The sequence below is a fragment of the Pseudescherichia sp. AS216 genome (assembly GCF_037152055.1).
Lineage (GTDB): Bacteria > Pseudomonadota > Gammaproteobacteria > Enterobacterales > Enterobacteriaceae > Pseudescherichia.
Genome location: NZ_JBBCMV010000005.1, coordinates 229,508 through 285,006 on the forward strand (window position 1 = coordinate 229,508; position 55,499 = coordinate 285,006).

Annotated in this window: 58 protein-coding genes and 1 other RNA gene (1 of these 59 cut by a window edge); 36 read left to right on the forward strand and 23 right to left on the reverse strand. The window is 56.5% G+C overall.

Going from position 1 to position 55,499, the window contains the following annotated elements; genetic code table 11:
- Together WFN61_RS16030 and WFN61_RS16035 are read left to right on the forward strand one after the other, a co-directional pair.
- Positions 1-1,635, forward strand: partial view of an ADP-ribosylglycohydrolase family protein gene (locus WFN61_RS16030; protein ID WP_337038930.1) — the 3' portion only. 423 nt of this gene lie to the left of the window's left edge; the window shows 1,635 of its 2,058 coding nt (coding positions 424-2,058); its start codon lies beyond the left edge, outside the window; its stop codon occupies positions 1,633-1,635.
- Between the two features lie 97 nt (positions 1,636-1,732).
- On the forward strand, positions 1,733-2,128 hold the full coding sequence (locus tag WFN61_RS16035) for a putative T6SS immunity periplasmic lipoprotein (RefSeq protein ID WP_337038931.1): 396 nt from the start codon (positions 1,733-1,735) through the stop codon (positions 2,126-2,128).
- Positions 2,129-2,563: 435 nt separating this feature from the next.
- Here WFN61_RS16035 and WFN61_RS16040 read toward each other — a convergent pair whose 3' ends face one another.
- The gene (locus WFN61_RS16040; RefSeq protein ID WP_312778009.1) at positions 2,564-2,902 is read right to left on the reverse strand and encodes a contact-dependent growth inhibition system immunity protein; all 339 of its coding nucleotides are present in this window, start codon (positions 2,900-2,902) and stop codon (positions 2,564-2,566) included.
- A 79-nt stretch (positions 2,903-2,981) separates the two neighbouring features.
- Positions 2,982-3,374, reverse strand: a complete 393-nt coding sequence (locus WFN61_RS16045) for a winged helix-turn-helix transcriptional regulator (protein ID WP_337038932.1) — start codon at positions 3,372-3,374, stop codon at positions 2,982-2,984.
- A gap of 111 nt (positions 3,375-3,485) precedes the next feature.
- Between WFN61_RS16045 and WFN61_RS16050 the strand changes: the two genes are divergently transcribed.
- The 3 genes from WFN61_RS16050 to WFN61_RS16060 all read left to right on the forward strand — a co-directional run bounded on the left by WFN61_RS16050 (position 3,486) and on the right by WFN61_RS16060 (position 5,298).
- Positions 3,486-4,535 carry an NAD(P)-dependent alcohol dehydrogenase gene (locus WFN61_RS16050; protein ID WP_337038933.1) on the forward strand — a complete coding sequence of 350 codons (1,050 nt, stop codon included), beginning with the start codon at positions 3,486-3,488 and terminating at the stop codon, positions 4,533-4,535.
- Between the two features lie 111 nt (positions 4,536-4,646).
- Positions 4,647-4,937, forward strand: a complete 291-nt coding sequence (locus WFN61_RS16055) for a toxin-antitoxin system TumE family protein (RefSeq protein ID WP_312235802.1) — start codon at positions 4,647-4,649, stop codon at positions 4,935-4,937.
- Position 4,938: 1 nt separating this feature from the next.
- On the forward strand, positions 4,939-5,298 hold the full coding sequence (locus WFN61_RS16060) for an HVO_A0114 family putative DNA-binding protein (protein WP_312632676.1): 360 nt from the start codon (positions 4,939-4,941) through the stop codon (positions 5,296-5,298).
- Between the two features lie 89 nt (positions 5,299-5,387).
- On the opposite strand, the gene WFN61_RS16065 is transcribed toward WFN61_RS16060, so the two are convergent.
- Positions 5,388-6,437, reverse strand: a complete 1,050-nt coding sequence (locus WFN61_RS16065) for an NAD(P)-dependent alcohol dehydrogenase (protein ID WP_337038934.1) — start codon at positions 6,435-6,437, stop codon at positions 5,388-5,390.
- Between the two features lie 127 nt (positions 6,438-6,564).
- On the opposite strand from WFN61_RS16065, the gene WFN61_RS16070 reads away from it, so the two are divergent.
- The 3 genes from WFN61_RS16070 (at position 6,565) to WFN61_RS16080 (ending at position 9,209) form a co-directional block, all read left to right on the forward strand.
- Positions 6,565-7,317: a PDDEXK-like family protein gene (locus WFN61_RS16070; protein ID WP_337038935.1), complete on the forward strand. Its 753-nt coding sequence runs from the start codon at positions 6,565-6,567 to the stop codon at positions 7,315-7,317.
- Positions 7,318-7,328: 11 nt separating this feature from the next.
- Positions 7,329-7,964, forward strand: a complete 636-nt coding sequence (locus tag WFN61_RS16075) for a hypothetical protein (protein WP_337038936.1) — start codon at positions 7,329-7,331, stop codon at positions 7,962-7,964.
- Positions 7,965-8,039: 75 nt separating this feature from the next.
- On the forward strand, positions 8,040-9,209 hold the full coding sequence (locus WFN61_RS16080; protein WP_337038937.1) for a DNA repair protein: 1,170 nt from the start codon (positions 8,040-8,042) through the stop codon (positions 9,207-9,209).
- 5 nt (positions 9,210-9,214) lie between these two features.
- Here WFN61_RS16080 and WFN61_RS16085 read toward each other — a convergent pair whose 3' ends face one another.
- Positions 9,215-9,985 carry a siderophore-interacting protein gene (locus WFN61_RS16085; RefSeq protein ID WP_312272581.1) on the reverse strand — a complete coding sequence of 257 codons (771 nt, stop codon included), beginning with the start codon at positions 9,983-9,985 and terminating at the stop codon, positions 9,215-9,217.
- A gap of 169 nt (positions 9,986-10,154) precedes the next feature.
- Here WFN61_RS16085 and WFN61_RS16090 point away from each other — a divergent pair, with 169 nt between their 5' ends.
- Positions 10,155-10,673, forward strand: coding sequence for a PadR family transcriptional regulator (locus WFN61_RS16090; RefSeq protein ID WP_144817545.1), 519 nt, complete (start codon positions 10,155-10,157; stop codon positions 10,671-10,673).
- Here WFN61_RS16090 and WFN61_RS16095 read toward each other — a convergent pair.
- A complete protein-coding gene (locus WFN61_RS16095) occupies positions 10,670-12,232 on the reverse strand; it encodes a methyl-accepting chemotaxis protein (protein ID WP_337038938.1) in 1,563 nt (520 codons plus the stop codon). The genes WFN61_RS16090 and WFN61_RS16095 overlap by 4 nt on opposite strands.
- A gap of 254 nt (positions 12,233-12,486) precedes the next feature.
- Positions 12,487-14,007 (reverse strand): methyl-accepting chemotaxis protein, encoded by a 1,521-nt coding sequence (locus WFN61_RS16100; RefSeq protein ID WP_312282483.1) that lies wholly within the window; start codon positions 14,005-14,007, stop codon positions 12,487-12,489.
- A 432-nt stretch (positions 14,008-14,439) separates the two neighbouring features.
- Here WFN61_RS16100 and ygjG point away from each other — a divergent pair, with 432 nt between their 5' ends.
- Together ygjG and WFN61_RS16110 are read left to right on the forward strand one after the other, a co-directional pair.
- Positions 14,440-15,819 carry a putrescine aminotransferase gene (gene ygjG / locus WFN61_RS16105; protein WP_186370562.1) on the forward strand — a complete coding sequence of 460 codons (1,380 nt, stop codon included), beginning with the start codon at positions 14,440-14,442 and terminating at the stop codon, positions 15,817-15,819.
- A gap of 148 nt (positions 15,820-15,967) precedes the next feature.
- Positions 15,968-17,986, forward strand: a complete 2,019-nt coding sequence (locus WFN61_RS16110) for an NADPH-dependent 2,4-dienoyl-CoA reductase (RefSeq protein ID WP_337038939.1) — start codon at positions 15,968-15,970, stop codon at positions 17,984-17,986.
- Positions 17,987-18,042: 56 nt separating this feature from the next.
- Here WFN61_RS16110 and rlmG read toward each other — a convergent pair whose 3' ends face one another.
- On the reverse strand, positions 18,043-19,179 hold the full coding sequence (rlmG, locus tag WFN61_RS16115; RefSeq protein WP_144817539.1) for a 23S rRNA (guanine(1835)-N(2))-methyltransferase RlmG: 1,137 nt from the start codon (positions 19,177-19,179) through the stop codon (positions 18,043-18,045).
- Between the two features lie 86 nt (positions 19,180-19,265).
- Between rlmG and WFN61_RS16120 the strand changes: the two genes are divergently transcribed.
- The 4 genes from WFN61_RS16120 to sstT all read left to right on the forward strand — a co-directional run bounded on the left by WFN61_RS16120 (position 19,266) and on the right by sstT (position 23,505).
- The gene (locus WFN61_RS16120) at positions 19,266-19,769 is read left to right on the forward strand and encodes a YgjP-like metallopeptidase domain-containing protein (protein WP_144817538.1); all 504 of its coding nucleotides are present in this window, start codon (positions 19,266-19,268) and stop codon (positions 19,767-19,769) included.
- Between the two features lie 67 nt (positions 19,770-19,836).
- Positions 19,837-20,838 carry a Gfo/Idh/MocA family protein gene (locus tag WFN61_RS16125; RefSeq protein ID WP_337038940.1) on the forward strand — a complete coding sequence of 334 codons (1,002 nt, stop codon included), beginning with the start codon at positions 19,837-19,839 and terminating at the stop codon, positions 20,836-20,838.
- A 248-nt stretch (positions 20,839-21,086) separates the two neighbouring features.
- Complete coding sequence (locus tag WFN61_RS16130; RefSeq protein WP_144817536.1) at positions 21,087-22,055, forward strand: TerC family protein; 969 nt, start codon at positions 21,087-21,089, stop codon at positions 22,053-22,055.
- A 208-nt stretch (positions 22,056-22,263) separates the two neighbouring features.
- The gene (gene sstT, locus WFN61_RS16135; protein ID WP_257758947.1) at positions 22,264-23,505 is read left to right on the forward strand and encodes a serine/threonine transporter SstT; all 1,242 of its coding nucleotides are present in this window, start codon (positions 22,264-22,266) and stop codon (positions 23,503-23,505) included.
- Positions 23,506-23,621: 116 nt separating this feature from the next.
- Here the strand turns inward: sstT and WFN61_RS16140 are convergent, their stop codons facing one another.
- Both WFN61_RS16140 and uxaC read right to left on the reverse strand, forming a co-directional pair.
- Positions 23,622-25,109, reverse strand: coding sequence for a UxaA family hydrolase (locus WFN61_RS16140; RefSeq protein ID WP_144817534.1), 1,488 nt, complete (start codon positions 25,107-25,109; stop codon positions 23,622-23,624).
- Positions 25,110-25,126: 17 nt separating this feature from the next.
- Positions 25,127-26,539, reverse strand: a complete 1,413-nt coding sequence (gene uxaC / locus WFN61_RS16145) for a glucuronate isomerase (RefSeq protein ID WP_144817533.1) — start codon at positions 26,537-26,539, stop codon at positions 25,127-25,129.
- Between the two features lie 467 nt (positions 26,540-27,006).
- Here uxaC and WFN61_RS16150 point away from each other — a divergent pair, with 467 nt between their 5' ends.
- The 10 genes from WFN61_RS16150 to WFN61_RS16195 all read left to right on the forward strand — a co-directional run bounded on the left by WFN61_RS16150 (position 27,007) and on the right by WFN61_RS16195 (position 33,743).
- A complete protein-coding gene (locus WFN61_RS16150; protein WP_222889507.1) occupies positions 27,007-28,311 on the forward strand; it encodes an MFS transporter in 1,305 nt (434 codons plus the stop codon).
- Between the two features lie 136 nt (positions 28,312-28,447).
- Positions 28,448-29,224 (forward strand): transcriptional regulator ExuR, encoded by a 777-nt coding sequence (gene exuR, locus WFN61_RS16155; RefSeq protein WP_144817531.1) that lies wholly within the window; start codon positions 28,448-28,450, stop codon positions 29,222-29,224.
- 251 nt (positions 29,225-29,475) lie between these two features.
- A complete protein-coding gene (gene yqjA / locus WFN61_RS16160; protein ID WP_144817530.1) occupies positions 29,476-30,138 on the forward strand; it encodes a DedA family general envelope maintenance protein YqjA in 663 nt (220 codons plus the stop codon).
- Positions 30,122-30,523, forward strand: a complete 402-nt coding sequence (gene mzrA / locus WFN61_RS16165) for an EnvZ/OmpR regulon moderator MzrA (RefSeq protein ID WP_144817529.1) — start codon at positions 30,122-30,124, stop codon at positions 30,521-30,523. The genes yqjA and mzrA overlap by 17 nt, the downstream gene beginning before the upstream one ends.
- A 118-nt stretch (positions 30,524-30,641) precedes the next feature.
- Complete coding sequence (locus WFN61_RS16170; protein ID WP_042390222.1) at positions 30,642-31,010, forward strand: DUF1090 domain-containing protein; 369 nt, start codon at positions 30,642-30,644, stop codon at positions 31,008-31,010.
- A 33-nt stretch (positions 31,011-31,043) separates the two neighbouring features.
- On the forward strand, positions 31,044-31,355 hold the full coding sequence (locus tag WFN61_RS16175) for a DUF883 family protein (protein ID WP_042390221.1): 312 nt from the start codon (positions 31,044-31,046) through the stop codon (positions 31,353-31,355).
- Positions 31,356-31,357: 2 nt separating this feature from the next.
- Positions 31,358-31,753 (forward strand): phage holin family protein, encoded by a 396-nt coding sequence (locus WFN61_RS16180; RefSeq protein ID WP_144817528.1) that lies wholly within the window; start codon positions 31,358-31,360, stop codon positions 31,751-31,753.
- A 38-nt stretch (positions 31,754-31,791) separates the two neighbouring features.
- Entirely contained in the window at positions 31,792-32,052 is a 261-nt protein-coding gene (locus WFN61_RS16185; protein WP_144817705.1) for a YqjK-like family protein, read from the forward strand.
- Positions 32,053-32,283: 231 nt separating this feature from the next.
- Positions 32,284-32,676: a DoxX family protein gene (locus WFN61_RS16190; protein ID WP_186370561.1), complete on the forward strand. Its 393-nt coding sequence runs from the start codon at positions 32,284-32,286 to the stop codon at positions 32,674-32,676.
- 80 nt (positions 32,677-32,756) lie between these two features.
- Complete coding sequence (locus WFN61_RS16195; protein WP_312632664.1) at positions 32,757-33,743, forward strand: glutathione S-transferase family protein; 987 nt, start codon at positions 32,757-32,759, stop codon at positions 33,741-33,743.
- 36 nt (positions 33,744-33,779) lie between these two features.
- On the opposite strand, the gene yhaJ is transcribed toward WFN61_RS16195, so the two are convergent.
- Positions 33,780-34,676, reverse strand: a complete 897-nt coding sequence (gene yhaJ, locus WFN61_RS16200; RefSeq protein WP_042390213.1) for a DNA-binding transcriptional regulator YhaJ — start codon at positions 34,674-34,676, stop codon at positions 33,780-33,782.
- A 104-nt stretch (positions 34,677-34,780) separates the two neighbouring features.
- Here yhaJ and WFN61_RS16205 point away from each other — a divergent pair, with 104 nt between their 5' ends.
- Complete coding sequence (locus WFN61_RS16205; protein ID WP_312178077.1) at positions 34,781-35,479, forward strand: pirin family protein; 699 nt, start codon at positions 34,781-34,783, stop codon at positions 35,477-35,479.
- Positions 35,480-35,535: 56 nt separating this feature from the next.
- Here the strand turns inward: WFN61_RS16205 and WFN61_RS16210 are convergent, their stop codons facing one another.
- Together WFN61_RS16210 and WFN61_RS16215 are read right to left on the reverse strand one after the other, a co-directional pair.
- A complete protein-coding gene (locus WFN61_RS16210) occupies positions 35,536-36,840 on the reverse strand; it encodes an L-cysteine desulfidase family protein (protein WP_337038941.1) in 1,305 nt (434 codons plus the stop codon).
- A gap of 34 nt (positions 36,841-36,874) precedes the next feature.
- Complete coding sequence (locus tag WFN61_RS16215; protein ID WP_337038942.1) at positions 36,875-38,203, reverse strand: hypothetical protein; 1,329 nt, start codon at positions 38,201-38,203, stop codon at positions 36,875-36,877.
- Positions 38,204-38,525: 322 nt separating this feature from the next.
- Here WFN61_RS16215 and WFN61_RS16220 point away from each other — a divergent pair, with 322 nt between their 5' ends.
- Positions 38,526-38,873 (forward strand): DUF1493 family protein, encoded by a 348-nt coding sequence (locus tag WFN61_RS16220; RefSeq protein ID WP_312178074.1) that lies wholly within the window; start codon positions 38,526-38,528, stop codon positions 38,871-38,873.
- 60 nt (positions 38,874-38,933) lie between these two features.
- Here the strand turns inward: WFN61_RS16220 and rnpB are convergent.
- From rnpB to WFN61_RS16245, 5 genes are all read right to left on the reverse strand, one after another.
- Positions 38,934-39,316, reverse strand: an RNA gene (gene rnpB / locus WFN61_RS16225) — RNase P RNA component class A.
- Between the two features lie 32 nt (positions 39,317-39,348).
- Positions 39,349-40,494: a glycerate 2-kinase gene (gene garK, locus WFN61_RS16230; RefSeq protein WP_337038943.1), complete on the reverse strand. Its 1,146-nt coding sequence runs from the start codon at positions 40,492-40,494 to the stop codon at positions 39,349-39,351.
- 61 nt (positions 40,495-40,555) lie between these two features.
- Positions 40,556-41,446, reverse strand: coding sequence for a 2-hydroxy-3-oxopropionate reductase (gene garR / locus WFN61_RS16235; RefSeq protein ID WP_144817520.1), 891 nt, complete (start codon positions 41,444-41,446; stop codon positions 40,556-40,558).
- Positions 41,447-41,474: 28 nt separating this feature from the next.
- Positions 41,475-42,245 carry a 2-dehydro-3-deoxyglucarate aldolase gene (gene garL / locus WFN61_RS16240; protein ID WP_337038973.1) on the reverse strand — a complete coding sequence of 257 codons (771 nt, stop codon included), beginning with the start codon at positions 42,243-42,245 and terminating at the stop codon, positions 41,475-41,477.
- Positions 42,246-42,271: 26 nt separating this feature from the next.
- Complete coding sequence (locus WFN61_RS16245; RefSeq protein WP_257758940.1) at positions 42,272-43,603, reverse strand: MFS transporter; 1,332 nt, start codon at positions 43,601-43,603, stop codon at positions 42,272-42,274.
- Positions 43,604-44,012: 409 nt separating this feature from the next.
- Here WFN61_RS16245 and garD point away from each other — a divergent pair, with 409 nt between their 5' ends.
- From garD to WFN61_RS16260, 3 genes are all read left to right on the forward strand, one after another.
- Positions 44,013-45,584, forward strand: a complete 1,572-nt coding sequence (garD, locus tag WFN61_RS16250) for a galactarate dehydratase (RefSeq protein WP_257758939.1) — start codon at positions 44,013-44,015, stop codon at positions 45,582-45,584.
- 201 nt (positions 45,585-45,785) lie between these two features.
- Positions 45,786-46,154: a type II toxin-antitoxin system RelE/ParE family toxin gene (locus WFN61_RS16255; protein WP_257758938.1), complete on the forward strand. Its 369-nt coding sequence runs from the start codon at positions 45,786-45,788 to the stop codon at positions 46,152-46,154.
- The gene (locus WFN61_RS16260; RefSeq protein WP_144817516.1) at positions 46,141-46,440 is read left to right on the forward strand and encodes a helix-turn-helix domain-containing protein; all 300 of its coding nucleotides are present in this window, start codon (positions 46,141-46,143) and stop codon (positions 46,438-46,440) included. Before WFN61_RS16255 ends, WFN61_RS16260 begins: the two co-directional genes overlap by 14 nt.
- 117 nt (positions 46,441-46,557) lie before the next feature.
- Here WFN61_RS16260 and rsmI read toward each other — a convergent pair whose 3' ends face one another.
- Positions 46,558-47,418, reverse strand: a complete 861-nt coding sequence (gene rsmI, locus WFN61_RS16265; RefSeq protein WP_238082839.1) for a 16S rRNA (cytidine(1402)-2'-O)-methyltransferase — start codon at positions 47,416-47,418, stop codon at positions 46,558-46,560.
- A gap of 62 nt (positions 47,419-47,480) precedes the next feature.
- Between rsmI and WFN61_RS16270 the strand changes: the two genes are divergently transcribed.
- From WFN61_RS16270 to dolP, 4 genes are read left to right on the forward strand one after another with little or no spacing between them, the layout of a single operon-like run.
- The gene (locus WFN61_RS16270) at positions 47,481-49,601 is read left to right on the forward strand and encodes a penicillin-binding protein activator (protein WP_337038944.1); all 2,121 of its coding nucleotides are present in this window, start codon (positions 47,481-47,483) and stop codon (positions 49,599-49,601) included.
- Entirely contained in the window at positions 49,559-49,957 is a 399-nt protein-coding gene (locus tag WFN61_RS16275) for a YraN family protein (protein ID WP_144817513.1), read from the forward strand. Before WFN61_RS16270 ends, WFN61_RS16275 begins: the two co-directional genes overlap by 43 nt.
- A gap of 20 nt (positions 49,958-49,977) precedes the next feature.
- Positions 49,978-50,568, forward strand: coding sequence for a DnaA initiator-associating protein DiaA (gene diaA, locus WFN61_RS16280; RefSeq protein ID WP_144817512.1), 591 nt, complete (start codon positions 49,978-49,980; stop codon positions 50,566-50,568).
- A 9-nt stretch (positions 50,569-50,577) separates the two neighbouring features.
- The gene (gene dolP / locus WFN61_RS16285; RefSeq protein ID WP_144817511.1) at positions 50,578-51,153 is read left to right on the forward strand and encodes a division/outer membrane stress-associated lipid-binding lipoprotein; all 576 of its coding nucleotides are present in this window, start codon (positions 50,578-50,580) and stop codon (positions 51,151-51,153) included.
- 53 nt (positions 51,154-51,206) lie between these two features.
- Here the strand turns inward: dolP and WFN61_RS16290 are convergent, their stop codons facing one another.
- Together WFN61_RS16290 and WFN61_RS16295 are read right to left on the reverse strand one after the other, a co-directional pair.
- Complete coding sequence (locus WFN61_RS16290; protein WP_257758934.1) at positions 51,207-52,247, reverse strand: permease; 1,041 nt, start codon at positions 52,245-52,247, stop codon at positions 51,207-51,209.
- Positions 52,248-52,322: 75 nt separating this feature from the next.
- Complete coding sequence (locus WFN61_RS16295) at positions 52,323-52,970, reverse strand: NAD-dependent epimerase/dehydratase family protein (RefSeq protein ID WP_257758933.1); 648 nt, start codon at positions 52,968-52,970, stop codon at positions 52,323-52,325.
- A gap of 124 nt (positions 52,971-53,094) precedes the next feature.
- Here WFN61_RS16295 and WFN61_RS16300 point away from each other — a divergent pair, with 124 nt between their 5' ends.
- Positions 53,095-53,613, forward strand: a complete 519-nt coding sequence (locus WFN61_RS16300; protein WP_144817508.1) for a type 1 glutamine amidotransferase domain-containing protein — start codon at positions 53,095-53,097, stop codon at positions 53,611-53,613.
- Here WFN61_RS16300 and WFN61_RS16305 read toward each other — a convergent pair.
- Positions 53,599-54,036 (reverse strand): YhbP family protein, encoded by a 438-nt coding sequence (locus tag WFN61_RS16305; protein ID WP_144817507.1) that lies wholly within the window; start codon positions 54,034-54,036, stop codon positions 53,599-53,601. The genes WFN61_RS16300 and WFN61_RS16305 overlap by 15 nt on opposite strands.
- Positions 54,037-54,074: 38 nt before the next feature.
- Between WFN61_RS16305 and WFN61_RS16310 the strand changes: the two genes are divergently transcribed.
- Positions 54,075-54,392, forward strand: coding sequence for a GIY-YIG nuclease family protein (locus WFN61_RS16310; protein ID WP_257759087.1), 318 nt, complete (start codon positions 54,075-54,077; stop codon positions 54,390-54,392).
- Here the strand turns inward: WFN61_RS16310 and WFN61_RS16315 are convergent.
- Positions 54,379-54,882, reverse strand: a complete 504-nt coding sequence (locus WFN61_RS16315; protein WP_144817505.1) for a GNAT family N-acetyltransferase — start codon at positions 54,880-54,882, stop codon at positions 54,379-54,381. The two genes, WFN61_RS16310 and WFN61_RS16315, sit on opposite strands and share 14 nt — an antisense overlap.
- On the reverse strand, positions 54,876-55,400 hold the full coding sequence (gene ubiT, locus WFN61_RS16320) for a ubiquinone anaerobic biosynthesis accessory factor UbiT (protein WP_144817504.1): 525 nt from the start codon (positions 55,398-55,400) through the stop codon (positions 54,876-54,878). Before ubiT ends, WFN61_RS16315 begins: the two co-directional genes overlap by 7 nt.
- Positions 55,401-55,499: the final 99 nt, after the last annotated feature.

A 55,499-nucleotide genomic window follows, 5' to 3' on the forward strand; every position in this document is an offset into this window, starting at 1 on the left:
AGATTATTGATCGAACTCGGCATGTCGGCTGAAAAGTCTATCGCTGCGGTTAATCAGGCCAGACCGGGTAGTCTGGGATCAACTGTTCAGAAGCAATATCTCACTGCACTACCACTACCACTTAACGATGTCTGGTTAGATCGCGTTTTAGGTTGCTTGCTGGGTGGGGCTGTCGGTGATGCTTTTGGCTATACCGTTGAATTTGATTCACTTGAGAAAATTCACCAGACGTTTGGCAGTGAAGGACTGACCAGGCCCATCCTGCAACAGGGTAAATTGGTGGTTAGTGATGATACCCAAATGACCCTGTTTACCCTTGAAGGTATTTTGCGCGCTACCAATGAGCATGGTGTTATTAACTTATCCCGTGCGCTGGAAGAGATACGTCGTGCTTATCTCGACTGGTACGATACCCAGCAAAGCAAATCAGGATCGCATTTTGGTTGGCTGGCTTCACGAGCAAACATGCGGACAAGACGTGCTCCCGGTAATACATGCCTGTCAGCGCTAAAAGCGGGCGGGACAGGCAGTATCGAAAAACCGATAAATGACTCAAAGGGCTGTGGTGGTGTGATGCGTACCGCCCCCATTGGCTTCTTACAGGATATAGATCTATTTGATCTTGCTGCCCGTGCGGCGGCATTAACGCATGGGCACGTTGATGGCTGGGCTTCTTCGGGTGTTTTGCCCAGAATTGTTGCTCGCTTAATCAAAGGGGAAGAGCAATTCCTCGCCGTGCGTAATGGCTATAGTGACGGCAGTGAATGGGGGCACATCTATGGAAAAGCAGCCAATACCGAGCCTTATCTGTTAGCCCAAAAACTTGCCCGTGAAATGCGTTTCAATCCACTTGAAGCCATCCGGCAACTGGGACAAGGCTGGGTGGGTGACGAAGCGCTGGCGATTGGTCTGTATGCCTTTCTTTCAGCCCGTAGTTTCCGTGATACGCTGATACGCGCAGCCAATCACGACGGAGATAGCGATTCAACGGCATCGATTGCAGGGCAGCTTTGGGGAGCTAAACATGGTCTAAACGACATTCCTCAGGCATGGATACGCCGGCTTGATGTATTGAATGAAATACTTTACCTGGTTCAGCACATGCAAAACTGGCGCAATGAGGTCGATAAGCAAAGCGGTTGGCAGCCGAGCATTGATAAAAGTATTCTGCCCTGTATCCGCATGATGGAAATGACGCATGAGTTGCATGTGCTGGGTTACCAAAAAATCCGCATATTTCCTTCTATAGCACCATCGGGTTGTCATTGGCGGCTGGAATGGGTGCCAGATTACAGCGTCCCTTCTGCAGTCATGCCCCCCGAACACTCGAATGAGCATGAGAGTGAACGTTACACAAGCGGTGCTGGCTGGCAACCCTTTGAATGGCAGAGTGTTAAGTCACTCTCGGCACTGGAGATGGCGCAGCAGTTTTTATGCCAGTTCCCGGAACTGGCTCGTGCAGGCAAAGGGGATGACTGGGCCTATGCAGGTTGGCTGACAAAGCTACTCGGTGAGGTAAGGCAAGGAAAATTACCCTATTTCCTCGCGGACTGGGATATCGATCTGAGCAAAGGGGTACCCATGCATGGAGGAGAGCCCTTTCCTTTGCCGCCTGAAATCAAGCGGCCAGAGTAGGAGCGTGAAGGTATTGTTTATACCGAACACGGCACAGCCCGGTGCTGAAAACGATTTCGGACACAACGCCGGTGCTACTCTATTGGAGCTTATGTAAATGAAGATGAAATTTCTTTTGCTCACCCCACTCTTTCTCGCTGCCTGTAGCATGGAACATACCGCCTACCGGGTCGCTGACATAACCCTTAAAGACAATCAACCCTGTATCTCAGTCAATAATGACCCCACTGTTAAAAGCGGTCATGCGAAATTACTTACGTTGTCATTGTCAGCCCGTGATTCGAAGGGACAAATGCAGGAAGTATGGAAACAAGACAATTTCGATAACCCTTCATATACCATACAGGCGGGACAGTGTATTCCTGTGAAATACCAGTTTAGTCGAGGCGAGGAATACAGCGTGACTGTTATTACTGCGCAACCAGAGGACAAGGTTGCAACTAAACGTCTCTGGTCTGGAAGTTTCAGACTCAATGAACTTGCGCCGGAATAGCTTCGGCGCTTCACGACATTTACAGTCATTCATACAGAGAGTTTGCTCGTCACTTAGCACATTAATTATCATTGATTCGGTGCTTGTTAAACTCTCCTTTGCCAAAACCTAACAGGCGGCACTTTGGATAGTGCTCGAGGGTTTACTGACGTAACTTTTTTAAAACAAGCATTAGTATCTTATAGAAAAAAATGGCAAATATAAAAGAAATCACTATCCAAGAGAGGACCCAGAGATCATCAAAGTTCTCCTGATTCACATTGCCATAAATCCACTGTGCAAATGCTGATGTAGTGTCAAGGCTGATAAACGTTGCGGGATCGATCAACCTGGCACCTAAGCAAAAAAGCACGATGAAAAGTCCTATTTTTGCAATGCTACGCACAAGTATTATCATTTGCTATAACCTCAAACAGACCAAATAAAAATAATCTCTCAAAATTGTGATAGCTCGGTAGAGAATCCCTTTTCATTCATAAAATCAATAAGTCGCTGATTTACAATATCAAGCCAATCCTGAGCAGACATATCCCAACGCTCTGGTGCAAATTCACCCTCATAGCGTGCTAATAGCACCTCACATCTATCGTCCTGGGCATTCAATTCGATTAAGTTTGCTAGCAGCATTCTTAAAGAGAAAGCTGATGATGTATTAAGGTATTCATTAATAAGAATGCCAAAGTCACAATTGTCATCAAAGATATCGCATTCCTGACCAAAATAGATAGTAACTAAATTATCTAGCTCGCAAGGTTTTTCAATATCTGTATCCATTTTATCTTGTCTCTCCTTAGTAAGCATCCGTTATTGCAACCCACTGCTTTACAATCAACTTCACGTAAGCCAATACGGCTTAGTTGGGCCTCTTCTCTGCCATTCTATACTTCTGCTCCATCTCATCCAGCGCCGCCTGATTTTCCAGCCCCCACTGGTGCATCTGCTCTATCGGCTCGGCAAAGGTCCTGCCCAGCGCCGTCAAGCGGTAATCTACCTTCGGCGGAATAACGTCATAGACATGCCGGGTAATAAGACCGCGCTGCTCCAACTCCTTCAGGGTTTGAAACAGCATCTTCTTGGAGATGCCCTCCAGGCTGCGCTGTAGCTCTCCTGTGCGGGCGCGCTCGCCGGGCCAGTGGTAGAGCGCATGCAGCACCATCGAGCTCCATTTGACGGTGAAGAGATCCATCAGGCGTCGCGGAGGCGAGTCCGCAAAGAACATTAGCTTACCGTCTACCCATGCAGGCACTATTCACTCTCCGGTTTATGGTCACCATTTGGTGACTACTATCAATATCGAACCAACTTAATTAAAGTCTGCCGCCTTCCTTGAATAAAAGCACCCTATTTCCGAGGCACGATGAAAATTAATGCATTAGTCGCGACGGACGCGGCACAACCTCTCTCCAGCGGCCGGATTGTGCTGCGCCCGCTGCAACAGCAGGACGTGAAGATTGAAATCCTCTACTGTGGCGTCTGCCACTCCGATCTGCATATGGCGCGTAACGAGTGGGCAGTAAGCCGCTATCCGCTGGTGCCGGGTCATGAGATCGTTGGCCGCATCGTCGAGACCGGGGCGGCGGTCGATAAGTTTAAAGCGGGTGATATCGTCGGCGTCGGCGTGATGGTTGACTCCTGCCGGGAGTGCCACTTCTGTAAGCAGCAGGAGGAGCAGTACTGCGAGGCGGGCTTCACGGCAACCTATAACGGCATCGATAAATATACCGGAGAGAGCACCTGGGGCGGCTACGCGCAGAACGTTGTAGTCGATCAGGATTTTGTGGTGTCTGTACCGCAGCACCTGCCCCTGTCGGGCGTGGCACCGATGCTCTGCGCGGGCGTGACAGTCTGGTCTCCGCTGCGCCACTACAACGTCCAGGCTGGCATGCACGTTGGCGTGGTCGGACTTGGCGGTCTGGGTCACATGGCCGTTAAGCTGGCGAGTGCCCTGGGTGCAGAAGTGACCCTGTTTACCACCTCCCCGCAAAAAGGCGAGGATGCACGCCGGCTGGGGGCACATCATGTGGTGGTGTCCCGCGATGCCGGGCAGATGGCAGCGGCCCAGACCTCCCTGGATCTGATCATCAACTGCGTGGCGGCACCGCACGATCTCGATCCCTACCTGGCAACGTTGAAAACGAACGGTCGTCTGGTACTGGTGGGCATTCCCGATCGCCCACATTTGGCCCCTGACGTTACGCCAATGGTGTTCCGCCGTTTAAGCATCAGCGGCTCGTCGATCGGTAGCATTAAAGAGACCCAGGAGATGCTGGATTTTTGCGGCAAACACAACATTACCGCCGACGTTGAGATGATTGCCGGCGAGGATATCGAACAGGCCTTTGCCCGCATGTTGAAAGGCGACGTGAAGTACCGGTTTGTGATCGATATGCAGCGAACCCGCTGGTAAATATCATCCAGGCATGGGGTAAAACAGGATGTGCTGATGAGAGTCTGTTGTAATCATTGACAACAGAACTGCATGTTGTAATAATTTACAACACGCAGGGAGAGCGATTAAATGTCAGCAAAACTGTATAAGAAATTTACACGTTACCTGGATGAAAACTCGTATATACAAATAGTTATATGGGAAGTCGACCCAGCCATTTTAGGAAGCAAGCATGGTTTTAAGTACAGCATGGCCTACGTGGTCTCTGGAACATGTGTAATGCGTTACGATAACGAGCGAGGCAAAGGCGATCATAAACACATTGGCGTTCATGAGTTCAGTACGACCCTTGTGAGTATCGACAGGCTGTTTGCTGACTTCCTTTCAGACGTAGAAACTATCCGTAAAGAGAAGGCATAACATGAAAACCGTAACGGTTAAAATCGAAGCTATGAAAGATTTTTCGGCGGACGTCATGTCTGCTCTGAACGCAGCCGCCGCGGGGGAACGAAATACCGGTGATGATGTGATTTCGTTTCCTTCATGGGAGGTAATGCATAAGACGTTATCCCCCAACAGAATGGGGATCTTACTCTCTATGGCTGGCTTCGGTGAAATGACGATCCGCGACATTGCTGCTCGGGTAGGTCGCGATATCAAAGGCGTCCATACGGATGTTACCGCCCTGCTGAATAATGGATTATTGGAAAAAGGCACTCGCGGCACGCTATTTCCCTACGATGCAATCCATTTTGATTTTACTATCCGCGCCGCGGCTTAAACGGATAAAGGATAGCCGCCCTCCCCTACGTCAGAAGGCGGCATTTTGCCGGGTGGCGCTGCGCTTACCCGGCCTACGGTTTCGGTGCGTTACTCGGCCAGCGTAGCGCTGTCGATGACGAAGCGGTATTTTACGTCGCCTTTGATCATGCGCTCCCAGGCTTCGTTGATCTCATCGGCGCGGATCATCTCAATATCGGCCACAATCCCGTGCTCGGCGCAGAAGTCGAGCATCTCCTGAGTTTCCGGGATACCGCCAATCATCGAGCCAGCAATCGAGCGGCGTTTCATGATCAGGCTAAAGACTTCCGGAGACGGATGCGGGGTAGCCGGGGCCCCCACCAGCGTCATGGTGCCGTCGCGCTTCAGTAAGGCGGTGAAGGCGTCGAGGTTGTGCGGCGCAGCCACGGTGTTGAGAATAAAATCAAAGCTCTTGGTGTGAGCCTGCATCTCTTCCGGATTGCGGGAAACCACAACCTCATCCGCGCCCAGCGCTTTTGCCGCTTCACGCTTGGATTCAGAGGTAGTGAAGGCCACCACGTGCGCGCCCATCGCATGCGCAATCTTGATCCCCATGTGGCCCAGCCCACCAATGCCGACTACGCCCACTTTTTTACCGGGGCCAACCTGCCAGTGACGCAGCGGTGAGTAGGTGGTGATCCCAGCGCAGAGCAGTGGTGCAACGGCGGCGAGCTGATCTTCCGGATGTTTAATACGCAGCACATAGCGCTCATGGACCACGATCTGCTGCGAATAGCCGCCAAGTGTATGCCCTGGGGCATCCGCCGTTGGGCCATTGTAGGTGCCGACCATATGATCGCAGTAGTTCTCCAGCCCCTCTTCGCAATCTTCGCAGTGTTTACAGCTGTCAACGATACAGCCTACGCCGACCAAATCGCCCTCTTTGTACCCGGTGACATCGGATCCGACGGCGGCAACGCGGCCAACAATCTCATGCCCTGGTACGCAAGGGAACAGCGTCCCGGCCCACTCGGCGCGGGCCTGGTGTACGTCCGAATGGCAAACCCCGCAGTAAGCGATGGCAATCTGCACGTCGCGCGGGCCTGGCTCGCGACGGCTGATATCCATCGGTTCAAGTGCCTGAGCGGCGGAGAGCGCACCAATTGCTTTAATTTTCATGGTAATAGCCTCTTACGGAACAATACAGGTGAATGGAGTGATCTAAGGAATTGTGTCGATCAAAAGTCTACACCGCTGGCATAATCTAGCCAGTCAATCACGCTTAATACGCTTATGAGTCAGATTCATGAATGATAGTTCCCCTTCTCTCGCCGCGTGGCTGCCGCATTTTTTTGCCGAGTGGCCACGTCGGGCGCTGGATACCCAGCCCGCTGAGCTACCCACCATTGCCGTAGATGCCCAGCAGCTTAGCGCCTTTTTCACCGGTATAGCGCAGCCCCTCGCCGCGCTGCGGCACGGGACCTTTACCTTCGATCCGTGGGAGGTGGCGAAGCTTGGTCGTAACGAGGTACGCAACTCTGCGGTGCTTGCCTGGCTGCTCGATCCTTACGGCAACCACGGCTTTAGCGATCTGCCGTTGAAGGCGCTGCTCAGCGCCGTGCGGGAGTGCGGCAGAGAAGATTTCCCGGAGAAGTTCACCCGCTACTGTCGCGTAAACGTGGAGAAGTACCCCACCGGGGATGCAACCAACCGTGTTGATATCGAGATCGATGCCGATAACTTCTTTATGCTGATTGAAGTAAAAATAGACGCGTATGAGCAGAAGGATCAGATCCTCCGCTATATCAGTGAGGCAAAAAAACGCGCTGGGGAGCAGCCCTGGGCGGTGGTCTATTTAACTCCGCAGGGGCGCGTGCCGCTCAGCGCGGGCGAAGAGGCTGACGTGCCCTGCCTCTCATGGCGGCGGCTGGCTAGCGTCATGGCCCAGGCGCTGGAGCCTACCCGGCAACAGATCTTTGCCGCAGCGGATGCTTCCCCCGCACGGCAGATGGCGGCCCACGCCGCGTTTCGCTTTCTTGACCGTATGCGTCAGTTTTAACAGGAACCATTATGTCACCCCTCAATAGTGAAGAGCGTCAGGCAGGCACCCTCCTGCTTTCCCAGTTTAAAATGTTCAACGAAGCCGTAGTGGTATTCGAGCAGCAGATTGATCCGGCCATCTGGAAAGGGATCGATCTCTGTGCCGCGGCGTTTATTAAAGCCCGCGGCTGGGAGGGAGAGACCGATATTGCCGAGTCCGGTGCCTTCTGGTTCGCGCCGAAAGCGTGGAGGGTTGACGAAGAATATAAGTATTTTTATGAGAGCTTCTTTACCAGTAAAAATGACACAGACTACGGGCTGGCGCTACTCACCGGCTGCGCTACCAGGCAAGGGCAGTTCGGCTTTCGCTTTCTGCCCTCGAAAGCCATTTTTGGCCCGGACAAAAAAATCAAGGCGATAGCCAGTAATATTGACCAGGCCTCCCGCATCGAATTAAGCAAGCTGACGTTTCAGGATCTCGGTAAAGGCGCATTCTTCCTGCCGATCACGCTGGACCTCGCGTTAATGGTCGAGTGCTGGCAGGAGAACGGTGAGTTTCCCCCCGATCATGCGCTTTTTGCCCCGCTGCGCAGCGCGCTGGAGATACTGGAAACAGCCAAGCCGATTTTTGAAGCTATTTTTGTCGCGACGAATGATAATCTCTAGCGAAACGGTACTATTTCCTGTTCTCTTAATCACAACTACGCTTGAGTCAACTACCCAGGCGCACAGCGAAACGCCATGAACAAACCTATCAAACGGCTTGAGATCATAAAGAATGCCATTGAGCTGGAGGATGACGTCATCATCCATAGCCAGCTTGGCTGGCTGCAAAGCAATGCTCAGGATCCTGAGCTGGCGTTTATCGTTGCGGCGCTGGAGCAGAAGAACTACTCCGCGGCGTTACAGGCTATCGCCGCCTGGCTACAGAGCCAGCGGGCGGTAACCCAGTGGCACGATCCTCAGGTGGCGGCCAGCAAGCTGGAGCTGAAGGCGCTGGAAGAGCAGATGCGGGAGCTGATCGATAAACGCAACGCCCGCATTCAGATCCTCGACGACTTTAACGACAGCTATATGAAGCGTCTCGGGCCAATGATGGCGCAGATCCTGCGTCTTCGTCAGGCGCTGGCGGAGGCTACCCTGCGCAGGCAGCAGGCCGAGGCCCGGCGGCGTGAGGCGGACTACCTGCGCTGTCAGCAGTATATGGCCCAGGCCGTTGAGGAGCTGGCTTCGCTGACCCAGCGCTGGCGCAGCCTGCCCGCCAGCTCGTCGCAGGCGGCGGAGACTCGCCGCCGCGTCCAGCAGCAAAACGCTCTGATCGCCTCCCTGCTGGCCGAAGCCCAGGAGCTGGAAAAAGGACTCATCCGCGAGGAGGAGCCGGCCCGCCAGGCGCGGGACGAGGCACGTCAGGAGTATGAGGAGTACCAGGAGCAGCAGCACGATGCCCAGGCCCGCTTCAGCTTTGAGCAGAAGCTCTCCCAGGACGAGCGGCAGGAGCTAAAAAAACTGTGGCGGCAGGCCAGCAAGCTGTGCCATCCGGATCTGGTGGATGACGATCTCAAAGATGAGGCCAACGCCATGATGGTTCAGCTTAACCAGGCCCGGCAGCGCGGCGACGTTGCCGCCGTCCGCTCGCTCTTCGCCCGCCTGCAAAAGGGGCTGGGGCCGCTGATGGCCAGCGACAGACTCAACGATCTTACCCGTCTGCGGGCACGGATCGCGGAGGTAAAAGCTCATATCACCGGGCTACTGGCGGAGCTTAGCAAGCTGGAGGGCGAGAGCGCCTGGCAGCTGGTCTCTTCCTTAAAGGATCAGGAGGGTTACTTCGTGCAGCAGGAGAGAGCCCTGGCGGAGGTATGCACCTCGCTGGAGCGGCAGGTCAGCGAGGCACAGTACGACGCGGTGGCCTGACGCCGTTACTTAGCGTGCCAGTAGGCGGCAGCGCGCACCAGCTGCGGATCGATAGCGTCAGTCTCAAACCGGCGGCTGACGTTTTTCACGACCTTCCCTTCCCCGGTCAGCCAGATATAGTAATCGTCCTGCGGGACGCTTACCTGTGCCAGACGCCGATCCAGCGCCTCTTCGCTATGACCCACAATCCACTCGATAGCAAACTCGTCCAGATGGGCGAGATAATCCTTATAGCGCTCGTCGCCGATAGTAACAATGGCCGTTACCTGCGGGCGTTCCGCCAGCTGGCGTAGCGCTTCCAGGCGACGGCGCAGGGCGGGCATGCCGCTCTCGTCGCAGGCGTAGAGCTGCCAGGCATAATCTTCCGGCACCACCAGCGAACCGCGTGGCCCGCCGATGGTCAGGGTATCCCCTGGCTGGGCGTTCTCGGCCCAGCGGCTGGCGACGCCGCCGTCGTGAATGAAAAAGTCGAGGCTCAGTTCATGACGGGCTTCGTCGTAGAGCGGGGTGTAGTCGCGTGAAGCGGGACGCACGCCGTCACCCCAAACAATGCCCTCTTCCGTTACCGTCGGCGGCACAAACGGCTGGCCCGGCTCCGGGAAGAATACCTTGGTGTGATCGTCAAAGCCCCGGCTGCTAAAACCCGCCAGCGCCTCTCCTCCCAGCACGATACGCTGGAACCCTGCTCCGATGCGCTCCACGCGCAGCACCGTCAGCTCACGGAAGCGCAACTCATTACGCACGCGCTGCGGATAACGTCGATTTTGTTTCGTCATGTTAGCCATCCCAAGTGGAATACGATATATCTAAATAAATTTTAAATGATAATGATTGCTGATTAGAAAGATTGCAAGATTTTTTTTGATAGCGTTAGACAAGCAGTGATTTCAGCGTATAGACTTACTTTAGACGCAATTTAGATATATCAAAAAAGAGGCTATAATCATGCACCATGCTGAAGATCGTCCCCATCATCATCACGGTCACGGCGGCGGACGCCGTCAGCGCTTCTTCGGTCACGGCGAGCTGCGGCTGGTGGTGTTAGATATCCTGACCCGCAATGCCAGCCACGGCTATGAGCTGATCAAAGAGATCGAAAACCTGACCCAGGGCCACTATACCCCCAGCCCCGGCGTGATCTACCCGACCCTCGACTTCCTGCAGGAGCAGGCGTTTATTGAGATGAGCGAAGAGGAGAGCGGCCGTAAGAGGATTGCCATTACCGAGGCAGGCCAGCAGTGGCTGGAGGAGAACCAGGAGCATCTCGTGCATATTCAGGAGCGGATTAAAGCGCGCGGCGTCGGGCACCAGCTACGCAAAAATCCGCAGATGAAACGTGCCCTGGATAACTTCAAAGCGGTGTTAGATCTGAAGGTGAACCACGAAGAGATCAGCCCCGCCCAGTTGAAACAGATCATCGGCGTGATCGACCGGGCGGCGCTGGAGATCTCCCAGATGGATTAAGCGGTCGCCTCTGTCTGGCTAACGCGGAATACCTTGATCAGGGCTTTCAGGTGCTGCGCCTGCTCGTTCAGCGACGCCGCTGCTGCCACGGACTCCTCCACCAGGCTGGAGTTCTGCTGGGTGGTGGCATCGATCAGGCCAATGGCGCTGTTAATCTGCGAGATCCCTTCCGTCTGCTCATGGCTGGCGTGGCCAATTTGCCGCAGAATGGTATCCATCTCTTCAACGTTGCTCACCATGCCGCTGATCAGCCCACCCGCTTTTTCCACCAGCGCCATCCCTTCCCGCGCCTGGGTCGTGGAGTCCTCGATTAGCTGGCGAATATCATTCGCCGATGAGGCACTTTTCTGCGCCAGCTGGCGTACTTCCCCGGCCACCACCGCGAAGCCGCGTCCGTGCTCGCCTGCGCGCGCCGCTTCAACCGCCGCGTTGAGCGCCAGAATATTGGTCTGGAAAGCGATAGCGTCAATCAGGTTGATGATGTCGGACATGCGGCTGGAGGTCTCGTTGATAACGCGCATCTTCTCCGTTACCTGTTTCATCATCGCGCCATTGGTTTTTACCACCGTCGCCGCGTCGGCGGAGAGCTGGGTCGCTTCAGTAGTGTGGCTGGCGGTATTTTTCACCGTGGCGGTGATCTGCTCCATCGAGGCTGCGGTCTGCTCCACGGAGCTGGCCTGCTCTTCGGTGCGGGCCGCCAGATCCTGATTACCGGCCACGATTTGCGCAGCGGCGCTGGAGATATTCTCTGAGCCGTACTGCACCTCCTGCACAATCTCCAGCAGGCGGGTCTTCATGGCCATCAATGCGCTAAGTAGAATGCCGGTCTCGTCGCGATGCTTCACCTCAATCGAATGAGTCAGATCCCCGGCGGCAATCGCCTCCGCCAGATCCACTGCCTGTCCCAGCGGGCGGGTAATGGCACGCACAATGACGGTCCCCATCAGCACAGCGATACCGATGCTGACCACCGCCAGCAGGATCAGCATCAGGCGGTTGGTGTTGAAGTCGCTGTCGACCTGCTTACCCGCATCACGCATCCGCGCGTCCTGAATCGCGATCAGCTCCAGCACCTTCTGCTTATAGGCGTTCTGGATAGGCACGGTGGTGTTCATCATCTCCTGAACAGCGGCTTCCCGGTTACCTACCTTCACCGCCTCCAGAATGCGGAAGCGAGAGTCGAGATACTGCTGACGTACTCCGCGCAGGTCGGTAAGGATCTTCTGTGCCTGAGGGTCATCGAGCTGTTTTGTCAGGGTGTCCAGCAGCACCGTGATTTCGCCGCTAATGCCGGTCAGCTGCTGCTGCATGCTTTCGTTCCACTTCCCTTCGCTATCCAGCAGCATCAGCTGCTGGGTGCTAACAAAGGTCTGAAACTTGTCGATAAGCTGGTTCGCTTTAACCGTGGTGGGATAATCACTGTTCACAATAGTCTGCATGCCGTTATTTGCGCGGTTCAGGCTAAATAGTGAAAGGTAGGAGCTGGCTACCATTAATACAATAAAGAATCCGAATGCCAGAAATAACTTTGTCCCAATCTTTACGTCATGTAAGAACATATATACTCCATCAAAATGATTATCTTTAAGACGATCACGTTATCGGTAACGGAGCAGCTAACTTTATGACCTTGATCGCTTTTATAGACGATATATCCTTTGATAAATAGGCGCAGACTATTAATGGCAGAGCATCGATCGTTATATGAGCGTAAGTAGCACGATTTAACAAATATATTAAAATTCAATTACACAAACGCAAAAAAAAGCCGCCCGGTTGCGATCAACCCGGCGGCATGAATAAGCTGTGCTAATTAATGCAGAACGGTAACGGCATCTTCCAGACGGTTAGCACGATGCTTAACCATCGCCGAAATTTGCGCGCTCTCCTCGACCAGTTCGGCATTTTTCTGCGTTATGCCGTCCAGCTCGGCCACTGCCCGGGTGAGCTCTGACAGCCCCGTCGCCTGCTCCGAGGTAGAGTGGCTGATCTGGGCAATCAGACGGGTCACGTTTTTCACCTGCTCCACAATATCATCCATGGTACGCCCAGCGGCGTGAACCTGATCCGCGCCGGACTGTACCTTGCTGGCGCTGGCATCGATTAGCTTGCGGATATCATTCGCCGCGTTGGCGCTGCGGTTTGCCAGGTGACGAACCTCTCCGGCCACCACGGCAAAGCCTTTGCCCTGCTCTCCAGCGCGGGCCGCTTCAACCGCCGCGTTGAGCGCCAGGATATTGGTCTGGAAAGCGATATCATTAATAAGCGAGGTGATAGAGCCGATGCGCTGCGTGCTGTTGGCAATGTCATCCATGGTTTTCACCACCGTCTGCATCGCTTCTCCGCCTTCGCTCGCCGCCGTACTCGCTGCCATCGACAGCTTATCGACCTCGGCAGCGGTTTCGGAGTTACTCTGCACCGACGCCGCCATCTGGTTCATGGTGGCCACGGTCTGCTGAACGTTGCTGACCGTCTGACGGGTGCGATCGTTAAGATCTTCATTACCCTGGGCCAGGCGTTCGCTGCCGTTACGCACGCTGGCCACCTGACCAGAAATATCATGAATTAACCAGCGGCACATCAGGCCCAGCTGGCCGACCGCGCGCAGGGTAAGCCCCAGCTCGTCGCTGCGGTTGAGATGCTCCACGCTGTTACGCTCGCCGGTGGCAACCTTCAGCGCCTGGCGCGCTACGTTCTCTATAGGGCGGACGATCTGCTGCTCAAACAGCCACGTTCCCAGCAGCATCACTACCGCACTGGCCGCCAGCGCGCTCCAGCCAACATGGCTTAACGTGAGCGAGGCCGCGAGCAGCGCAAACAGCACGGCCATCACGCCGCGTACCCGCCAGCGCAGCGGCATGGCCGGTAGCTTACCGAGCCAGCCTTTACGCACCACCAGCCCCTTGTGGATCCGCCTGTTGCAGCGCCCTTCATTCAGCGCCCTGTAGAGCGGCTCAACGGCAGCAATCTCTTCCGGTGTCGCCCGGTTACGGATCGACATATAGCCCGTCGTTTGACCGTTACGCACCACCGGCACCGCGTTAGCTCGCACCCAGTAGTGATCGCCATTTTTACGGCGGTTTTTCACAATGCCGCTCCACGGCTCGCCCTGCTGGAGCGTGTACCACATGTCGGCAAAGGCCGCTTTCGGCATATCCGGATGGCGCACCAGATTGTGCGGCTGACCCAGCAGCTCGTTAAGCGTATAGCCGCTCACCTGCACAAAGGTGTCATTAGCATGGGTTATGTAGCTTTGCAGATCGGTGGTGGACATCAGGGTGGTGTCATCGTCCAGGGTGTACTCATTCTGGGTGACATAGCGTTGAGAGGACATGGCGGGCATTCCTTGCAGGTGTTATATGTTAATTTTTTAGACTAATCATTTTTCGGCGGTAAAAAATTTATCTTTAGTTGTTAAAACCGATCGCGATCGCAAAAAATCACTAAACCGCACTTTTTATACGTTTTTCTAATATATTGATTTCAAATACTTTCACAACGAAACTACCTAAAAAGGCGTATTCGCCCTGCCCGTCTGTGTAGCATGCTTTGCACTACCCTGGTGCAGTCGCTGCCGTAAACCTGCAAAATCCTTCAATAAAAGCCCAGTGGCTATTCTCTGGCGACATCATTGGCATGATTAAATTTTGTGCAACGCTGTTTTTACCTGGCGTTTATCCCGATTTTTGCTACCCGTGCCGAAGTGGCGTAATCCCTGCAATAATTTATGCAGTATCGCGTGATACGCCATCCCCGGGAGCTCATTTTGAACAGGTTACCTTCCAGCGCATCGGCCCTCGCCTGTAGCGCACACGCCCTGAATCTCATTGAGAAGCGAACGCTTGATCATGAGGAGATGAAAGAACTTAACCGAGAGGTGATTGATTACTTTAAAGAGCATGTTAATCCTGGATTTTTAGAGTACCGCAAGTCTGTTACTGCTGGCGGGGATTACGGGGCCGTAGAGTGGCAAGCAGGAAGTCTCAATACGCTTGTCGACACCCAGGGACAGGAGTTTTTAGATTGCCTGGGTGGATTTGGCATTTTTAACGTGGGGCACCGTAATCCAGTTGTGGTTTCCGCCGTACAGAATCAGCTCGCGAAACAACCGCTTCACAGCCAGGAGCTGCTCGATCCGCTCCGGGCCATGCTGGCAAAAACCCTCGCTGCCCTCGCACCGGGCAAACTCAAGTACAGCTTCTTTAGCAACAGCGGCACCGAGTCCGTTGAGGCGGCTCTCAAGCTGGCGAAGGCGTATCAGTCGCCGCGCGGCAAGTTTACCTTTGTCGCCACCAGCGGCGCATTCCACGGCAAATCCCTCGGGGCGCTGTCTGCGACGGCAAAATCCGCCTTCCGTAAACCCTTTATGCCGCTGCTGCCGGGCTTCCGCCATGTTCCCTTTGGCGATATCGAGGCCATGCGTACTCTGCTCTCTGAGTGCCATAAAACCGGCGATGACGTGGCGGCGGTGATCCTGGAGCCGATTCAGGGCGAAGGTGGCGTGATCCTGCCACCGGTGGGATATCTTCCTGCGGTGCGTAAGCTGTGCGATGAGTTTGGCGCGCTGCTGATCTTTGATGAAGTACAGACCGGCATGGGTCGTACCGGCAGGATGTTCGCCTGCGAGCATGAGAACGTGCAGCCGGATATTCTCTGCCTTGCCAAGGCCCTCGGCGGCGGCGTAATGCCTATCGGCGCGACGATTGCTACCGAAGAGGTGTTCTCGGTGCTGTTTGACAACCCCTTCCTGCACACCACCACCTTTGGCGGTAACCCGTTGGCCTGTGCGGCAGCGCTGGCGACCATCAACGTGCTGCTGGAGGAGAACCTCCCGGCGCAGGCCGAGCAGAAAGGTGACATGCTGCTGGACGGCTTCCGCCTGCTGGCGCGTCAGTACCCGGCGCTGGTGCACGACGTGCGCGGGAAAGGGATGCTGATGGCGATTGAGTTTGTCGATAACGAGAGTGGATATAACTTTGCCAGCGAGATGTTCCGCCAGCGCGTTCTGGTGGCGGGCACGCTGAACAATGCTAAAACCATTCGTATCGAACCGCCGTTAACCCTGACGGTTGAACAGTGCGAACAGGTGCTGAAAGCGGCCGGGCTGGCGCTGGCGGCCCTGAGTGTCTCCACTGAAAAAGCCTGACTACGTTGGCCCCCGTTTTCAGATGGGGGCCAACGCCATTCTTTGAATCCCATCACAACTGCTTCACGCGCCTTTTCCCTTTTATCTTGCGACGGCTAAATTAGAACTCATCCGACCACATAACAATAATTTTATACTGGAAGAGACAATGCGCTATTCGTCGCTGTTTGCCCCTCTCGATCTGGGCTTTACCACCCTAAAAAACCGCGTACTGATGGGTTCGATGCATACTGGCCTTGAAGAGCGGCCCGACGGTCCTGAGCGCCTCGCCGCTTTTTACGCCGAGCGCGCCCGTCACGGTGTGGCGCTGATTGTCACCGGTGGCGTGGCTCCGGCGCTCTCTGGCGTGACGATGGCAGGTAGCGCGGCGCTGTGCGATGCCAGTCAGCTCCCGCATCATCAGTTAGTCACCGAGGCGGTACACCAGGAGGGCGGTAAAATCGCCCTGCAGATCCTGCATACCGGGCGCTATAGCTATCAGCCGCAGCTGGTGGCACCCTCGGCTATTCGAGCCCCCATTAACCGCTTTACCCCTCATGCTCTGACCCATGATGAGATCCTTGCCCTGATCGAGGATTTTGCCCGCTGCGCCCTGCTTGCCCGCGAGGCGGGCTACGACGGGGTGGAGATCATGGGCTCTGAGGGGTATCTGATTAATGAGTTTCTCGCGGCCCGTACCAACCAGCGCGAGGATGAGTGGGGAGGCGATTACACTCGACGGATGCGTTTTGCCACCGAAGTGGTGCGCGCTGTTCGCCAGCGCGTGGGCAGCGATTTTATTATTATCTACCGCCTGTCTATGCTCGACCTGGTTGAGGATGGCGGCACGTTCGAGGAGACGGTGCAGCTGGCAAAAGCCGTTGAGGCCGCAGGCGCAACCCTGATCAACACTGGAATTGGCTGGCACGAGGCGCGCATTCCCACCATTGCGACACCGGTGCCACGCGCCGCTTTTAGCTGGGTGACGCGCAAACTGAAAGGCCACGTCTCGGTGCCGCTGATTACTACCAACCGGATTAACGATCCCGGCGTTGCAGATGAGGTGCTGACGCGCGGCGATGCCGATATGGTGTCGATGGCCCGCCCTTTTCTCGCCGATGCAGAGATCCTGTCGAAGGCGCAGAGCGGCCGTGAGGCGGAGATCAACACCTGTATCGGCTGCAACCAGGCCTGCCTCGATCGGATTTTCGCTGGCAAAGTAACTTCCTGCCTGGTTAATCCCCGCGCCTGTCACGAGACGATCATGCCGATCGTTCCGGCGTTAACCGCGAAAAAGCTGGCGGTGGTCGGTGCAGGCCCGGCGGGGCTGGCCTTTGCGGTGAACGCTGCCCAGCGCGGTCATCAGGTGACGCTGTTCGATGCCGGGGCGGAGATCGGCGGCCAGTTTAATATCGCCAAACAGATCCCAGGCAAAGAGGAGTTCTACGAAACCCTGCGCTACTATCGGCGAATGATCGATATTACCGGCATCCGTTTGCAGCTCAACCGGCTGGTCACCTCAGAGGATCTTATCGACTTTGACGAGACGATCCTCGCCTGCGGCATTGAGCCGCGGATCCCGCCGATCGACGGGATCGATCATCCAAAGGTGCTGACCTACCTTGCGGTACTGCGCGATAAAGTGCCGGTGGGTGCGAAAGTGGCCATTATCGGCTGCGGCGGCATTGGCTTTGATACCGCCATGTATCTGAGCCAGCCGGGAGAGCCATCCAGCCAAAACATTGCCGAGTTTTGCGTTGAGTGGGGAATCGATACCAGTTTACGCCAGCCAGGAGGCCTGCGTCCCGAGGGGGCAGTGCAGCCGAAAAGCCCGAGGCAGATTGTGATGCTCCAGCGTAAGCCCGGTAAGCCCGGCGACGGGCTGGGGAAAACCACCGGCTGGATCCACCGCGCCACCCTGCTGTCGCGAGGGGTGAAGATGATCCCGTCCGTGAGCTATCAGAAGATCGACGACGAGGGGCTGCACGTGCTGATCGACGGCGAACCGCAACTGCTGGCAGTGGATCACGTTGTGCTTTGCGCGGGCCAGGAGCCGCGCCGGGATCTGGCCGATCCGCTACGTGCGGCAGGAAAAACGGTGCATTTGATTGGCGGCTGCGACGTGGCGATGGAGCTGGACGCCCGCCGCGCCATTGCCCAGGGGACAACGTTAGCGTTAGCGATTTAAGCAACGCCGAAGCAACGTAGGCCGGGCAAGCGCAGCGCCGCCCGGCAACGCTGCTATCAGCGCCTGCGCGCCAGTTTCACCGCCTTCAGCACCACAAACTTACTGTTGGTGGCGACGGTGGTGCAGTTGCCGAAGATCTTCTTCAGCTTATGGAAGTAGTCCAGGTGACGGTTAGCCACGATATACAGCTCGCCATTGGTTTTCAGGCAGCGGCGGGCGTGGTGGAACATCTCCCAGGCGATATGATCCGTCAGGGCGTGCTTCTGGTGGAACGGCGGGTTGCAGAACACCGCGTTGAAGCGGTATGGCTCTACGCCGGAGAGCGCGTTGTTGATCATAAACTCGCAGCGATCCTGCGCGTCGGGCATGTTGGTCTCGACGTTCAGGCGGCTGGAGGCCACCGCCATCGGCGACTCATCAACAAACACTACCTGCGCCTCGGGGTTCTTCTCCAGCAGGGTCAGGCCAATCACGCCGTTACCGCAGCCGAGATCGACAATCTCCCCTTCCAGGTTTTCCGGCAGGTGCTGAAGGAAGAAGCGCGCGCCAATGTCCAGCCCGGTGCGGGAGAAGACGTTGGCGTGGTTATGGATAGTCCACGGCGTACCGTCCAGCGTCCAGCTCAGGGTCTCTTGCACATCGTTTAACGCCGGGGCGTTAAAGGTACAGTTCACCAACCGCGCTTTTTTCCACGCCAGCGTGGTGGTGGTCGGGCCGAGGATCTTCTCGAACAGCTCCAGCGTCGAGTTGTGGATATCGCGGGCCTTGGTGCCAGCGATAATCCGCGTCTCTGGCGTCACGACCTGACGCAGGGCGCGCAGCTGCTGCTCCAGCAGGGCCAGGGTTTTTGGGATCTTGATCAGTACGACGCCCGGCGCGGCCGGATAGGCGGCGGTGCTGTCGAGGAAGGTGACGCTGCCCTCGTCCAGCTCGTTGTGACGCAGGTTCTCCCGGGTCGCCAGCTCGCTTAAGTAGGAGTCGCCGATGCTGAAAGGCGTATGTTCCACCAGCGCGCAGGCCAGTGCCCCAAAAGTATCATTAAAAATCAGGACCGGGCCGCTGATTTCGGTTTCGTCCAGCTGCTGCAGCAGATATTCATCGGCTGCTTCCCACGCCTGCAGCGGGTTGACGTCGTCCGTTTCCGGAAAACGCTTTAAGTTTAGTGAACGGAAACCGTTGTCTGAATGGCTCATCGGCCCTCCTGGATGGTAAAATTCGGTGTTGTCCCCTGAGCGGGGGCGTGAGTATACCCTTTTTTAACTGTTATCGCGGGGCAATAATGAGCAATCTTCTCTATCTCCAGGGCTATCCGGAAAATCTGCTGGCCCAGGTGCAGTCGCTCATTGCGCAAAATCGCCTTGGCGAGGTGCTGGAGAAGCGCTATCCGGGCCAGCACAGCGTCACCACCGACAAGGCGCTCTATGGCTATATCCAGGATCTCAAAAGCGAGTTTCTGCGCAACGCGCCGCCGATCAACAAGGTGGCCTATGACAACAAGATCCACGTCCTAAAGAACGCCCTCGGTCTGCATACCGCCGTCTCTCGGGTACAGGGTGGCAAGCTGAAGGCCAAGGCGGAGATTCGCATCGCCACCGTCTTTCGCAGCGCACCGGAGCCGTTCTTGCGCATGATCGCCGTCCACGAGCTCGCGCACCTGAAGGAGAAGGAGCACGATAAAGCCTTCTACCAGCTGTGCTGCTATATGGAGCCGCAGTACCACCAGCTGGAGTTCGATACCCGCCTGTGGCTGACGCACCGCTCCCTTAGCGATTTTGCGCAATAGCGCACTCGTTTTGTCATCCTGACATGCTACATTGGGCGGACTGTCCCCGATGGAGCATAAAGGATTTATGATACGTTTCGCAGTCGTTGGCACCAACTGGATCACCCGCCAGTTCGTTGATGCCGCCCATGAGACCGGCAAGCTGAAGCTGACCGGCGTCTACTCCCGCAGCCTTGAGCAAGCCGAGCACTTTGCCAGCGATTATCCCGTTGAGCATCTCTTTACCTCGCTCGACGCCCTGGCCCAGAGTGAATCTATCGACGCGGTATATATCGCCAGCCCAAACTCGCTGCACTTCCCGCAAACCGAACTCTTTTTGCGGCATAAGAAGCATGTGATCTGCGAGAAGCCGCTGGCCTCAAACTTACAGGAGGTCGAGGCGGCCATCGCGGTTGCGCGGGAAAACGGTGTAGTGCTGTTTGAAGCGTTTAAGACTGCCGCGCTGCCCAACTTCCAGCTGGTACAGCAGTCGCTGCCGAAGGTGGGCAAGCTGCGGAAGGTGTTCTTCAACTACTGCCAGTACTCCTCACGCTATCCGCGCTACCTCAACGGCGAAAACCCCAATACCTTCAATCCGGCCTTCTCTAACGGCTCGATCATGGATATTGGCTTCTACTGCCTGGCTTCAGCGGTGGCGCTGTGGGGCGAGCCGCAGAGCGTGCAGGCTAGTGCCAGCCTGCTGCCGAGCGGCGTTGACGGTCACGGCGTGGCGGTGCTGAACTACGGTGACTTTAGCGTCACATTGCAGCACTCCAAGGTCAGCGACTCCTCGTTGGCAAGTGAGATTCAGGGGGAAGATGGCGCACTGGTGATTGAACATCTCTCCGAGTGCCAGCGTGTGTCTTTTGTGCCCCGGGGCGGTAAGCCGCAGGAGATCACCCAGCCGCAGCATATCAACACCATGCTCTATGAAGCGGAGCGGTTTGCCCACCTGGTGGATGAGAACGCGGTTAACCACGCAGGACTTGAGGTGAGCCGCATTACCGCCAGGCTGCTGACCGAGATCCGCCGCCAGACGGGCGTGGTGTTCCCGGCAGACACCACGCCTGCCACTCACTTACCGGCGTAAAGGTATGTAAAACAGGAGGGGGCTGACATTGACGCCCTCTCTGCTCTGACATATTTTGTTACTAGCAAAGGGGAGTAACTTCTTCGCCGGCAGGTCGTCATTACGATGCGTTTACGCATCCGGTCGCCGGGCACCCTCAACAGGGTGTAAGTGAGACCTTGCCGAAAGGCGAGGCCCTGTGCTCTAAAAACAAGCGGCTGCCGTCTTTCGACGTTGGCCGTTTTTGTTTTTATTGCAAGGAACTCTCTATGAATAGTGTCGGCACACCGCTCCTGTGGGGCGGATTCGCTGTAGTGGTTGTGATCATGCTGGCTATCGACCTTCTGCTTCATGGCCGTCGTGGCACCCATACCATGACCATGAAACAGGCGGCCGGCTGGTCGATCCTGTGGGTTACCCTCTCCCTGCTGTTTAACGCCGCTTTCTGGTGGTATCTGGCAAGCACCGAAGGACGGGCCGTGGCCGATCCGCAGGCGCTCGCCTTCCTCACCGGCTACCTGATCGAAAAAGCGCTGGCGGTGGATAACGTCTTTGTCTGGCTGATGCTGTTCAGCTACTTCTCTATCCCGCCAGCCCTACAGCGTCGGGTGCTGATCTACGGCGTACTGGGCGCGATTGTGCTGCGTACCATCATGATCTTCGCCGGTAGCTGGCTGATCTCGCAGTTCGAGTGGCTGCTCTACGTCTTCGGTGCGTTCCTGCTCTTTACCGGGGTCAAGATGGCGCTGGCGAAAGAGGACGAGGCCGGAATTGGCGATAAGCCGATGGTGCGCTGGCTGCGCAGCCATCTGCGCATGACCGATACCATTGAGAGCGAGCACTTCTTTGTGCGCCGCAACGGCCTGCTGTTCGCTACGCCGCTGCTGCTGGTGCTGATCCTTGTGGAGTTGAGCGACGTGATCTTTGCGGTGGACAGTATCCCGGCGATCTTCGCCGTCACCACTGACCCGTTTATCGTGCTGACCTCAAACCTGTTCGCGATCCTCGGTCTGCGTGCGATGTACTTCCTGCTGGCGGGCGTGGCGGAGCGTTTTGCGATGCTGAAGTATGGCCTGTCGGTGATCCTGGTGTTTATCGGTATCAAGATGCTGATCGTCGATTTCTACCATATCCCGATCGCTATCTCGCTGGGTGTAGTGGGCGGTATCCTGGCGGTGACCCTGCTGATCAATGCCTGGGTTAACCATCAGAACGACAAGAAACAGCGGCTCTCATAATCATTACCCCGGGCGGCGTGAGCGCCGCCCGGAAAAATGTAAATAATTAGTTAAAAACTTTGACGCAGTACGTAAAATCCAGCACGTTGCACTTCCCCTCGATAGTTCTTTCCATATACTCAACCAGGCAAACATTTAGTTACATCCGGACATAAACGTGACATAGAGCACACTTCGGCTGGAACACAATTTCACTTAAGGAACTATCATGGCGACACAACCGTCTGGCCTGCTCAGGCATATCATGCAGGGCAGCCTCGTAAAACAGATCCTTGTCGGGCTGGTGCTCGGTATTCTGCTGGCGTGGATCTCCAAACCTGCGGCCATTGCCGTGGGGCTGCTTGGCACCCTCTTCGTTGGCGCGCTGAAGGCCGTCGCGCCGGTGCTGGTCCTGATGCTGGTTATGGCCTCTATTGCCAACCATCAGCACGGGCAGAAAACCAGTATCCGCCCTATTCTGTTTCTCTATCTGCTAGGTACCTTCTCCGCCGCGCTGACGGCGGTGGTGTTCAGCTTCCTGTTCCCTTCGACGCTGCATCTGGTTACCGGCGCGACAGAGATCACGCCGCCGTCAGGTATCGTTGAGGTATTACGCGGCCTGTTGATGAGCATGGTCTCTAATCCGGTCGATGCCCTGTTGAACGCCAACTACATTGGCATTCTGGTCTGGGCTGTGGGTCTGGGCTTCGCGCTGCGCCATGGCAACGAGAGCACGAAGGCTCTGATCAATGACTTCTCGAACGCGGTGACCTTTATGGTGCAGCTGGTGATCCGCTTTGCTCCTGTCGGTATCTTCGGCCTGGTTGCCTCGACCCTTGCCACTACCGGGTTTGACACCCTGTTTGGCTATGCCCAGCTGCTGGTGGTTCTGATCGGCTGCATGCTGCTGGTAGCGCTGATCATCAACCCGCTGCTGGTGTTCTGGAAGATCCGCCGTAACCCCTATCCGCTGGTGTTGATGTGCCTGCGCGAAAGCGGCGTCTACGCCTTCTTCACTCGCAGCTCGGCGGCTAATATCCCGGTTAACATGGCGCTGTGCGAAAAGCTGAACCTGGACCGCGACACCTACTCCGTCTCCGTGCCGCTGGGCGCGACCATCAATATGGCGGGCGCGGCCATCACCATTACGGTGCTGACCCTCGCGGCGGTACACACTCTGGGTATTCCGGTGGATCTGCCTACGGCGCTGCTGTTGAGCGTAGTTGCCTCCCTGTGCGCCTGCGGTGCTTCCGGCGTGGCGGGTGGCTCGCTGCTGCTGATCCCGCTGGCCTGTAATATGTTTGGCATCCCGAACGATGTGGCCATGCAGGTAGTGGCGGTGGGCTTTATTATTGGCGTGCTGCAGGACTCCTGCGAGACGGCGCTGAACTCCTCCACCGACGTGCTCTTTACCGCCGCGGCCTGTATGGCTGAAGACGAGCGCCTGGCGAAAAACGCCCTGCGCAGTTAAAAAAATAGTTAAAAAGAAACAGTTAAAAAAAGCCCGGTGGCGCTGACGCTTACCGGGCTTGCATTGAGTACGCAGTGAATAGGCCGGGCAAACGCAGTGCCGCCCGGCAATCAGCCTTACAGCGTCACACCACTCTTAAAGATCGCCAGCTCGCGGAACTCGTTGCGTTCGTTGCAAGTCTGTTTGCCGTTAGCAATCTCAACGATGGTATCCACAAACTCGGTCAGCACCTGCGGCATCAGTTTGCCGTGGATCAGCTGACCGGCATCGAAGTCGATCCAGTGCTTTTTCTTCGCCGCCAGCTCGCTGTTGGTGGCGATTTTCACCGTCGGCACAAAGCCGCCGTAAGGCGTACCGCGTCCGGTAGAGAAGAGCACCATATGGCAGCCCGCGCCAGCCAGGGCGCTGGTGGCAACGGCGTCGTTACCCGGCGCGCTCAGCAGGTTAAGACCATGGGTTTTCAGACGCTCGCCGTAGCGCAGCACGTCAACCACCTGGCTGGCCCCTGCTTTCTGGGTGCAGCCCAGCGACTTCTCTTCCAGGGTGGTAATGCCACCCGCTTTGTTACCCGGCGATGGGTTCTCGTAGATCGGCTGGTTGTGGGCGATAAAGTACTGTTTGAAGTCGTTCACCATGGTGACGGTTTTTTCAAACGTGGACTCATCGCGGCAGTGGCTCATCAGGATCTGCTCGGCACCAAACATCTCCGGTACTTCGGTCAGCACGGTAGTACCGCCGTTGCCGATCACGTAGTCCGAGAAGCGACCCAGCATTGGGTTGGCGGTGATGCCAGAGAGGCCATCGGAGCCGCCGCACTCAAGGCCAAATTTCAGCTCGCTCAGCTTGCCCGGTTCGCGTTTATCATTACGCATCGCGTTATAGAGCTGGTGCATATGCTCCAGGCCCGCTTCCACTTCGTCTTCCTGGTGTTGGCAGACCATAAAGTGGACGCGGTCTGGGTCGAAATCGCCCAGCGTTTCGCGGAACACATCAACCTGGTTGTTCTCACAGCCGAGACCAATCACCAGCACCGCACCCGCGTTAGGGTGGCGCACCATGTTTTGCAGCATGGTGCGGGTGTTGACGTGGTCGTCCCCAAGCTGAGAGCAGCCGTAGGTATGGCTGAACAGGAAGACGCCGTCGGTGCCTTCAGCATTCTGCGTCTCTTTTAAGAAACGGGTCTGGATCTGGCGAGCGATGCCGTTGACGCAGCCAACGGTCGGCAGGATCCACAGCTCATTGCGGATCCCCACTTCGCCGTTGGCCCGGCGGTAGATCTCAACGTCACGATCTGCCGCCTGCGCCTGCACAGCCTGAAGATCGGGTTGATAGCTATACTCGTCCAGATCGCTCAGATTGGTGCGCGCATTGTGAGAGTGAATGTATTCACCCGCTGCGATATCTGCCGTGGCGTGACCAATCGGCAGACCGTATTTCACCACGTTTTGCCCCTGCGGGATGGGCTGCAGGGCAAACTTATGCCCGCGTCCCACCGGCTGGCGCAGTTGCACGGTGTGGTTATCGACAGAAATTTCCGCGCCTTCCGCCAGGTCAGCCAGAGCGACTGCGACGTTATCTAGCGAATGGATCTTGATGTATTGCATATCAACCTCAAACGGCCTTAGTTCAGTTCAATCGCGAAGTAATCACGCGCATTGTTAAAGCAGATATTTCTCACCATCTCGCCCAGCAGCTGGATATCTGCCGGTGCTTCCCCGGCGGCGACCCAGCGGCCAATCATCTGGCACAGGATGCGACGGAAGTACTCGTGACGGGTGTAGGAGAGGAAGCTGCGGCTATCGGTCAGCATACCCACGAAGCGGCTTAACAGGCCAAGCTGTGCCAGCTGGGTCATCTGACGCTCCATGCCATCCTTCTGATCGTTAAACCACCAGCCGGAGCCGAACTGCATTTTGCCCGGCATACCTTCACCCTGGAAGTTGCCGATCATGGTCCCCAGCACTTCGTTATCGCGCGGGTTCAGGCAGTAAAGAATGGTTTTCGGCAGCAGGTTCTCTTCATTCTGCTTGCTCAGCAGTTTAGAGAGCTCTTCCGCCATCGGACGGTCGTTGATGGAGTCGAAGCCAACATCCGGCCCCAGCAGTTTGAACTGGCGCAGGTTGTTATTACGCAGCGCGCCAATGTGGTACTGCTGTACCCATTCGCGACGGGCATATTCTGCGCCGAGGAAGACCAGCACCGCAGTTTTAAACTGCGCCACTTCATGTTCGCTCAGGGTTTCGCCTGAGAGACGACGTGCAAGAATGCTGTCCAGCTCGGCTTCGCTCGCTTCGGCAAACAGCACCACGTCCAGCGCATGGTCAGAGACTTTACAGCCGTGGGCGGCAAAGTGATCCAGACGCTTGGTCAGCGCGGATTGCAGATCGCTAAAGCGGCGGATGTCGGTATCAGAGACTTCACCCAGCTTCGCCATGTAGTCGTTAAAGGTCGCCAGCTCGATGTTGAACGCCTTATCCGGACGCCAGCTCGGCAGCACTTTGATGGTGAAGTCGGTGTCTTTAGCCACGCTGGCATGATGCTCCAGAGAGTCGATCGGATCGTCGGTGGTGCCGACCATCTTCACATTCATCTGCTGCATGATACCGCGCGCGGAGAATTTATCCTGGGCCAGCAGCGCATTGCCCTGCTCCCAAATCTCATCGGCGGTCGCCGGAGAGAGCAGCTTACCTGTAATACCAAACGGGCGGCGCAGTTCGAGGTGCGTCCAGTGGTATAACGGGTTGCCAATGGTGTGCGGTACGGTAGCGGCCCACGCGTCAAACTTCTCGCGGTCAGAGGCGTCGCCGGTACACAGGCGCTCAGGCACGCCGTTGGTACGCATTGCACGCCACTTATAGTGATCGCCTTTCAACCAGATGTCATACAGGTTTTTGAAACGGTAGTTGTCCGCAATCTGCTGCGGCGGCAGGTGGCAATGATAGTCGAAAATCGGCTGATCTTTCGCGTAATCATGGTACAGACGGCGAGCAAATTCGGTATCCAGCAGGAAATCTTCGGTCATAAAAGCGGTCATTATCGTCTTCCTCTAAACGAGTGCGTTAGATGCGTACGTTCAATGCTGACAAAGTTATCACACCAATTTCTATAGACCGAAGATATTTTCGTGAGTTAGATCAATAAACGCTGACAAAAAAATTACCCTCAAGGGGGTAAACTCGCCGCTAACCCGCACCAGCTCTGGCTTTGCTGACGGGAAATAATGCCCACACAGAGAAAAGCACTTTTGTGATGTCACTCACCTTTTAAAGTTGTATGACAAGTTATCTTTCTGCCGTCGCGAAACATATACCGACGGAATGCATTACAGGTGATTTATCACTGAGTTTACCGGTACGGATACCGACTTGTGCACGCACACTGATGGCAAGGTCCGGGCCGTTTCGGGAGTTACTCCCGGCTACGCCCCCCGTTACACCTCTCCCGGCTCGCTCCGGAGGAGGGCCCGCCCAAGGCGGAAATAACATAACGATGAGGTTTTACATGCGTAAAATTAAAGGTTTACGTTGGTACATGATAGCGCTGGTGACGCTGGGCACCGTGCTTGGCTACCTGACCCGTAACACCATTGCGGCGGCTGCGCCGACGCTAATGGAAGAGCTGCACATCTCCACGCAGCAGTACTCTTATATCATCGCGGCTTATTCCGCCGCCTACACCATCATGCAGCCGGTTGCTGGCTACGTGCTGGATATTCTGGGTACCAAAGTAGGCTACGCCGTCTTTGCTGTGACCTGGGCAATCTTCTGCGGTGCTACGGCGCTGGCAGGCAGCTGGGGTGGCTTAGCGCTGGCACGTGGTGCAGTAGGTGCCGCTGAAGCTGCGATGATCCCGGCAGGCCTGAAAGCCGCCTCCGAGTGGTTCCCGGCAAAAGAGCGTTCTATCGCCGTAGGCTACTTCAACGTTGGCTCCTCTATCGGGGCGATGATTGCACCGCCGCTGGTGGTATGGGCAATCGTCATGCACAGCTGGCAGCTGGCCTTCATTATCTCCGGCGTGCTGAGCTTCGCCTGGGCGATGGCCTGGCTGATTTTCTACAAACACCCGCGCGATCAGAAGAAGCTGTCTGAAGAAGAACGTGAATACATCATTGGCGGTCAGGAAGCACAGCACCAGACCAACAACGGTAAGAAGATGACCGTCTGGCAGATTCTGGGTACCCGCCAGTTCTGGGGCATCGCGCTGCCGCGTTTCCTGGCAGAGCCAGCCTGGGGTACCTTCAACGCCTGGATCCCGCTGTTCATGTTTAAAGTCTACGGCTTTAACCTGAAAGAGATCGCCATGTTCGCCTGGATGCCTATGCTGTTCGCAGACCTCGGCTGTATCGTTGGGGGCTACCTGCCGCCGCTGTTCCAGCGCTGGTTTGGCGTGAACCTGATCGTCTCCCGTAAAATGGTAGTGACCATGGGTGCGGTTCTGATGATTGGCCCAGGCATGATCGGCCTGTTCACCAGCCCGTATGTGGCGATTGGCCTGCTGTGTATCGGCGGCTTTGCTCACCAGTCTCTGTCTGGGGCGCTGATCACCCTCTCCTCTGACGTATTTGGTCGTAACGAAGTGGCTACTGCCAACGGCCTGACCGGTATGGCGGCCTGGACGGCGAGCACCATGTTTGCTCTGGTAGTCGGTGCGCTGGCTGATACCATCGGCTTCAGCCCGCTGTTTGCCGTACTGGCCGTGTTCGACATCATGGGCGCTATCCTTATCTGGACCGTGCTGAAGAGCAAGTCCGCTGCCGAGCTTGAGGAAGAGAAACGAGCTGTCGGTGGCCCGGCTACCCAGCACTAGTAAACTGCAATAACGCATTACATATTTAATGCACAGCCGCCTGCACTATTCGGGCGGCTTTTTCATTACTGGTATGGTGAGAATTTAGGAAAAGTGGTATAACAAATCTATCTATCCTGTCTCGCCCGGAGCACAAATGGAAATCACCGAATCACGCCGTTTATATCAGCAGCTGGCCGCTGAGCTAAAGAGCCGCATTGAGGCCGGCGTGTATCTTGTCGGTGACAAACTGCCGGCCGAGCGTTTTATAGCCGATGAGAAGAGCGTTAGCCGCACCGTGGTGCGTGAAGCGATCATCATGCTGGAAGTAGAAGGCTACGTTGAGGTGCGCAAGGGCTCGGGTATCCATGTCATCTCTAACCAGGCGAAGTATCAGCAGATCCCCGATGAGTCCATGGAGTTTGCTAACTACGGTCCGTTTGAGCTGTTACAGGCTCGCCAGCTTATTGAAAGTAATATTGCCGAGTTTGCCGCCACCCAGGTGACCAAGCAGGACATCATGAAGCTGATGGAGATTCAGGATAAGGCGCGCCAGGAGAAGTGCTTCCGTGACTCAGAGTGGGATCTTCAGTTCCATGTTCAGGTTGCGCTAGCCACACAGAACACCGCCCTGGCAGCAATTGTGGAAAAAATGTGGACTCAGCGCACGCACAACCCGTACTGGAAAAAACTGCACGATCACATTGATGCCCGCACCGTAGACAACTGGTGTGACGATCATGATCAAATCCTTAAAGCGCTGATTCGTAAAGATCCGCATGCGGCAAAGGTGGCAATGTGGCAGCATCTGGAGAACACTAAGCTGATGCTGTTCAATGAAACCAGCGATGACTTTGAGTTCAATGCAGACCGCTATCTGTTTGCTGAAAATCCGGTGGTTCACCTCGATACCGCCGCAACCGCCGTAAAATAATACCCTTCTCTTTTTGCCGCGGGCGCTGGTGCGCCTGCGCTGTGCAATCAATAACATAACGCGGTCAGTAACCGTATAGAGTGTCAGCCTGTGTAAATACCTTTGTCACTCCCCTCCCCGGCAAGCAAAATCAATTCCTAAAATTCGCATTTTCAGTGACGCAGATCTCTGGCGTTTGTTACAATTAGATGCAATTTCTCTCCAGCGGCGTTAACCCCGATATTCGTTAACCGATGTACCAGGAACACTGAATGGAACTATTTACCCAGTTACTGAACGCTTTATGGCACCAGGATTTCGAAACGCTGGCGAATCCTTCCATGATCGGCATGCTCTATTTTGTTTTATTTATGATCCTGTTTCTGGAAAACGGCCTGCTGCCAGCGGCATTTTTACCGGGTGATAGCCTGCTGGTGCTGGTCGGCGTTTTAATTGCCAAAGGGGCGATGGGCTATCCGCAAACGATTTTGCTGCTTACCGCCGCCGCCAGCCTCGGCTGCTGGGTAAGCTATATCCAGGGACGCTGGCTCGGCAACACGCGTATCGTGCAGAACTGGCTGTCACATCTGCCCGCACACTACCATCAGCGGGCGCACCATATGTTTCATAAGCATGGGCTCTCGGCGCTGCTGGTTGGCCGCTTTATTGCCTTTGTGCGCACCCTGCTGCCGACCATCGCCGGTCTTTCCGGCCTGAATAATGCGCGCTTCCAGTTCTTCAACTGGATGAGCGGCCTGCTGTGGGTCGTGATCCTCACAACCTTTGGTTATCTGCTGGGCAAGACGCCCGTGTTTCGCAAATATGAAGATGCGCTCATGTCCTGCCTGATGCTGCTGCCGGTGGTGCTGCTGGTGGTTGGGCTGGTTGGCTCGCTGTTCGTTTTATGGAAGAAAAAATATGGAAATCGGCAGTAATCGACGTACGCGACGCACACTCATTCATCAGTGCGCCTTTGCGCTGGCCGCCGTTATGCTCTTTACCCTGCTCTTCGCTGCCTGGAGTACTCTCCAGCAGCGCGAGTCGACGCTGGCCATTCGTCCGGGTAACCAGAGCGTCAGCGTACCGGACGGCTTCTCCGTCTGGCATCACCTCGACGCTAACGGGATCCGCTTCAAAAGCATCACGCCGAAAAATGACACCCTGGTCATTACCTTTGACTCCAGCGCGCAAAGCGCGGCGGCAAAAGTGGTCTTAGACCGCACTTTGCCGCAGGGCTATATCATTGCCCTTCAGGACGACGACGACCAGACGGCAGCCTGGCTTACCCGCCTGCGCGATACCCCTCACCGTCTGGGTTAACCTTCTACTAATCCGAATCTTTTCACTTACTTTGGTGATCTTCGCGTTTACTTACTATGCTTGAGTAGACGGGAACAGTGTCACTCTTTTACTGACTGCAATAGGGAAAGTTATAAGAATGAGATACCGCATCGTACTGGCGTTAAGCCTTTTATCGTTGAGCGCCGCTTCGCAGGCCGTATCGCTTTGCCAGGAGAAAGAACAGGATATCCTGCGCGAAATTAGCTACGCCGAGAAGCATAATAATCAGAGCCGCGTTGACGGACTGAACACCGCCCTCAAAGAGTTAAAAGCCAACTGCACCGACAGCAAGCTGCGCGCAGATCACCAGAAAAAAATTGCTGAACAAAAGGAAGAGGTTGCTGAACGTCAGCAGGATCTGACTGAAGCACAGCAAAAAGGCGATGCGGATAAAGTGACCAAACGTGAACACAAGCTGAAAGAGGCGCAGGAAGAGCTGCGTGCGCTTGAGGCCCGTGATTATTAAAGGAAGTTACCACTCGCTCACCTGGAGAGAATTATGTCTAAGTCTAAAGATACTACTGCCGATCATCTGCGCGCTGAGTTGAAATCCCTGACGGATACCCTGGAAGAGGTATTAAGCAACTCCGGGGACAAATCGAAAGAAGAGTTGAGTAAGCTGCGTACTAAAGCAGAGCGTGCTCTGCACGAAAGCCGCTATCGTCTGGGTGAAACCAGCGATGTCATTGCCAAGCAAACCCGTGAAGCCGCCACGCGCGCCGATGAATACGTGCGCGAGAACCCGTGGACTGGTGTAGGGATTGCAGCTGCCGCCGGCGTAGTGCTGGGCGTGCTGCTGACGCGTCGCTGATTATGGCTGACCTACGTCAAACAAGCGGGCCAGGAAAAAGCGTCCTGGGTATTGGGCAACGCATTATGACCATCCTCGTTGAGATGGTCGAAACGCGTCTGCGACTGGTCGTGGTGGAACTGGAAGAAGAGAAAGCAAACGTCATCCAGATGCTCCTGATGTTGGGGCTTACCATGCTGCTGGCCGCCTTTGGCCTGATGAGCCTAATGGTTCTCATCATCTGGGCTATCGACCCTCAATACCGTCTTAACGCGATGATCGCTACCACTGTGGTTCTGCTGGTAGGCGCAATCATTGGCGGTTTCTGGACGCTGCATAAGGCTCGACAATCCACGTTCCTGCGCCATACGCGCGACGAGCTGGCTAACGATCGTTCTCTGCTGGAGGAGGATAAATAGTGAGCAGTAGTAAAGCGGAGCGTCTTAAACGCAAAGCGATGCTGCTAAGCCGGATCCAGCAGCAGCGCCTTGATTTGACCGCCAGTCGTCGCGACTGGCTAGAGACGACGGGCGCTTACGATCGTGGCTGGAACACCTTCCTCAGCCTGCGATCGTGGCTGCTGGTAGGCAGTAGCCTGTTGGCGGTGCGCACCGTTCGCCATCCCAACATGATGCTGCGTTGGGCGAAACGTGGCTTTGCCGCGTGGAGCACCTGGCGTCTGGTTCAGACCACCCTCAAGCAGCAGCGCCTGCGTTAATCACCATCATGCACCGGCCCACGCAGTGTGTAGGCCGGTGCAAGCGTAGCGCCGCCCGGCGTAACCGCATAGCTATCAATCATATTATTTGATAAAGATTGACAGTTTTCCTTGCTAACAATCCTTCAACGCCACGTTTATTATCCTCTCCATCGACAGCGAACAGGCGCATACGCCTGCCAATGCTGGAAAAATGACATTATTGGCCCCCGCGGCTTTATGGAGAGTAAAATGAAAAAATTAGAAGATGTTGGTATTCTGGTAGCGCGAATTCTGATGCCAATCCTGTTCATTACCGCTGGCTGGGGCAAAATCACCGGTTATGCCGGCACGCAGCAGTATATGGAAGCGATGGGCGTACCGGGCTTCATGCTGCCGCTGGTTATCCTGCTTGAGTTCGGCGGCGGTCTGGCGATCCTGCTTGGTTTCCTGACCCGTACCACCGCGCTGATTACCGCCGTCTTTACGCTGCTCACCGCGTTCCTGTTCCACAGCAACTTTGCTGAAGGCATGAACTCCATCATGTTCATGAAAAACCTGACCATCGCAGGCGGCTTCCTGCTGCTGGGTATTACCGGTCCAGGCGCGTTTAGCATCGACCGCGTTCTGAATAAAAAGTGGTAAGGCTTCTATACTGAAAGCAATTCAAGGCGGGGAGAGCGAACGCTTCCCGCTTACCCTTTTCTGGCAGTAAGGAGAGCACCATGGGACAGCTTATTGACGGCGTCTGGCATGACGTCTGGTACGATACAAAGTCAACCGGCGGACGGTTTAAACGCTCGGAGTCCGCGTTCCGTAACTGGCTAACCGCAGACGGCGAAGCAGGCCCGACCGGCGAAGGCGGTTTTGCACCTGAGAAAGATCGCTACCATCTTTACGTCTCCCTCGCCTGCCCATGGGCGCACCGCACGCTGATCCTGCGCACGCTGAAAGGCCTTGAGCCATTTATCGACGTATCGGTGGTTAACCCTCTGATGCTGGAGAGCGGCTGGACCTTTGACGATAGCTTTCCTGCCGCCACCGGCGACAAGCTCTATCAGCATGATTTTCTCTATCAGCTCTATCTTCATGCCGATCCGCACTATACCGGGCGCGTTACCGTGCCGGTGCTGTGGGATAAGAAAAACCACACCATCGTCAGCAATGAATCTGCGGATATTATTCGCATGTTCAATACCGCCTTTGACGCACACGGCGCGAAAGCGGGCGACTACTATCCGCCGGAATTGCGGGCGCAGATTGATGAGCTGAATAGCTGGATCTACGACAACGTGAATAACGGCGTCTACAAAGCCGGGTTCGCTACCAGCCAGGAAGCCTATGACGAGGCGGTAGAGAATGTCTTTGCCTCGCTGGCCCGCCTTGAGCAGATCCTTGGCCAGCACCGCTATCTCACCGGCAATCGCCTGACAGAAGCGGATATTCGCCTGTGGACGACGTTGGTTCGCTTTGACCCGGTCTACGTGACACACTTCAAGTGTGATAAGCACCGGATCAGCGACTATCTGAACCTGCACGGTTTCCTGCGCGATATCTATCAGATGCCGGGCATTGCCGAAACCGTGGACTTCGCTCACATTCGCAACCACTACTACCGCAGCCATAAGACCATCAACCCGACGGGGATCATCTCCATCGGACCGTGGCAGGATCTGGACGAGCCGCACGGGCGCGATATTCGCTTCGGCTAAGCCGTCAGGGCACCTTCAGGGTGCCCTTTTTATTTGCTATTTCCCTGCAAAAAGCTTCGGGATCTCCCGCAGACACCAGGCCTTCGCCTCACCCATGCTGTCGCGCCGCCAGGCCATAATGATATCCACTTCGCTGGTAGACTCCGGGCTGACCACCCGCAGACGCCCTTCGGCAATATCCTGCTCCACCAGCGGGTAAGGCATGGTGGCTACGCCTAGCCCGGCCAGCAGCGCGTTGCGTTTATCCTCCAGGCTGCTCACCGTCAGGCGCGGCTGCTTGTCCAGCAGCTGTACGGTAAGCACCGGGCGCTCGCGGGCAGTATCGGCCACCGCAACGCCGCGATATTTCACCCGCGTCACCTCGGAGAGCGGCTCTGGTTCCTGGTGGATCGGGTGATCCGGCGCGGCGACGTAGACATTGAGAAGGGTATAGAGCTTGCGCGAGTTGATCTCTGACGACGAACGGAAGTGCATATCCGGAGCGATAACGATATCCGCCCGGCCCTGCTCCAGGCGCTCCCACGCCCCTGCCAGCACTTCGGTAATAATGGAGAGTTGAGTATTGGCTTTAGTCGCCAGCCGCTCTACCAGCGGGAAAAACGCGGGCGTGGGGACCAGCGCTTCGCTCACCAACGTCAGATGCGTCTCCCAGCCACGGGCCAGCGCTTCGGCATCGGTAGTCAGCTTGTCGGCGGCCTCCAGCAGCACGCGTCCCCGCTCCAGCAGCATGCGCCCAACGTTGGTAAATTTGGTCCGGTGCCCGGAGCGGTCGAAGAGCACCACGTCCAGCTCCTCCTCCAGCTTCTGCATGGTATAGCTCAGCGCGGAAGGTACCCGGCCCAGCTCATCCGCCGCTGCGGCAAAACTGCCGCGTCTGTCTATAGCATCCATCACGCGTAATGCTTCGAGCGTCAACGCTCTCTCTTTAGCCATCTCGTTCTCATTCAGGAAATTTGAACATACCGGGCAGAATATCTGGCTAACAATGCAGCGTCCATACCTTTACCATTGATTTAGTGTAAAGAGAGGTCAGAATTATGATTACTACCAGAACAGCCAAACAGTGCGGACAGGCAGATTTCGGATGGCTGCAGGCCCGTTACACCTTCTCCTTTGGACACTACTTTGATCCTAAGCTGTTGGGCTATGCCTCCCTGCGGGTGCTGAACCAGGAGGTGCTGGCCCCCGGTGCGTCGTTCCAGCCGCGTACCTATCCTAAAGTGGATATTCTCAACCTGATCCTTGAGGGTGAAGCCGAGTACCGCGACAGCGAAGGCCATCATGTGCAGGTGAAGGCGGGAGAAGCGCTGCTGATTGCAACCCAGCCGGGGATCAGCTATAGCGAACACAACCTGAGCAAAGATAAGTCCCTGACGCGGATGCAGCTCTGGCTGGACGCCTGCCCTGAACGCGAGAACGCACCGATGCAAAAGATTGCCCTCGCGGGCCAGCAGCAGCTGCTGGCGTCCCCAGACGGGCATGATGAGAGTATGCAGCTTCGCCAGCAGGTCTGGTTGCACCATATTGAACTGGACGAGGGCGAGCAGCTCAGCTTTCAGCTGCATGGCCCGCGCGCTTACCTGCAATCAATTCACGGTAGGTTCCATGCCCTGACGCCTCAGGAGGAGCAGAAGGCGCTCACCTGCGGCGACGGAGCCTTTATTCGCGATGAGGCAAACATCACGCTGGTGGCGGATACGCCGCTGCGAGCCCTGCTGGTCGATTTGCCGGTATAGCTAAGATGCCGGGCGGCGGCTTCGCCTGACCCGGCTTACGTCTCTAGGCTTTGTGTCTAGGCTTTGTGCGCCATAATGTCGATGATCTGCCGGTCGGTGGCCTGCATAGCGTGGCAGGCCAGGGCGCAGAGGTTAGCGATCGACTGTTCGACGTCGTGCGCCACAATCCCCTCATTGCCGGTCACGGCGGTCTCATCCAGCGCCATCAGCACGGCTTTCCACGCTGACGAGACGCTAGTCGATACTTTCATCGCGCAGCTGTTGGATGCGCCATCGCAAATCATACCGCTGACGTCGCCGATCATACTGCTGATAGCCCGCGCAAGGGTGTCATAGCGTCCATCCATTAACCACGCCATCCCTGCCGCCGCCCCCATGGCTGCCGTCGTCGCGGCGCAAAGCGCGGAGAGACGAGGCAGCTGGTGGTGGATGTAGATCGCGCTAAGATGGGAAAGCATCAGCGCCCGCGCCAGCCGCTCTTCGCTCTCACTTAAAGACTCAGCCACGACCACAACCGGCAGCGTGGCGGCGATCCCCTGGTTACCGGAGCCCGAGTTGCTCATTGCTGGCAGCGTCGCGCCGCCCATTCGTGCGTCCGATGCGGCGCTGGTACGGATCACAATCGCCGAAGAGAGATCCTTCGCCAGCAGGCCGCGATCGGACTGTTTTTGCAGCGTGGTGCCGATGTGCAGACCCCACTCCCGCGCCAAACCTTCCCGGGAGAGCGCATCGTTCAGGCGGGCCGCATCAAGAATAAAACGGATCCGCTCAAACGGGGCCTGCTCAATAAAGGCCAAAATATCGCGCAGCGTTGTCTGTGACAGCGCCACCAGCGGATCCTCACGGCCCTCTTCCATCTGGTCACTAAGCTGAAAAACCGTCTCGCCCTGCTTTTCGATCCTGACGATGCGGGTATGATCGCCCTCGATCGTTACGCTGGCGTCGCTATCCGCCGTATAGAGACAGGCGCGGGCGTAGAGGATCTCGGCACACGGCTCCTGTAGCCTGACGCATACCCGCCCATCCGCAAGCATCGTTTTGGCATGTGCTATCGCCTCTGGCGATGCGGCTTTGAGTACCTCCAGCCCGGCGGCAGCATCGCCTCCGAGCGCGCCGAGGGCAGCGGCAATCGGCAGACCCACCATGCCCGTTCCCGGCACGGTGACCCCCATACCGTTTTTCAGCAGGTTAGGCGAAACATAACACTCCACGCGCTCGATCCTGCCGGAGAGCTGTGCGGCGGCCGTCGCGCTGGCCAGCGCCAGCGATACCGGTTCGGTACAGCCCAGCGCGGGTTTAACCTCCTGGCGGACAATCTCGATAAACCGATCCCAAATCGGGTTCCATTTTGCATCTGACATAATAGCGTCCATCTGTTTTATTCAGTTAATAGCATCAGGCGAAGGCCAGCAGCGGTGAAATACAGAGCAGCAGGCCGGTAATAATAATGATCTTCAGCGACAGGCCTTTGTACTTATGCAGAGTCGGTACCTTATAGACCAGCCAGGCGGGAATTAAGCAGCCGATCATGCCAAATATCGGGCTACACATAGAGGTGAAGCTCAGCACCGGGGCATTCAGCACAATGGCGCTCCAGGCCAGCAGGATAGCGAAGATCATGATCCCGCCCTGGACATACTTTTCATCAAACTGCCGGGTCGGGAATTTACGTCGCAGCAGGTTCATGACGATCCCCTGGGTCGCCTCACGGAAGCCGAGATAAACACCAAAGAAAGCGGTCATTACGGCAAAGATATTTAAAATAACGCTGACCACTTTTACCCAGCCTGCGCCGTCGCCGCTGATAAACTGGGCGGCAATAGCCAGCGCGGAGATATTTTGCTGGTAGGCTTTTACCGCTTCATCGTGACCCATCGCCAGGGTAAATGAGACGGCGTAGAAAAAGACGGTAACAAACAGAACGGTAAAGGCGATATTCATTGCCCGCAGGGCCTTATAGCGAGCAACCTCAATGGATTTCTCTTTGGCGCGGTAGGAGATAACCATCGGGCTGAGGGTCTGGATAAAGAGAATGGACGTCAGGGTAAAGGGCAGCGTAATGATGGCGTTCTTCACCAGCAGGCCAGCGGGTGGCAGCGTCCCGGCGTTGTAGAGATGCCATAGCCCCACCATGCTCAGGCCGAGGGCCGCCACCACCAGCAGCTTGGTCAGTACCATCAGGCTTGAGACCTTGAACAGCAGCTTCTCCCCGCGCGAGGAGATGGCGACCAGAATGCAGATTAGCACCAGACCATAGAAAGGGTTATCGGAGAGCAGCCCTTGGGTGACACCAAAGGTGTGCAGGTAGGAGGCGCTGTCGTTGGTGATGGCGGTGGAGTAGACGAACATCCAGATCACCAGCATAATAAAGTAGAGCGCACCTAATAAGACGCCCCAGTTTTTACCTAAATAGCCGCTAATGACGCTGGGATAATCTTTGCACTCAGGCGACTCCGCCAGAGTATTAATAAATAGCCGCTGGAACAGATACATTGCCGGGTAGCCAATAATGGAGGAGAGCAGAAATACCCACAGCCCCATTAGCCCCACCTGCACCGGTAAAAATACAATGCCCGCGCCGATGGCCATACCGATACTCATAATAACCCAGCCCGTGTCGGTGCTGTCGAATTTAATCGCCTCGCGCCACGCCTGCTCCGTCATGCCCGCTTGTTGGGCTGCTGCTGATGTGCCTTGCATCACATCACTATTATTAGTGCTCATAACGCTCTCGCTTATTAATGTAGGGACAGATTTTATTATCGATGCCGCTAATATCGCGGTTTTTGGTATAAATTAATCGTAAACATGAAGCGGGAGAAAAACTTGGCTATTACTTAATTTGAATGGGATAATTTGAGAAACACCCGCTGCGTTTGCATCTGAATTAATAAAAATATTCTAACGCGGGTGTATGTGTGAAAGGGATCACGCGAGATTTTATCCCATAAAATGCCGGGTGGCGCTGCGCTTGCCCGGCCTACAGAACATGCCAGACCGTAGGCCCGTGCAGGCGGCCGCCGGGCAGATAAAAACGTGGAATAGTATGGTAAATGATATCGAAAAGGCGGTTACCGAGTGGTATGACGCAACCTATAACAGTAAACCGCTGTTTGCGAAAACCAGGCCTGGGCTGACGCCAGAGACAAGCCTGTCCACCGGCAAATACCCCTGGACGCGTGAAACAGGGGATGAGATTATGAAAGACTATTTTCAGCGCTTCAACGTTGATAGTAGCCGCTTCAATTTCCTCTCATACTGGCCTTATGAAAAGGGAATGCTGCCTAACTTTCTTCGCCCAACGTCCCAAAGGGTCCCGGAAGTGCAACCTAAACCGCTTACGCTTCAGATGCTGATTGAGTCAGCAAAAGCGGGCCGCTGGCTGTATGACTGAGCCTGATTTGTTGTGACGTTAAAAACAAAAAAACCCCGCCGAGGCGGGGTTCTGTGTAAAGAGTGAAACTGACCGATAAGCCGGGTTCTGTCGTTGGACAGTCATTCATCTAGGCCAGCAATCGCTCACTGGCTCAAGCAGCCTACCCGGGTTCAGTACGGGCCGTACCTTATGAACCCCTATTTGGCCTTGCTCCGGGTGGAGTTTACCGTGCCACGGACTGTTACCAGCCGCGCGGTGCGCTCTTACCGCACCCTTTCACCCTTACCTGATCCCACTTGCGTGGGCCATCGGCGGTTTGCTCTCTGTTGCACTGGTCGTGGGCTGTGACACCCCCCAGGCGTTACCTGGCACCTTGCCCTATGGAGCCCGGACTTTCCTCCCCTCCGCCCGTCTCCCCCGAAGGAGGACGACGACGAAGCGGCGACTGTCTGGTCAGCTTCGGCGCGAAGTATAGAGGGTTTACGTCCCGCTGTCACCCCTCCGTCAACATCCCGACCCGCAGGGTGGCGGCAATGTTGCGTGAAGCGCGGTAGATATTGTCAAATGCGCCGCGGAAGGCCTCTTCCAGCGTGCCGATGCTGGTCAGCACGCTAAACACCGCATCGATGCCATACTGATGAACCACGCCTACGTCATGGGTCAGACTGCCCGCAATGCCAATCACCGGCTTGTGGTATTTCTTGGCCACCTTCGCCACGCCCACGGGCACCTTGCCGTGAATACTCTGGCTATCGATTCGCCCTTCGCCGGTGACCACCAACGTACAGTCGTGAATATGCTCTTCCAGGTTCAGCGCCTGGGTAACGATCTCAATGCCGCTGCGCAACTCTGCGCCAAGAAAAGCCATCAGCGCCGCGCCCATGCCGCCCGCCGCGCCTGCGCCGGCCACCTCTTTAACATCCACGCGCAGGGATTTTTTAATCACGTCGGCATAGTGGCTGAGGTTGTTATCCAGCTCGACGATCTGCGCGTCGGTAGCCCCTTTCTGTGGACCAAAGATACGCGATGCGCCCTGCTCCCCCGTCAGGGGATTGGTGACATCACAGGCAACGCGGAGGGTACATGAAGCCAGACGCGGATCCAGCCCGCTAATATCAATGGTGTTGAGGCTCATCAGGCTGCCGCCGCCGTGGCCAATCTCGGTACCGTTGGCATCGCACAGCTTCGCGCCCAGCGCCTGGACCATTCCTGCGCCACCGTCGTTGGTGGCGCTGCCGCCGATACCAATAATGATATTTCGCGCGCCGTGCTCCAGCGCATGCAGGATCAGCTCTCCGGTGCCGCGCGAGGTGGTAATCAATGGATTACGTAATTCAGGGGGAACGAGAGCCAGCCCGCTCGCGGCGGCCATCTCGATAAACGCAGTGTGACCGTCGCCGGACATGCCCCAGCGGGCGTCTACGCGCTCGCCCAGCGGGCCGGTCACCGACGCCGTATGCTCCGCGCCCTGGGTAGCGGCGATCATCGCCTCAACCGTGCCTTCTCCACCGTCGGCGACCGGAACGGAGACGTAGTGTGCATCCGGAAAAATTTCCCGAAATCCTTTTTCTATCGCCTGGGCTACCTCGGTAGCAGACAGGCTTTCCTTGTAAGAGTCTGGGGCGATTACGATTTTCATATCAGTAGCCTGTTACTGCACGCGGCATAGATGCCGGGCGCGTCTCCGCGCCCGTTTTTTGTTAGCGAGAGATTTCCACTTTCGCCAGTTTTTCGTAGTAGCACGCGAGGGCGCTATGGTCGTCGTTGCCGTGACCGTCAGCACGCAGCGCCTGCATCATCTCCATCACCGCTGCGGTCAGCGGCAGCTGCGCGCCCACGCCGTGAGAGGTATCCAGCGCGTTGGCCAGATCTTTGATGTGCAGATCGATACGGAAGCCCGGCTTGAAGTTACGATCCAGCACCATCGGCGCTTTCGCTTCCAGTACGGTGCTGCCGGCCAGGCCGCCACGGATTGCCTGGAACACCAGATCCGGGTTTACGCCAGCCTTGGTCGCCAGACTCAGCGCTTCAGACATGGCGGCAATGTTCAGCGCCACGATCACCTGGTTTGCCAGCTTGGTAACGTTGCCCGCGCCGATGTCGCCGGTGTGCACCACCGAGCCCGCCATCGCTTTCAGCAGGTCGTAGTATTTATCGAACAGCGCCTTATCGCCGCCCACCATTACGGAGAGCGTGCCATCGATCGCTTTCGGCTCGCCGCCGCTAACCGGCGCATCAAGCATCTGCACGCCTTTCGCCTGCAGGGCGTCGCTGATTTCACGGCTGGCCAGCGGTGCGATGGAGCTCATGTCGATCAGCACGGTACCCGCTTTCGCCCCTTCGATAATGCCGCCTTCGCCCAGCGCCACCTCTTTCACGTGCGGGGAGTTTGGCAGCATGGTGATGATCACATCACACCGCTCGGCAATCTCTTTTGCCGTTGAGGCAGTTTCTGCACCGGCGGCAATTACTTCAGCAATAGCCTCAGGATTACGGTCAGAAACCACCAGCGAGTAACCGGCTTTAATGAGGTTTTTACTCATTGGTTTACCCATGATGCCCAGGCCAATAAAACCAACTTTCAGTGTCATATTGCGTCTCTCTCTTGTTCGGTGGTGGTTATTTCTTAAATGAATCAGCTAAACGCTGGGTTCCGGAGCGGAATACGCCCAGGTCACTCCCTACGGCAACGAAGGTTGCGCCCCACTCCAGGTAACGGCGCGCATCCGCCTCTACCGGCGCGAGGATGCCGCTCGGCTTACCGTGCGCTTTCGCACGGGCAAAAATGTGCTGAATGCAGCGCTGTACTTCCGGGTGCGATGCGTTGCCTAAGTGGCCCAGCGCGGCAGCAAGGTCGCTTGGGCCGACGAAGATCCCATCCACGCCGTCGGTGGCGGCGATGGCATCAACGTTATCCACGCCCTGCTGGCTCTCAATCTGTACCAGAATGGTGATGTTTTTATTCGCCTGGCCAAAGTAGTCCGGCACGGTGCCAAACATGTTGGCGCGATGGGAGACCGATACGCCGCGAATGCCTTCCGGCGGATAGCGGGTTGAGGCCACCGCCAGCACGGCTTCCTCTTCGCTCTCGACAAACGGGATGAGGAAGTTGTAGAAGCCGATATCAAGCAGGCGCTTAATGGCAATCGGATCGTTAGCCGGGGCGCGAACCACCGGCGCGCTGCTGCTGCCCTTGAGGGCCATCAGCTGCGGGATAAAGGTCGTGACATCGTTCGGCGCGTGTTCGCCGTCGAGTACCAGCCAGTCAAAGCCCGCCAGGCCCAGCACCTCGGTGCTGATCGGGCTTGCCAGCGCGGACCAGCAGCCAATCTGAATCTGATGCGCAGCCAGCGCAGCCTTGAATTTGTTTGGGAAGATATCGTTAGTCATCATCTATACCTTGAAGTAACCGTTGCTTAATTCCGCAGTTCCATACGCTTGATGTCGCCCACCACGAACAGGTAGCAGAACATCGCCATCAGGGCTGAACAGCCGACGAACACCAGAGCAGCGTTAAAGGAGTGCAGCTCGCTGACCAGGTAACCAATTACCAGCGGGGTGACAATGGAGGCCACGTTGCCAAACACGTTAAATACCCCGCCGCACAGTCCAACAATCTCTTTTGGCGCGGTATCGGAGATCACCGGCCAACCGAGGGCACCAAACCCTTTTCCGAAGAATGCGAGGGCCATCAGCGTGACCACCAGGGTGGTGTTATCGGTGTAGTTACACAGAATGATGCTCGACGCCAGCAGCATGCCCAGCACAATAGGCAGCTTACGCGCCAGGGTGATGGTTGCGCCACGTTTGATCAGGTGATCCGAGAAGACTCCGCCCAGCACGCCGCCTGCAAAGCCGCACAGCGCCGGAATGGAGGCCACGAGGCCCACTTTCAGAATCGACATCCCTTTCTCCTGCACCAGGTAGATAGGGAACCAGGTGAGGAAGAACCAGGTGATGGTGTTGATAAAATACTGGCCGAAGAACACACCCAGCATCATGCGGTTGGTCAATAATTGCTTGATGTAGTGCATTTTAGGCCCAGCCACGGCCGCACCCGGCTTTTTATGGTCCATATCCACCACCGCGCCGCCCTTGGTGATGTACTCCAGCTCGTTGGCTGACATGTTCGGGTGGTCGGTAGGATTATGGATAAACTTCACCCACATGCCGGTCAGCACAAAGCCAATCACGCCCATCACCGTAAACACATGCTCCCAGCCCCAGGCGAAGGTCAGCCAGCCCAGCAGTGGGGAGAAGAGTGCCAGAGAGAAGTACTGGGCAGAGTTGAAAATAGCCGACGCCGTACCGCGCTCTTTGGTCGGGAACCACGCGGCAACGATGCGGGCGTTCGCCGGGAATGAGGGTGCTTCAGAGAAGCCCAGCATAAAGCGCATGATGAACATCGACACGCCAGCCCAGGCCAGCGGAAAGACGTCAACAAACCCTTGCACGAAGGTGAACAGCGACCAGAAAAAGAGGCTGTAGGTGTAGACTTTCTTCGAACCGTAGCGGTCCAGCAGCCAGCCGCCGGGGATCTGCATCAGCAGGTAAGCCCAGCCGAAAGCGGAGAAGATATAGCCCATGGAGACGGCGCTGAGCTGCAGCTCTTTGGCCACTTCGGTACCGGCGATAGAGAGGGTTGCGCGGTCCGCATAGTTAATCGCCGTAACGATAAAGATAATGAGCAAGATTAAATAGCGGGTAGGCATACCCTTTTTTGACTCAACGGCAGTATCCAATATCATTTATTTATCCTCGGGCACGGTAATCTATTTTTATATTTTTATGAGGTGTATTTTCCTGATTATTTATCGATAGCAGGCAATATCAGTTAACTAACCAGATGCAATGAAATCGTGAATCAGTATAATCAGGCCTCAACCATCCCGCATTGTATCCATGCTCAATTAACACGGTAATTTTGGCGATTATATTGAGCATATGCACAACTCTCTGGGCGCTGATCCACAGATTTAGGCATTAGCCCTGCCGCCGGGCCTGCTACAACAATAATGAGTGATCTGGATCACATTCTTAACCGGGAACTCCTGACACTATTTATTCCATAGCAATGTTGTTTATTTCCGATAACAAGAAAGACGATACGCATTTTCCCGTTTTTGTTATCCTATACCTGGCGGAGAATACTGGAACATGGCCGACATCGAAATTAGACAAGAATCGCCAACGGCGTTTTATATTAAGGTTCATGAAACCGATAACGTAGCGATTATTGTCAATGACAATGGCTTACGAGCCGGGACCCGTTTCCCGGATGGGCTTGAACTGATTGAGCATATTCCGCAGGGACATAAAGTCGCGCTGGTGGATATTCCCGCGCACGGCGACATCGTCCGCTACGGGGAGGTGATCGGCTATGCGGTGCGCGATATTGCCCGAGGCAGCTGGATCGACGAATCCACCGTAGCGCTACCAACAGCGCCGCCGCTGGAGACCCTGCCGCTGGCAACCAAAGTACCGGAGCCGATGCCTGCCCTTGAGGGTTACACCTTTGAAGGCTACCGCAACGCCGACGGCAGCGTCGGTACCAAAAACCTGCTGGGGATCACCACCAGCGTGCACTGCGTCGCGGGCGTGGTGGACTACGTAGTTAAAATTATCGAGCGCGACCTGCTGCCGAAATACCCCAACGTTGATGGCGTGGTTGGCCTGAATCACCTCTACGGCTGCGGCGTGGCGATCAACGCCCCGGCGGCGGTGGTGCCTATTCGCACTATCCACAACATCGCCCTGAACCCCAACTTCGGTGGCGAAGTGATGGTGGTTGGCCTCGGCTGTGAGAAGCTTCAGCCGGAGCGCCTGCTGCAGGGAACGGAAGACGTGCAGGCGATCCCCGTCGACAGCGCCAGCATCGTGCGTTTGCAAGATGAACAGCACGTCGGCTTCCGCTCGATGGTGGACGATATTCTTCAGGTTGCCGAGCGCCACCTGGTCAAGCTGAATGCTCGCCAGCGCGAAACCTGCCCGGCTTCGGAGCTGGTGGTGGGCATGCAGTGCGGGGGCAGCGACGCCTTCTCTGGCGTGACGGCCAACCCAGCGGTGGGCTATGCCTCTGACCTGCTGGTCCGCTGCGGTGCGACGGTGATGTTCTCGGAAGTCACCGAGGTGCGCGATGCTATCCATCTGCTCACCCCGCGCGCTATCAACGAGGAAGTGGGCAAGCGCCTGCTTGAAGAGATGGCCTGGTACGATAACTATCTCGATATGGGCAAAACCGACCGCAGCGCCAACCCCTCCCCGGGCAACAAAAAAGGTGGCCTGGCGAACGTGGTTGAAAAAGCGCTTGGCTCCATTGCCAAGTCGGGGCAGAGCGCCATCGTGGAAGTGCTTTCGCCGGGCCAGCGTCCAACTAAGCGCGGCCTGATCTACGCGGCGACGCCTGCCAGCGACTTTGTCTGTGGTACGCAGCAGGTAGCCTCCGGGATCACCGTTCAGGTGTTCACCACCGGGCGCGGTACGCCGTACGGTCTGGTGGCGGTGCCGGTGATCAAGATGGCGACCCGTACCGAGCTGGCTAACCGCTGGTACGATCTGATGGATATCAATGCCGGCACGATCGCGACCGGGGAAGAGAGCATTGAGGACGTGGGCTGGAAGCTATTCCATTTCATCCTTGACGTCGCCAGCGGCCGCAAGAAAACCTTCTCGGATCAGTGGGGACTGCACAACCAGCTGGCGGTGTTTAACCCGGCTCCGGTAACGTGATAGAACGATTGTAAACTCCAAAGACCGGGTAAGCGCGATGCTGCCCGGCTTTTATATTAATAACAAAATTTTGTTATCTAACTCATCCTATTGAATTGCTTAACCTCGCTGTCCCACACACCTTTTGACCTAAAGCAATGTTTCAATATAACCCATAGGTTATATTGAATTTATAACTTCCAGGTTATAGGATGAACCAAAATGTGGGAAGTCGTTACACGAGATTTGTTTGAGCATTGGCTAGCCATTCAAAATGATAATGTTCAGGAAGAAATATTAGCCATCTTAACAGTTTTGGAGCTCGAGGGGCCTATGCTTGGCCGACCATACGTGGATCACATCAAAGATTCATCGTATCCCAATATGAAGGAGTTAAGGGTACAGGTTGACGGGCATCCATTTAGAGTCTTTTTCGTATTTGATCCGGTCCGAAGAGCCATTATTTTGTGTGCAGGTAATAAGAAGAGCGAAAAAGAAAAATTGTTCTATAAACGTATGATTAAGTTAGCCGATGCTGAGTATAAATCGCATCTGCTTTTACTGGAGGTCAAAGAAAATGGCGACGCTTAAACAGTTGCTTGCACAACGCTCACCGGAAAGCCAGGAAAGGATCGCCGTGCGTGCAGCAGAGGTCCGTCAGGAAATTACTCTTGCGAAACTCCGGGAAGAGCTGCATGTATCGCAGGTACAGCTTGCTGCCGCGCTTGGCATTTCTCAGCCTTCTGTCGTTAAAATGGAGAAGGTAGATAACGATCCAAAACTCTCAACGTTAAAGCGCTACGTGGCTGCGCTGGGGGGTGAATTGACATTGGATGTTACCTTACCTGACGGTAAGCGGATCGCGTTACACCTCTAACAAGGCCTAACTTCGCCCCTATATAATGTTTTTGCCGGGCGGCGCTGCGCTTGCCCGGCCTACGCTACATCAGCAATTCCTTCCGACATTCTTCCGACACGCTGAATGTCGGTAATCTTACCCCTGCTGCTCCAGGGCGTGCTTATAAAGGGCATTTTTCTTCACGCCATGGATCTCGGCGGCCAGCGCGGCGGCTTTTTTCAGCGGCAGCTCGGCCTGAAGCAGTGCCAGAGTCCGCAGCGCATCGGCGGGCAGATCCTCTTCCTGAGCCTTATGCCCTTCGATAATCAGCACCATCTCCCCTTTGCGGCGATTTTCATCTTCCTTCACCCACGCCAGCAGCTCGCCGATAGGCGCGCCGTGAATTGACTCCCAGGTTTTGGTCAGCTCGCGGGCCAGCACGACATAGCGGGATTCCCCCAGCACGGTGCAGATGTCCTCCAGGCTATCGAGCAGGCGATGGGTAGACTCATAAAAAATCAGCGTGCGCGGCTCGGCCTCCAGCGCTTTTAACGTATCGCGGCGGCCTTTTGATTTGGCAGGCAGAAAGCCTTCATAGCAGAAGCGATCCGACGGCAGCCCGGCGGCGCTGAGGGCGGCAATCGCGGCACAGGGGCCAGGCAGCGGCACCACGCGGATCCCCGCCTCGCGGCAGGTGCGTACCAGATGGTAGCCAGGATCGTTGATCAGCGGCGTCCCGGCGTCAGAGACCAGAGCGATGTTCTGCCCCTCTTTCAGCTTCGCGACCAGCGTCTCTGCCTTCTGCTGCTCGTTATGATCGTGAAGGGCAAACAGGCGGGCGCTAATGGCAAAGTGCTGCAACAGCAGGCCGGTGTGGCGGGTATCCTCTGCGGCAACTAAATCAACGCTTTGCAACACGGTCAGCGCGCGCTGGGTGATATCAGCCAAATTCCCGATAGGAGTGGGTACAATATAGAGCTGACCTTGAGAATTCTCAGCCGATTCGTGTTGTTTCATTGTTTCATCCGTATTGCCGATTTAATATTGAGCATTGCGTAAAAAATATCACTGGATACAGAATGGTACAGTCAACATTTTTCCGTTTAAAAGCAGCGCGTTGTCTGCCCGTCGTGCTGGCCGCCCTGCTTTTTGCAGGCTGTGGGACACAGACGCCAGACCAGAGCAGCGCCCACATGCAGGGCACGGCGCAGGCGGACTCTGGCTTCTACCTAAGCCAGATGCAGCACAGCACAGATGATACCAAGACCAACTGGCAATTACTCGCCATTCGTGCCCTGCTGAAAGAGGGCAAAAGCCAGCAGGCAGGCGAGCTGTTTAACCAGCTGCCGCAGGAGCTGACCGATACCCAGCGTAAAGAGCAGTCGCTGCTGGCCGTCGAGCTTAAGCTGGTACAGAAGGATTTTGCCGCTGCGCAGGCGCTGCTGGCTAAGCTGAAGCCTGCCGATTTCGAGGGTAACCAGCTGGCGCGCTACTGGCAGGCGCAGATTGACGCCAGCCAGGGCCGTCCGTCGCTGACGCTGCTGCGGGCCTTAATCGCCCAGGAGCCACTGCTGGCAGCAAAGGATAAGCAGGAAAATATCGATGCTACCTGGCAAGCGCTCTCTTCCATGACGCCGGAGCAGGCGCAGGCGCTGGTGATCAACGCCGATGAGAACGTGCTGCAGGGCTGGCTCGATCTACAGCGCGTCTGGTTCGATAACCGTACCGATCCGAATATGCTGAAGGCGGGCATCAGCGACTGGCAGACCCGCTATCCGCAAAACCCTGGCGCGAAGATGCTGCCAACGGCGTTAACCAACGTGCAGAATTTTAAACCCGCCTCCACCAACAAAATCGCCCTGCTGCTGCCTCTGAACGGCCAGGCCGCGGTCTACGGTCGTGCTATCCAGCAGGGCTTTGAGGCGGCGAAAAACGGTGTGCCTGCGGTGAGCGGCCCGGCAACGCCGGTTCAGGTTGCCCAGGCGGCGACGGCAGGAGACGCTGAGGTGGTGAGCCCCTCACAGGCGCCGGTGGATGAGCTGACCCAGACGCAGCCTGCTGCACCGGCGGAAGCGCCAGTGGCCGCCCCCGAAGCGACCCAGGCGCCAGCGCCCGCTGAAACCGCTGCGCCCGCTGAAAGCGCTGAAACCGCTGCGCCCGTAAACGCCCCTGAGGCGCAGACGCAGCCTGCCGCGACGCCAGCGGCGGCCAGCGCCCCGGCGAATCCGTCTGCCGATCTGAAAATTTACGACACCAGCTCGCAGCCGCTTGACCAGATCCTCAACCAGGTCCAGCAGGATGGGGCCAGCATCGTGGTCGGCCCGCTGTTAAAAGGTAACGTTGAAGAGCTGATGCGCAGCAACACCGCCCTTAACGTGCTGGCCTTGAACCAGCCGGAGTCGGTAGAGAGCCGGGCAAATATCTGCTACTTCGCCCTCTCGCCGGAGGATGAAGCCCGCGACGCCGCGCGTCACATGTGGGATCAGGGTCGCCGTGCGCCGCTGCTGCTGGTTCCGCGCAGCTCGCTGGGGGATCGGGTGACCACCGCCTTTGCCGAAGAGTGGCAGAAGCTGGGCGGCGGTACCGTGCTGCAGCAGAAGTTTGGCTCCACCGCTGAACTGAAAATGGGCATTAACGGCGGGTCTGGCATCGCCCTGACCGGCACGCCAGTCACCTCCAGCCTGCCGCAGCAGCAGGGCGTGACTATTGGCGGCCTGACCATCCCTGCCCCACCGACCGAGGCGCAGATCACCGGCGGCGGCAACGTCGATGCGGCCTATATTCTGGCAACGCCGAACGAGATCGCGCTCATCAAGCCGATGATTGCCATGCGCACCGGCAGCCACAGCGGTGCTGCCCTCTACGCCAGCTCACGCAGCGCGCAGGGCGGTGCAGGCCCGGACTTCCGTCTTGAGATGGAGGGGCTCCAGTTTAGCGAGATCCCGATGCTGGCAGGCAGCAACCCTGCGCTGATGCAGCAGGCGCTGGGCAGCGTCAATAACGACTACTCGCTGGCACGCCTGTATGCCATGGGCGTTGACGCCTGGGCGCTGGCTAACCACTTCGCCCAGATGCGCCAGGTTCCCGGCTTTGAGATCAGCGGCAACACGGGCGATCTCTCGGCTACTCCCGACTGCGTGATTAACAGGAAGTTATCATGGCTCAAATACCAGCAGGGGCAGATCGTCCCGGCCAGTTAAGCCGTAAACAGACCGGCGACGCGTGGGAAGCAACGGCGCGCCGCTGGCTGGAGGGCAAAGGACTGCGCTTTGTCGCCGCCAACGTGCGTTCACGCGGCGGCGAGATTGACCTGATTATGCGTCAGGGCCCCACTACCGTGTTCGTTGAGGTACGCTACCGTAAGACAGCCCGGTACGGCGGCGCAGCGGCCAGCATCACCCGCAGCAAGCAGTTGAAACTCTTATCGGCGGCGCGTTTGTGGCTCGCCCGGCACAATGGGAGTTTTGACACTGTGGATTGCCGGTTCGATGTGATAGCCTTCACCGGAAATGATGTGGAGTGGATACAAGACGCCTTTAACGACCACTCATACTAGCTGACATTATAGGGATCACCGTGCTCGAAAGAATTAAAGTCTGCTTTACGGAAAGTATTCAAACCCAGATTGCGGCGGCGGAAGCCCTGCCGGATGCGATCTCCCGTGCAGCCATGACGCTGGTTCACTCCCTGCTTAACGGTAACAAAATCCTCTGCTGCGGCAACGGCACCTCTGCCGCCAACGCCCAGCATTTTGCTGCCAGCATGATCAATCGCTTTGAAACCGAGCGTCCGAGCCTGCCAGCGATTGCACTAAATACCGATAACGTGGTCTTAACCGCGATCGCCAACGAGCGACTGCACAATGAGATCTATGCCAAACAGGTGCGTGCACTAGGCCATGCTGGTGACGTGCTGCTGGCGATCTCTGCCCGGGGCAATAGCCGGGATATCGTGAAAGCCGTTGAGGCCGCCGTAACGCGCGATATGACCATCGTGGCCCTCACCGGCTACGACGGCGGCGAGCTGGCGGGTTTGCTGGGGCCACAGGATGTCGAAATTCGTATTCCGTCCCACCGCAGCGCACGCATTCACGAGATGCATATGCTGACGGTTAACTGCCTTTGCGATCTGATTGATAACACGCTTTTCCCTCACCAGGATGATTAAGGAGTAGACATGAAGGCATTTTCGCCCCTTGCGGTAATACTCTCCGCGCTGCTGCTTCAGGGATGTGTCGCAGCGGCCGTGGTTGGCAGCGCTGCCGTAGGCACCAAAGCAGCCACCGATCCGCGTACCGTGGGCACGCAGGTTGATGATGGAACGTTGGAGCTGCGCGTCAACAGCGCGCTGGCTAAAGATGAGCAGATTAAGAAAAGCGCACGCATTAACGTGACCGCTTACCAGGGTAAAGTCCTGCTGGTCGGCCAGGCACCGGATACCGAGCTGGCCTCCCGCGCGAAGCAGATAGCGATGGGCGTCGATGGGGCAACCGAGGTCTATAACGAGATCCGTCAGGGCCAGCCAATCAGTCTGGGCACCGCCTCGTCAGACACCTGGATCACCACCAAAGTCCGCTCCCAGCTGCTGGGTAGCGATCAGGTGAAATCGTCGAACGTGAAGGTAACCACCGAAAACGGCGAGGTGTTCCTGCTGGGGTTGGTAACAGAGCGTGAAGGCCGCGCCGCCGCCGATACCGCCAGCCGCGTGTCCGGCGTCAAGCACGTGACCACGGCGTTTACGTTTATTAAGTAAGTATTGATAAGCCGGATGGCGCAGCGCCATCCGGCGATTTATCACAGTTTTTCTTACAGCAGAGCCAGCGCCCCCACAATCACCCCACTCACCGCCACCAGCCCACCGGTTAGCCACAGCGCTTTCGCCGGGAAGGATTTGCGCAGCATAATCAGCGACGGCAGGCTCACCGCCGGCAGCGTAATCAGCAGGGCCAGCGCGGGAGCCATGCCCATCCCGGCCATCATCATGGTCTGCACGACAGGAATTTCTGCCGCGGTTGGGATCACAAACAGACAGCCGACGATAGCCATCGCCACGACCCACATCAGCGAGTTGTCGATAGCGCCATCGGCGTGAGGGAAGAGCCAGACCCGCGCCGCACCCAGCAGCAGTACGGCCAGAATGTAGACCGGGATGGTGCTCCAGAACAGCGTCCACAGCGCCCGCCCCCAGCGGGCCATAAATCCGCCCTGCGGCTCGGCAGCGGTGGCCGTTTCAGGCAGGGACGACGGTCGGTCGCTCTCTTTCACCCAGCGCTGCACCAGCAGGGCAACGCCAGGTACAATCGCCAGACCGGCCAGCAGACGAATCAGAGCAAAATGCCACCCCAGGACAAAACCCATAAATACCAGCGTCGCCGGGTTAAGCAGCGGATTGCCCATCCAGAACGCCAGCGCGCCGCCCATCGATGCCTGCTGGCGGCGCAGCCCGGCGGTCACCGGCGCGGCGCAGCAGGAGCACATCATGCCGGGCACAGAGAAGAGCGTGCCGAACAGCGTGCCGCCCACGCGCTTCTGACCCAGGGTGCGCAGCAGCCAGTCGCGGGGAATAAGCACCTGCACCAGCGAGCCGAGGAGCACGCCCAGCACCGCCGCTTTCCAGACGGCGAGGAAGTAGACCATGGCATAGTCGAGCGCGGCCCGGAGCGGATCCGCCTCGGCGTTAGCAAGAATGGATTTGCCAATGCTGTGGGTTTCAGCGGCAGTAAAGGCTTTACCGTAGTAGGGCTGCCATTTCACATACCAAAGCCCAACGATAACAACGAGAAAAAAGAGTGCGGGCTTCCACCATTGGACAGGTGCTGCCGCATGAGATGAAGACTGACCAGTCATTGCATTCCCCGGAAAGATGTATGGATTATTATTAGCCGGAAGATACTACGCCTGACTGGATACTTTTGGAAACAGTTAATTCTCCTCTCCAATGGCAATCGCATGCAGCTGCTCGGAGGACAAAATAGTTACCCTCTCGCGGCAAGGAGAGAACGCCGTCAGCAGCATGGCGCGCGCCACGTCGCGGGCCTCGATGGATTTCCACCTGCCGGGCAGGAGGTGCATCATCGGCCCCAGCAGGGACTCGCCAAACCGCTGTTTTGCCCGACGACCCAGCAGCATCGCTGGACGGGCCAGGGTCAGGCGCGGCCACTCCTGCGCCATTAACGCCTCCTCCATCTTGCCTTTCACCCGGTTATAGAAAAAGGGCGAACCGGCATTGGCCCCCATCGCGCTGACCACCAGCATATGCTTCGCCCCGAGACGCAGCCCAGCCAGCGCGGTGTCCACCACCAGGGTGTAATCGGCGTGGATAAATGCCTCTTTGCTGCCCGCTTCCCGACGGGTTGTACCGAGGCAGCAGAAGACAGTATCGATAGGCGCGTTGACCTGCGCCAGCGCGTCGGTGAGCTGGCGATCGCAGGGGTTAAAGACCCCCGGCATGCCCAGCAGAGGCCGACGCGTCGGGGCGGCAATATAGTTAACCCGCGGCTCCTGAATGAGCATACGCAGCAGGTGTGAGCCCACCAGCCCGGTGGCTCCGGTAATCAGTACCTGACTCATCTCGTCCCCTTTTGCAGATTAGTCCGCCTTGCAATGTGAGATCGCTGAACCACACTTATTCATACGTCATTATTAACGATAGATGGCGAAATAACCCATCCAGAGCAAAAACAATGGAGGTAACATGGGCAAGAAAATCGCAGTCTTGATCACCGATGACTTTGAAGATTCAGAATTCACTTCCCCGGCCGAGGCATACCGTAAGGCGGGCCACGAGGTGATCACCATTGAGAAAGAAGCCGGAAAAACGGTGAAGGGGAAACAGGGCGAAGCCAGCATCACGATCGATAAATCGATTGATGAGGTATCGCCGGACGAGTTTGATGCCCTTCTGCTGCCAGGCGGCCACTCTCCAGATTCACTGCGCGGTGACGAGCGTTTTGTCTCTTTTACCCGCGACTTCGTGAACTCCGGTAAGCCGGTATTTGCCATCTGCCACGGTCCACAGCTGCTGATCAGCGCTGAAGTGGTGCGCGGACGCAAGCTGACAGCGGTGAAACCGATCGTTATCGATCTGAAAAACGCTGGCGTAGAGTTTTACGATCAAGAAGTGGTAAATGATAACGATCAGCTGATCACCAGCCGTACGCCAGACGATCTGCCCGCGTTTAACCGGGAGACTCTGCGCCTACTGGGAGCCTGATCCTCGTAGCCAGTGAAGCTTTGTACCAAAGCCCAGCGTATTGTCGGTAAACTTAATTTCGTCCAGGGAAATCTCCCATACCGGGGCCGACAATGCTCTGGCAACCGGAAAGCGACGGTTATAGCGCTCACGCGCGGCCTCGCTTTCCGCTCCCTCCAGACGCCGGATCTCACCTTTAAACTGCACGCCGCGGATCAGCGCCACCGTTTTCGGCTGGCCGTTAACCGTGCCCGCCACCGGGGCGCGAGGCCCGCTCATTTGCGCATGACGGGTGCGATCCTCGCTCATCACGTAGAAGGCGACCTTCTGCGGATCGTAGTGATAGAAGGCGTTAGCACACCAAAGGTCGCCTTCGCTGGCGACGCACCATGTCACCACGTGCTGCTTTGCCAGCCAGCGATGAATGGCGGTGAGAGTTTCCATTTTTTGTCTACCTCATGCTAAGGTGCGCTCACCTTATCCTGTTAAATTCTGCTATGACGCCCTGGTTTCTCTATCTTATTCGTACCGCCGATGACGCGCTCTATACCGGCATCACTACTGACGTTGCCCGTCGCTTTACCCAGCATCAGACGGGAAAAGGGGCAAAGGCGCTGCGCGGCAAAGGCGAGCTGCGGCTGGCTTTCTCGGCACAAGTAGGTGAGCGTTCACTAGCGTTGAGAATCGAGTACCGCATTAAGCAGCTAACGAAGCGCCAGAAAGAGCGCCTCGTTGCCGGGGATGGATCGTTTGATACGCTGCTGGCGGCATTACAGCCCGAGGCGCTTAAACCCGATTGAAGTGATCGTGGTACTCCACCAGGCCATGCACGCCGTTCAAGGCATCATCCGCCAGACGATGCACCTGGAACGCGCTCTCGCTGCCCGGCCAGCGGCAGTGGAGATCGTAGCGTGCCGCCTGCTCAAAGCCGAGACGCTGATAAAAATCCGCCTCACCCAGCGCAACCACGGCGGCATAGCCAAACTCATTGAGCGAGTCCAGCCCCTCATACACCAGCTGGCGCGCCAGCCCCTGACCGCGATAGTGTTCATCCACCGCCAGCGGCGCAAGGCCAACCCACTGCAAATCTTCACCCTCAACGTCTACCGGACTAAAGGCAACGTAGCCAATAACCTGACCTTCATCATCGGTGGCGACAAGCCCTAACGTAATCAGGCCGTCTTCCCGCAGAGAGTGGACCAGGTTAGCTTCGCTCTCCCCGCCGAATGCACGGCGGAGAAGCGCATCAATGCCGGGGGCATCGATAGGTATTTCAACTCGAATCAGCATGGCTCACCTACAGAAGTTGGTTTGGTCGCAGGCGGGGCTTGCAGGCCAGCCTCGACGAACTCCGCCAGTTGCAGCAGCATAACGCGCAGCGGTTTGGGCATCTGCTCCAGTTCAATGGCGTCCATGAGGTTCTTAACATATAACCCCAGTTCGGTATCGCCCTCAATCACCAGCCGGCGCTGGAAGAATAGCGTGTCTGGATCCTGCTTGCGCGCGGCGATCATCAGCAGGTCGCTGGCATCAGCGCTAAAGCTGACGTCGGCAGCGGCAGACTCACGCACAATTAACTGCTCATTCTCAACGGATGTAAACCACCTGAGGCCAATATCGCGTACTTCAATGCTCAACCAGCGGCCCTCAAGGAATGCCAGCTCGCCATCCGCCAGCGCCTGCTGGAACTGCCAGCGCAGAAGCTGCTCCAGTACCTGACGTTTAAGCGCGAAAGGCGCGAGCTTTACCGGCACGCTAAGCAGAGACGGCGCGGCATGAACGAGACGTGAGCGCAGTATATCCAACACAAGCTTTACTCCCTGATATGAAAAGTCTGGCTATTCTGCCATAACCTCAAATCCACATAGCGGCATAAATCAACAATTGCGAAGATGAAACTACCCCTT

Bases quoted from the DNA above. Each gene is read 5' to 3' on its own strand.
- WFN61_RS16220 (WP_312178074.1), top strand. From the start codon at position 38,526: ATGGTAAATGATATCGAAAAGGCGGTTACCGAGTGGTATGACGCAACC.
- WFN61_RS16060 (WP_312632676.1), top strand. From the start codon at position 4,939: ATGAAAACCGTAACGGTTAAAATCGAAGCTATGAAAGATTTTTCGGCG.
- WFN61_RS16125 (WP_337038940.1), top strand. From the start codon at position 19,837: ATGATACGTTTCGCAGTCGTTGGCACCAACTGGATCACCCGCCAGTTC.
- WFN61_RS16300 (WP_144817508.1), top strand. From the start codon at position 53,095: ATGGGCAAGAAAATCGCAGTCTTGATCACCGATGACTTTGAAGATTCA.
- yhaJ (WP_042390213.1), bottom strand. From the start codon at position 34,676: ATGGCTAAAGAGAGAGCGTTGACGCTCGAAGCATTACGCGTGATGGAT.
- WFN61_RS16035 (WP_337038931.1), top strand. From the start codon at position 1,733: ATGAAGATGAAATTTCTTTTGCTCACCCCACTCTTTCTCGCTGCCTGT.
- WFN61_RS16095 (WP_337038938.1), bottom strand. From the start codon at position 12,232: ATGTTCTTACATGACGTAAAGATTGGGACAAAGTTATTTCTGGCATTC.
- WFN61_RS16120 (WP_144817538.1), top strand. From the start codon at position 19,266: ATGAGCAATCTTCTCTATCTCCAGGGCTATCCGGAAAATCTGCTGGCC.
- WFN61_RS16210 (WP_337038941.1), bottom strand. From the start codon at position 36,840: ATGTCAGATGCAAAATGGAACCCGATTTGGGATCGGTTTATCGAGATT.
- WFN61_RS16305 (WP_144817507.1), bottom strand. From the start codon at position 54,036: ATGGAAACTCTCACCGCCATTCATCGCTGGCTGGCAAAGCAGCACGTG.
- uxaC (WP_144817533.1), bottom strand. From the start codon at position 26,539: ATGACCGCTTTTATGACCGAAGATTTCCTGCTGGATACCGAATTTGCT.
- yqjA (WP_144817530.1), top strand. From the start codon at position 29,476: ATGGAACTATTTACCCAGTTACTGAACGCTTTATGGCACCAGGATTTC.
- WFN61_RS16295 (WP_257758933.1), bottom strand. From the start codon at position 52,970: ATGAGTCAGGTACTGATTACCGGAGCCACCGGGCTGGTGGGCTCACAC.
- WFN61_RS16195 (WP_312632664.1), top strand. From the start codon at position 32,757: ATGGGACAGCTTATTGACGGCGTCTGGCATGACGTCTGGTACGATACA.
- WFN61_RS16170 (WP_042390222.1), top strand. From the start codon at position 30,642: ATGAGATACCGCATCGTACTGGCGTTAAGCCTTTTATCGTTGAGCGCC.
- WFN61_RS16055 (WP_312235802.1), top strand. From the start codon at position 4,647: ATGTCAGCAAAACTGTATAAGAAATTTACACGTTACCTGGATGAAAAC.
- WFN61_RS16150 (WP_222889507.1), top strand. From the start codon at position 27,007: ATGCGTAAAATTAAAGGTTTACGTTGGTACATGATAGCGCTGGTGACG.
- WFN61_RS16090 (WP_144817545.1), top strand. From the start codon at position 10,155: ATGCACCATGCTGAAGATCGTCCCCATCATCATCACGGTCACGGCGGC.
- WFN61_RS16315 (WP_144817505.1), bottom strand. From the start codon at position 54,882: ATGCTGATTCGAGTTGAAATACCTATCGATGCCCCCGGCATTGATGCG.
- WFN61_RS16215 (WP_337038942.1), bottom strand. From the start codon at position 38,203: ATGAGCACTAATAATAGTGATGTGATGCAAGGCACATCAGCAGCAGCC.
- WFN61_RS16075 (WP_337038936.1), top strand. From the start codon at position 7,329: ATGTCACCCCTCAATAGTGAAGAGCGTCAGGCAGGCACCCTCCTGCTT.
- WFN61_RS16110 (WP_337038939.1), top strand. From the start codon at position 15,968: ATGCGCTATTCGTCGCTGTTTGCCCCTCTCGATCTGGGCTTTACCACC.
- garR (WP_144817520.1), bottom strand. From the start codon at position 41,446: ATGACACTGAAAGTTGGTTTTATTGGCCTGGGCATCATGGGTAAACCA.
- WFN61_RS16245 (WP_257758940.1), bottom strand. From the start codon at position 43,603: ATGATATTGGATACTGCCGTTGAGTCAAAAAAGGGTATGCCTACCCGC.
- WFN61_RS16080 (WP_337038937.1), top strand. From the start codon at position 8,040: ATGAACAAACCTATCAAACGGCTTGAGATCATAAAGAATGCCATTGAG.
- WFN61_RS16205 (WP_312178077.1), top strand. From the start codon at position 34,781: ATGATTACTACCAGAACAGCCAAACAGTGCGGACAGGCAGATTTCGGA.
- WFN61_RS16085 (WP_312272581.1), bottom strand. From the start codon at position 9,985: ATGACGAAACAAAATCGACGTTATCCGCAGCGCGTGCGTAATGAGTTG.
- WFN61_RS16185 (WP_144817705.1), top strand. From the start codon at position 31,792: ATGCTGCTAAGCCGGATCCAGCAGCAGCGCCTTGATTTGACCGCCAGT.
- WFN61_RS16180 (WP_144817528.1), top strand. From the start codon at position 31,358: ATGGCTGACCTACGTCAAACAAGCGGGCCAGGAAAAAGCGTCCTGGGT.
- rsmI (WP_238082839.1), bottom strand. From the start codon at position 47,418: ATGAAACAACACGAATCGGCTGAGAATTCTCAAGGTCAGCTCTATATT.
- WFN61_RS16275 (WP_144817513.1), top strand. From the start codon at position 49,559: ATGGCTCAAATACCAGCAGGGGCAGATCGTCCCGGCCAGTTAAGCCGT.
- WFN61_RS16255 (WP_257758938.1), top strand. From the start codon at position 45,786: ATGTGGGAAGTCGTTACACGAGATTTGTTTGAGCATTGGCTAGCCATT.
- WFN61_RS16070 (WP_337038935.1), top strand. From the start codon at position 6,565: ATGAATGATAGTTCCCCTTCTCTCGCCGCGTGGCTGCCGCATTTTTTT.
- WFN61_RS16065 (WP_337038934.1), bottom strand. From the start codon at position 6,437: ATGAAAATTAAAGCAATTGGTGCGCTCTCCGCCGCTCAGGCACTTGAA.
- WFN61_RS16190 (WP_186370561.1), top strand. From the start codon at position 32,284: ATGAAAAAATTAGAAGATGTTGGTATTCTGGTAGCGCGAATTCTGATG.
- dolP (WP_144817511.1), top strand. From the start codon at position 50,578: ATGAAGGCATTTTCGCCCCTTGCGGTAATACTCTCCGCGCTGCTGCTT.
- sstT (WP_257758947.1), top strand. From the start codon at position 22,264: ATGGCGACACAACCGTCTGGCCTGCTCAGGCATATCATGCAGGGCAGC.
- WFN61_RS16140 (WP_144817534.1), bottom strand. From the start codon at position 25,109: ATGCAATACATCAAGATCCATTCGCTAGATAACGTCGCAGTCGCTCTG.
- WFN61_RS16175 (WP_042390221.1), top strand. From the start codon at position 31,044: ATGTCTAAGTCTAAAGATACTACTGCCGATCATCTGCGCGCTGAGTTG.
- WFN61_RS16260 (WP_144817516.1), top strand. From the start codon at position 46,141: ATGGCGACGCTTAAACAGTTGCTTGCACAACGCTCACCGGAAAGCCAG.
- WFN61_RS16130 (WP_144817536.1), top strand. From the start codon at position 21,087: ATGAATAGTGTCGGCACACCGCTCCTGTGGGGCGGATTCGCTGTAGTG.
- WFN61_RS16270 (WP_337038944.1), top strand. From the start codon at position 47,481: ATGGTACAGTCAACATTTTTCCGTTTAAAAGCAGCGCGTTGTCTGCCC.
- mzrA (WP_144817529.1), top strand. From the start codon at position 30,122: ATGGAAATCGGCAGTAATCGACGTACGCGACGCACACTCATTCATCAG.
- WFN61_RS16100 (WP_312282483.1), bottom strand. From the start codon at position 14,007: ATGTCCTCTCAACGCTATGTCACCCAGAATGAGTACACCCTGGACGAT.
- WFN61_RS16040 (WP_312778009.1), bottom strand. From the start codon at position 2,902: ATGGATACAGATATTGAAAAACCTTGCGAGCTAGATAATTTAGTTACT.
- garK (WP_337038943.1), bottom strand. From the start codon at position 40,494: ATGAAAATCGTAATCGCCCCAGACTCTTACAAGGAAAGCCTGTCTGCT.
- garD (WP_257758939.1), top strand. From the start codon at position 44,013: ATGGCCGACATCGAAATTAGACAAGAATCGCCAACGGCGTTTTATATT.
- exuR (WP_144817531.1), top strand. From the start codon at position 28,448: ATGGAAATCACCGAATCACGCCGTTTATATCAGCAGCTGGCCGCTGAG.
- garL (WP_337038973.1), bottom strand. From the start codon at position 42,245: ATGACTAACGATATCTTCCCAAACAAATTCAAGGCTGCGCTGGCTGCG.
- rlmG (WP_144817539.1), bottom strand. From the start codon at position 19,179: ATGAGCCATTCAGACAACGGTTTCCGTTCACTAAACTTAAAGCGTTTT.
- WFN61_RS16050 (WP_337038933.1), top strand. From the start codon at position 3,486: ATGAAAATTAATGCATTAGTCGCGACGGACGCGGCACAACCTCTCTCC.
- WFN61_RS16290 (WP_257758934.1), bottom strand. From the start codon at position 52,247: ATGACTGGTCAGTCTTCATCTCATGCGGCAGCACCTGTCCAATGGTGG.